The organism is Pseudoalteromonas sp. SG41-1 (genome assembly GCF_014164575.1).
Classification (GTDB): domain Bacteria; phylum Pseudomonadota; class Gammaproteobacteria; order Enterobacterales; family Alteromonadaceae; genus Pseudoalteromonas; species Pseudoalteromonas rhizosphaerae.
The window spans coordinates 1-57,671 of record NZ_JACJFL010000022.1 but is presented as its reverse complement, the minus strand read 5'-3'; the positions used below and the strand labels follow the sequence as shown (position 1 = coordinate 57,671).

The 57,671-nt window shown below is 40.7% G+C and carries 48 protein-coding genes and 1 pseudogene (1 of these 49 running past the window's edge); 23 read left to right on the top strand and 26 right to left on the bottom strand.

Translation table 11 applies throughout. The features are described from left to right. The 4 genes and pseudogenes from H5203_RS13280 to H5203_RS13265 all read left to right on the top strand — a co-directional run. Positions 1 to 757: the 3' portion of a DUF3034 family protein gene (locus H5203_RS13280; RefSeq protein WP_145234722.1), read on the top strand. Its footprint begins 77 nt before the window's first position; the window shows 757 of its 834 coding nt (coding positions 78-834); the start codon falls outside the window, past its left edge; its stop codon occupies positions 755 to 757. After that, complete coding sequence (locus H5203_RS13275) at positions 757 to 1,176, top strand: group 1 truncated hemoglobin (protein WP_145234724.1); 420 nt, start codon at positions 757 to 759, stop codon at positions 1,174 to 1,176. The genes H5203_RS13280 and H5203_RS13275 overlap by 1 nt, the downstream gene beginning before the upstream one ends. Before the next feature lie 185 nt (positions 1,177 to 1,361). After that, a complete protein-coding gene (locus H5203_RS13270; RefSeq protein ID WP_310736422.1) occupies positions 1,362 to 2,336 on the top strand; it encodes a CDP-glycerol glycerophosphotransferase family protein in 975 nt (324 codons plus the stop codon). Next, a pseudogene (locus H5203_RS13265) lies at positions 2,333 to 2,728 on the top strand (adenylyltransferase/cytidyltransferase family protein). The gene H5203_RS13270 and the pseudogene H5203_RS13265 overlap by 4 nt, the downstream one beginning before the upstream one ends. Positions 2,729 to 2,764: 36 nt before the next feature. Here H5203_RS13265 and H5203_RS13260 read toward each other — a convergent pair. Further along, positions 2,765 to 3,781, bottom strand: coding sequence for a CDP-glycerol glycerophosphotransferase family protein (locus H5203_RS13260; protein WP_182819853.1), 1,017 nt, complete (start codon positions 3,779 to 3,781; stop codon positions 2,765 to 2,767). 235 nt (positions 3,782 to 4,016) lie between these two features. On the opposite strand from H5203_RS13260, the gene H5203_RS13255 reads away from it, so the two are divergent. Together H5203_RS13255 and H5203_RS13250 are read left to right on the top strand one after the other, a co-directional pair. Further along, positions 4,017 to 5,252: a capsular biosynthesis protein gene (locus H5203_RS13255; protein ID WP_145234728.1), complete on the top strand. Its 1,236-nt coding sequence runs from the start codon at positions 4,017 to 4,019 to the stop codon at positions 5,250 to 5,252. Then, positions 5,185 to 6,039, top strand: a complete 855-nt coding sequence (locus H5203_RS13250) for a sulfurtransferase (RefSeq protein WP_182731307.1) — start codon at positions 5,185 to 5,187, stop codon at positions 6,037 to 6,039. Before H5203_RS13255 ends, H5203_RS13250 begins: the two co-directional genes overlap by 68 nt. Here the strand turns inward: H5203_RS13250 and H5203_RS13245 are convergent. From H5203_RS13245 to H5203_RS13235, 3 genes are all read right to left on the bottom strand, one after another. Next, entirely contained in the window at positions 6,008 to 7,552 is a 1,545-nt protein-coding gene (locus H5203_RS13245; protein ID WP_259401952.1) for a tetratricopeptide repeat-containing sulfotransferase family protein, read from the bottom strand. The genes H5203_RS13250 and H5203_RS13245 overlap by 32 nt on opposite strands. 64 nt (positions 7,553 to 7,616) lie before the next feature. Then, complete coding sequence (locus tag H5203_RS13240; RefSeq protein ID WP_182819851.1) at positions 7,617 to 10,049, bottom strand: TonB-dependent receptor; 2,433 nt, start codon at positions 10,047 to 10,049, stop codon at positions 7,617 to 7,619. Positions 10,050 to 10,219: 170 nt separating this feature from the next. After that, positions 10,220 to 10,576, bottom strand: coding sequence for a DUF5522 domain-containing protein (locus H5203_RS13235; RefSeq protein WP_182761848.1), 357 nt, complete (start codon positions 10,574 to 10,576; stop codon positions 10,220 to 10,222). A 57-nt stretch (positions 10,577 to 10,633) separates the two neighbouring features. On the opposite strand from H5203_RS13235, the gene H5203_RS13230 reads away from it, so the two are divergent. Further along, entirely contained in the window at positions 10,634 to 10,960 is a 327-nt protein-coding gene (locus H5203_RS13230; RefSeq protein ID WP_182819850.1) for a hypothetical protein, read from the top strand. Positions 10,961 to 11,113: 153 nt separating this feature from the next. Here H5203_RS13230 and H5203_RS13225 read toward each other — a convergent pair whose 3' ends face one another. Then, complete coding sequence (locus tag H5203_RS13225; RefSeq protein WP_145234740.1) at positions 11,114 to 12,082, bottom strand: class 1 fructose-bisphosphatase; 969 nt, start codon at positions 12,080 to 12,082, stop codon at positions 11,114 to 11,116. 161 nt (positions 12,083 to 12,243) lie between these two features. Between H5203_RS13225 and H5203_RS13220 the strand changes: the two genes are divergently transcribed. Together H5203_RS13220 and H5203_RS13215 are read left to right on the top strand one after the other, a co-directional pair. Continuing rightward, positions 12,244 to 14,673: a zinc-dependent metalloprotease gene (locus tag H5203_RS13220; RefSeq protein ID WP_182759627.1), complete on the top strand. Its 2,430-nt coding sequence runs from the start codon at positions 12,244 to 12,246 to the stop codon at positions 14,671 to 14,673. 104 nt (positions 14,674 to 14,777) lie between these two features. Next, the gene (locus H5203_RS13215) at positions 14,778 to 15,551 is read left to right on the top strand and encodes a YggN family protein (protein WP_149983146.1); all 774 of its coding nucleotides are present in this window, start codon (positions 14,778 to 14,780) and stop codon (positions 15,549 to 15,551) included. Between the two features lie 66 nt (positions 15,552 to 15,617). Here H5203_RS13215 and H5203_RS13210 read toward each other — a convergent pair whose 3' ends face one another. Both H5203_RS13210 and rsuA read right to left on the bottom strand, forming a co-directional pair. After that, on the bottom strand, positions 15,618 to 17,288 hold the full coding sequence (locus H5203_RS13210) for a methyl-accepting chemotaxis protein (protein ID WP_182739842.1): 1,671 nt from the start codon (positions 17,286 to 17,288) through the stop codon (positions 15,618 to 15,620). A gap of 83 nt (positions 17,289 to 17,371) precedes the next feature. Then, a complete protein-coding gene (gene rsuA, locus H5203_RS13205; RefSeq protein ID WP_182819849.1) occupies positions 17,372 to 18,070 on the bottom strand; it encodes a 16S rRNA pseudouridine(516) synthase RsuA in 699 nt (232 codons plus the stop codon). A gap of 58 nt (positions 18,071 to 18,128) precedes the next feature. Between rsuA and zapE the strand changes: the two genes are divergently transcribed. Further along, positions 18,129 to 19,241, top strand: coding sequence for a cell division protein ZapE (gene zapE, locus H5203_RS13200; protein WP_182734533.1), 1,113 nt, complete (start codon positions 18,129 to 18,131; stop codon positions 19,239 to 19,241). Positions 19,242 to 19,354: 113 nt separating this feature from the next. Here zapE and H5203_RS13195 read toward each other — a convergent pair whose 3' ends face one another. After that, positions 19,355 to 22,381 (bottom strand): TonB-dependent receptor domain-containing protein, encoded by a 3,027-nt coding sequence (locus tag H5203_RS13195; protein ID WP_182819848.1) that lies wholly within the window; start codon positions 22,379 to 22,381, stop codon positions 19,355 to 19,357. A gap of 571 nt (positions 22,382 to 22,952) precedes the next feature. Here H5203_RS13195 and H5203_RS13190 point away from each other — a divergent pair. After that, positions 22,953 to 25,094 carry a winged helix-turn-helix domain-containing protein gene (locus H5203_RS13190; RefSeq protein ID WP_182819847.1) on the top strand — a complete coding sequence of 714 codons (2,142 nt, stop codon included), beginning with the start codon at positions 22,953 to 22,955 and terminating at the stop codon, positions 25,092 to 25,094. Between the two features lie 7 nt (positions 25,095 to 25,101). On the opposite strand, the gene H5203_RS13185 is transcribed toward H5203_RS13190, so the two are convergent. Together H5203_RS13185 and H5203_RS13180 are read right to left on the bottom strand one after the other, a co-directional pair. Then, positions 25,102 to 25,431, bottom strand: coding sequence for a 5-carboxymethyl-2-hydroxymuconate Delta-isomerase (locus H5203_RS13185; protein ID WP_145234757.1), 330 nt, complete (start codon positions 25,429 to 25,431; stop codon positions 25,102 to 25,104). 17 nt (positions 25,432 to 25,448) lie between these two features. Beyond that, on the bottom strand, positions 25,449 to 26,036 hold the full coding sequence (locus tag H5203_RS13180) for an outer membrane beta-barrel protein (protein ID WP_182734536.1): 588 nt from the start codon (positions 26,034 to 26,036) through the stop codon (positions 25,449 to 25,451). A gap of 104 nt (positions 26,037 to 26,140) precedes the next feature. Here H5203_RS13180 and H5203_RS13175 point away from each other — a divergent pair, with 104 nt between their 5' ends. The 7 genes from H5203_RS13175 to H5203_RS13145 all read left to right on the top strand — a co-directional run bounded on the left by H5203_RS13175 (position 26,141) and on the right by H5203_RS13145 (position 32,292). Continuing rightward, positions 26,141 to 26,611: a CreA family protein gene (locus H5203_RS13175; protein ID WP_182731318.1), complete on the top strand. Its 471-nt coding sequence runs from the start codon at positions 26,141 to 26,143 to the stop codon at positions 26,609 to 26,611. A gap of 15 nt (positions 26,612 to 26,626) precedes the next feature. Further along, positions 26,627 to 27,409: a hypothetical protein gene (locus H5203_RS13170; protein WP_145234763.1), complete on the top strand. Its 783-nt coding sequence runs from the start codon at positions 26,627 to 26,629 to the stop codon at positions 27,407 to 27,409. A gap of 2 nt (positions 27,410 to 27,411) precedes the next feature. Next, on the top strand, positions 27,412 to 28,035 hold the full coding sequence (locus tag H5203_RS13165; protein WP_145234766.1) for a LysE family translocator: 624 nt from the start codon (positions 27,412 to 27,414) through the stop codon (positions 28,033 to 28,035). A gap of 34 nt (positions 28,036 to 28,069) precedes the next feature. Beyond that, the gene (locus H5203_RS13160) at positions 28,070 to 28,564 is read left to right on the top strand and encodes a gamma-glutamylcyclotransferase family protein (RefSeq protein WP_145234768.1); all 495 of its coding nucleotides are present in this window, start codon (positions 28,070 to 28,072) and stop codon (positions 28,562 to 28,564) included. 29 nt (positions 28,565 to 28,593) lie between these two features. Beyond that, positions 28,594 to 30,138: a serine hydrolase gene (locus tag H5203_RS13155; RefSeq protein WP_145234770.1), complete on the top strand. Its 1,545-nt coding sequence runs from the start codon at positions 28,594 to 28,596 to the stop codon at positions 30,136 to 30,138. A 72-nt stretch (positions 30,139 to 30,210) separates the two neighbouring features. Continuing rightward, positions 30,211 to 31,134 (top strand): histone deacetylase family protein, encoded by a 924-nt coding sequence (locus H5203_RS13150; RefSeq protein ID WP_145234772.1) that lies wholly within the window; start codon positions 30,211 to 30,213, stop codon positions 31,132 to 31,134. A 78-nt stretch (positions 31,135 to 31,212) separates the two neighbouring features. Beyond that, complete coding sequence (locus H5203_RS13145) at positions 31,213 to 32,292, top strand: DKNYY domain-containing protein (RefSeq protein WP_182819846.1); 1,080 nt, start codon at positions 31,213 to 31,215, stop codon at positions 32,290 to 32,292. A 39-nt stretch (positions 32,293 to 32,331) separates the two neighbouring features. Here the strand turns inward: H5203_RS13145 and H5203_RS13140 are convergent, their stop codons facing one another. From H5203_RS13140 to H5203_RS13130, 3 genes are all read right to left on the bottom strand, one after another. After that, positions 32,332 to 32,487: a hypothetical protein gene (locus H5203_RS13140; protein ID WP_182758363.1), complete on the bottom strand. Its 156-nt coding sequence runs from the start codon at positions 32,485 to 32,487 to the stop codon at positions 32,332 to 32,334. A gap of 235 nt (positions 32,488 to 32,722) precedes the next feature. Then, positions 32,723 to 33,700 carry a porphobilinogen synthase gene (gene hemB, locus H5203_RS13135; protein ID WP_182819845.1) on the bottom strand — a complete coding sequence of 326 codons (978 nt, stop codon included), beginning with the start codon at positions 33,698 to 33,700 and terminating at the stop codon, positions 32,723 to 32,725. 254 nt (positions 33,701 to 33,954) lie between these two features. Continuing rightward, the gene (locus H5203_RS13130; protein WP_145234779.1) at positions 33,955 to 34,251 is read right to left on the bottom strand and encodes a DUF4144 family protein; all 297 of its coding nucleotides are present in this window, start codon (positions 34,249 to 34,251) and stop codon (positions 33,955 to 33,957) included. A 79-nt stretch (positions 34,252 to 34,330) separates the two neighbouring features. On the opposite strand from H5203_RS13130, the gene H5203_RS13125 reads away from it, so the two are divergent. Then, entirely contained in the window at positions 34,331 to 36,847 is a 2,517-nt protein-coding gene (locus H5203_RS13125) for an EAL domain-containing protein (protein WP_182758361.1), read from the top strand. On the opposite strand, the gene H5203_RS13120 is transcribed toward H5203_RS13125, so the two are convergent. The 13 genes from H5203_RS13120 to rsmD all read right to left on the bottom strand — a co-directional run bounded on the left by H5203_RS13120 (position 36,826) and on the right by rsmD (position 52,200). Further along, a complete protein-coding gene (locus tag H5203_RS13120) occupies positions 36,826 to 37,635 on the bottom strand; it encodes a DUF2797 domain-containing protein (protein ID WP_145234783.1) in 810 nt (269 codons plus the stop codon). The genes H5203_RS13125 and H5203_RS13120 overlap by 22 nt on opposite strands. 67 nt (positions 37,636 to 37,702) lie before the next feature. Next, the gene (locus H5203_RS13115) at positions 37,703 to 40,222 is read right to left on the bottom strand and encodes an EAL domain-containing protein (RefSeq protein ID WP_145234785.1); all 2,520 of its coding nucleotides are present in this window, start codon (positions 40,220 to 40,222) and stop codon (positions 37,703 to 37,705) included. Between the two features lie 98 nt (positions 40,223 to 40,320). Continuing rightward, the gene (gene purD / locus H5203_RS13110) at positions 40,321 to 41,604 is read right to left on the bottom strand and encodes a phosphoribosylamine--glycine ligase (RefSeq protein WP_182819844.1); all 1,284 of its coding nucleotides are present in this window, start codon (positions 41,602 to 41,604) and stop codon (positions 40,321 to 40,323) included. Between the two features lie 14 nt (positions 41,605 to 41,618). After that, positions 41,619 to 42,437 (bottom strand): class I SAM-dependent methyltransferase, encoded by an 819-nt coding sequence (locus H5203_RS13105; protein ID WP_182819843.1) that lies wholly within the window; start codon positions 42,435 to 42,437, stop codon positions 41,619 to 41,621. A 108-nt stretch (positions 42,438 to 42,545) separates the two neighbouring features. Continuing rightward, the gene (gene purH, locus H5203_RS13100; RefSeq protein WP_182819842.1) at positions 42,546 to 44,132 is read right to left on the bottom strand and encodes a bifunctional phosphoribosylaminoimidazolecarboxamide formyltransferase/IMP cyclohydrolase; all 1,587 of its coding nucleotides are present in this window, start codon (positions 44,130 to 44,132) and stop codon (positions 42,546 to 42,548) included. Between the two features lie 211 nt (positions 44,133 to 44,343). Then, positions 44,344 to 44,634: a DNA-binding transcriptional regulator Fis gene (fis, locus tag H5203_RS13095; RefSeq protein ID WP_002957804.1), complete on the bottom strand. Its 291-nt coding sequence runs from the start codon at positions 44,632 to 44,634 to the stop codon at positions 44,344 to 44,346. A 20-nt stretch (positions 44,635 to 44,654) separates the two neighbouring features. Further along, positions 44,655 to 45,626: a tRNA dihydrouridine synthase DusB gene (dusB, locus tag H5203_RS13090; protein ID WP_182819857.1), complete on the bottom strand. Its 972-nt coding sequence runs from the start codon at positions 45,624 to 45,626 to the stop codon at positions 44,655 to 44,657. A 281-nt stretch (positions 45,627 to 45,907) separates the two neighbouring features. Beyond that, on the bottom strand, positions 45,908 to 46,789 hold the full coding sequence (gene prmA, locus H5203_RS13085; RefSeq protein WP_145234796.1) for a 50S ribosomal protein L11 methyltransferase: 882 nt from the start codon (positions 46,787 to 46,789) through the stop codon (positions 45,908 to 45,910). Between the two features lie 68 nt (positions 46,790 to 46,857). Next, positions 46,858 to 48,699: an RNA polymerase sigma factor RpoD gene (gene rpoD / locus H5203_RS13080; protein ID WP_145234798.1), complete on the bottom strand. Its 1,842-nt coding sequence runs from the start codon at positions 48,697 to 48,699 to the stop codon at positions 46,858 to 46,860. Positions 48,700 to 48,830: 131 nt separating this feature from the next. Next, complete coding sequence (dnaG, locus tag H5203_RS13075; RefSeq protein WP_182819841.1) at positions 48,831 to 50,585, bottom strand: DNA primase; 1,755 nt, start codon at positions 50,583 to 50,585, stop codon at positions 48,831 to 48,833. 169 nt (positions 50,586 to 50,754) lie between these two features. Next, on the bottom strand, positions 50,755 to 51,201 hold the full coding sequence (locus H5203_RS13070) for a GatB/YqeY domain-containing protein (RefSeq protein ID WP_145234803.1): 447 nt from the start codon (positions 51,199 to 51,201) through the stop codon (positions 50,755 to 50,757). A gap of 20 nt (positions 51,202 to 51,221) precedes the next feature. Continuing rightward, positions 51,222 to 51,437 carry a 30S ribosomal protein S21 gene (gene rpsU, locus H5203_RS13065; RefSeq protein WP_002957797.1) on the bottom strand — a complete coding sequence of 72 codons (216 nt, stop codon included), beginning with the start codon at positions 51,435 to 51,437 and terminating at the stop codon, positions 51,222 to 51,224. Between the two features lie 163 nt (positions 51,438 to 51,600). Then, positions 51,601 to 52,200, bottom strand: coding sequence for a 16S rRNA (guanine(966)-N(2))-methyltransferase RsmD (rsmD, locus tag H5203_RS13060; RefSeq protein ID WP_182759618.1), 600 nt, complete (start codon positions 52,198 to 52,200; stop codon positions 51,601 to 51,603). Positions 52,201 to 52,412: 212 nt separating this feature from the next. Between rsmD and ftsY the strand changes: the two genes are divergently transcribed. The 4 genes from ftsY (at position 52,413) to rpoH (ending at position 57,334) form a co-directional block, all read left to right on the top strand. Further along, a complete protein-coding gene (gene ftsY / locus H5203_RS13055) occupies positions 52,413 to 54,533 on the top strand; it encodes a signal recognition particle-docking protein FtsY (protein WP_182819840.1) in 2,121 nt (706 codons plus the stop codon). A 52-nt stretch (positions 54,534 to 54,585) separates the two neighbouring features. Then, positions 54,586 to 55,263 (top strand): cell division ATP-binding protein FtsE, encoded by a 678-nt coding sequence (gene ftsE / locus H5203_RS13050; RefSeq protein ID WP_064665448.1) that lies wholly within the window; start codon positions 54,586 to 54,588, stop codon positions 55,261 to 55,263. Continuing rightward, positions 55,260 to 56,246: a permease-like cell division protein FtsX gene (ftsX, locus tag H5203_RS13045; protein WP_145234809.1), complete on the top strand. Its 987-nt coding sequence runs from the start codon at positions 55,260 to 55,262 to the stop codon at positions 56,244 to 56,246. The genes ftsE and ftsX overlap by 4 nt, the downstream gene beginning before the upstream one ends. 224 nt (positions 56,247 to 56,470) lie before the next feature. Beyond that, positions 56,471 to 57,334 carry an RNA polymerase sigma factor RpoH gene (gene rpoH / locus H5203_RS13040; protein ID WP_145234811.1) on the top strand — a complete coding sequence of 288 codons (864 nt, stop codon included), beginning with the start codon at positions 56,471 to 56,473 and terminating at the stop codon, positions 57,332 to 57,334. The last annotated feature ends 337 nt before the right edge of the window (positions 57,335 to 57,671 follow it).

The following is a 57,671-nucleotide window of genomic DNA, read 5'->3' as shown; positions in this document are numbered from 1 at the left end:
GCTAGCAACGCCAGGAGTATCGCAAGTAGAAGGTAGTGGTGGTGGTGGTATCGTGCCTTGGGCGCAGCTTGCGGGTTATGCCAGCGAGGATGAGTTTTCTATTAATGGCTTTTGTAGTCGGGCCGATGTTACCGATTACAGCTTAGATGTATGCGGTGCACAAGTTAACTTATTTAATCGCGTTGAGCTTAGCTATGCACAGCAAAACTTTGCTGTGCCGGCGCTAAATACCGAGATAGAACAAGAAATCAGCGGTGTTAAGATTAGGCTCTATGGTGATATTGTTTATAGTGACTGGCCTCAAGTTACCTTGGGAGTACAACATAAATCACTTGATGATGGCGCAGTCGCTATGTTAGTAGGGGCTAAGGATACCTCTGGTACGGATATTTACCTTGCTGCAAGCAAGCTACATTTAGGGGCCATTGCAGGTTATAACTGGTTTTGGAATGTTACCACGCGTTATAGTGAAGCAAATCAGCTTGGCTTACTCGGATACGGTGGGGCGAATAGCAATGAAAAACTATTATTTGAAGGTAGTACTGCCATTTTTCTTAGTCGAGAAGTTGCTGTTGGAATAGAGTATCGTCAAAAATCAAATAATCTCGGATTGGGTGAGCAAGATTGGCAAGATGTGTTTGTTGCTTGGATACCAAATAAATACGTAAGTGTCACTGCAGCATACCTTGATTTAGGTAGTATTGCTGGGGCAAAAGACCAAACCGGTTGGTACTTATCGGTAACAGGATATTGGTAATGGGAAAAATACTAACAACGATAGTGTTAATAGCCAGCTTAGCAGGTTGTTCATCGGCTTCAAATCTAACGTTGTATCAGCAACTTGGTGGTCAAGCAGGGCTACAAAGACTGGTTGATAGTTTCATTAATCAAATCGGTAATGACGAACAAATTATTCATTACTTTGAGCATGCAAATATTAGCCATTTCCGTGAAGGCTTTATTAATCATTTGTGTGTACTAACTGATGGGCCCTGTGAATATACGCGTGATAGTATGGTTGATATTCATACTGGCATGCACATCACGGAGGGTGACTTTAATCATGTGGTTGATTTGTTAATTAATGCCATGAATGAACAAAATATTAGTCATACAGTGCAAAATAAAATACTCGCGAAAATGGCACCACTGAGAACCGAGATTATTAAGATTTAAGCAAAAATAGTCGTTGTTATGATAGTTTAGGCTGAAATAAAATTATGGTTTCTGTACAATGGCATTTGTTTTTGGTTAAATTAATGTAAATTATGTTCGTGTATTTTGATGTTTTGCATATTTATTATATCCCTCAATACTTACCAGTTATAAAAAAGCTGACCAAAAAAGGGCATAAATGTGTATTGATTTTTTATAAATCGCAGGATGCGAAACTAATTTCTGTTTGCAATAAGTTTATTGCAGACAATCGGCTATCAGCAGTTTGGCTAAATGATACCAGTCAGGCTTTTGCTTTTTACCAAAAAAGTGAAGTTGATTGGATTATATTTGGTAATGCATTTCCACAAAGCGAAAAGTTAAATAAAAAAACAGCACTGATGCAACACGGAATTGGCCCCAAACAGTGCTACTACGATGTATCAAATGCAGGAATGACTGTAAGGTTTGTTGAAGGGGTACATCGGAAAAATCGATTACAAAGCCTTTATCCTAACGGTACTTTTATTGACTCAGGTTATGCGAAGTTAGATCCTCTATTTGACTACAGTGTTGAAAAAATATCACTGGAAAAGCTCGGTCTGGATCCTAATAAAAGAACATTGCTATATGCGCCTACATTTTACCCAAGTTCAATTGAGTGTATGAGCGACCATTTTGCGGATGACTTTGCAGATTATAATATAATTATAAAACCACACTTTTTTACGCTTACAAAACCACGTTATAAAAAACAACGCTTTAAATTAGCTAATTGGAAAAAACACACAAATGTTTATATTGCGGATGAAAATCAATTTGATTTAACACCATTTATTGCGGTTGCCGATATTATGCTTTCAGACGCATCGTCAGCTATTTTTGAATTTGCTGCACTAGATAAACCCGTTATATGGTGTGACTTCTATAAATTACGCTGGAGTTACCGTGGTATTTTTTCATTTCGTTTGAAAGGGCGTTTGGATGATGATATTCATTATTTTAATGAAATTTGTTACCCTGCTAAGCATTATCAAGATCTCGCCAATATGATTAATCAATCTAGTTACGAGAGTGACGTTTTCAAAGAAAATAGGGCGAGGCTTATTAAGTTGCTCGCTGGTAAAATGGATGGCTTATCTGCTGAGCGCATTGCTAACTATTTAGAAGAGAATAAATGAGGCGAGTAATAACTTTTGGGACGTTTGATATTTTCCATGTTGGCAATATCAATATATTAGAGCGAGCGAAAGCACCGGCTGATTACTTAATTGCAGGTGTGCTTTCAGGTGCTCTTAATATGTCAAAAAAGGTCGTAATCCAGTTTACAGTGAAGCAGATAGAGTGAGAATAATCAGTTCATTGCGTTGATGAGATGTTTATTGAGCAATAATTAGAGCTTAAAGGTGAGTACATTACTGAACATAATGCTGACTTATTAGTAATGGGGGATGATTGGGCTGGACGTTTTGATGAATTTAAAAGCTTGTGTGATGTTAAATACCTTATTCGAACCCCATCAATTTCAACCACTGAAATTATTGAAGTGGTACGTAATCCATTATCGCAATAAATGTTGTAAGGTGGGGCTTGCCCACCTTCGATTTAATTACTTTAATTTCATATAGTTTAGCGCTTTACGGATTTTGTATCTGCGCAGTAGATTAAGCGGCTTTTGCATAACTCCGGTCTCAATAATCTGTGCAGTTGCTGCTAGTATGCGTTGAGCGCTGTTTCCATCAGTAAAAGGATGTACTTGAGTTATATACTGGTTAATTTTCAGTTGCTGCTCATCGCTGAAAGATAATGCTTGCTCTAGCGCGTTAGTTAATTGCTCTGCAGCTGTGATATTAATTAAAGCATCTTGAGGTTGGCTATTGTTAAAGGTGATAACGGGTTTGCCTAATAATAATGATTCATCGACGGCACTTGATGTATCTGAAATAACCACATCAGCGTGTTGAATTAATGGGATTAAGTTATCGTTTTGGCAAATTTCAAAATGTTCCATTTCAGCCAGAGTCTGATAAAGCTTTTGCCACTGAGGTTTAGTTTTTGGATGAAACTTCAGTTTTATATCGTAATCACCACTACTTGCAAGTGATTTTATTTGCTCAAATAAAATCTCGAGAGAAGATAAATTTGGCGAAAATGTTGGCGCATATAAGATAACGGGCTTCTCATTTTGTCTTTTTTCGTAATTAAAATAAGGATCAAGTTTCGGCCAGCCAGTTTCTATCACTCTAAAATAACGGTGTTTTTCTGCTAAGCGTGTAAATGGTTCCGTTGTAAGAGGGCCGTGAGTACAGTACAAATCAAAAAAACCTCGAATCGCAAAATGACCTTTCTTTTTATATTCTAAGCCATGAAAAACTTGCACTTTCACACCGGGGAAAAAATCTGGGACTACATTTCCAGGTACGAACACTGCGCAGGGATTAAAGTTTTTGACATCTTCAATATTTTTAAGTTGTTGCTCTCCTTCTAACAAGCCGTTGGCAATTCTACTTCTTTTTGTAATAAACCAGCAGGCTTTATCTCCATTTGCTCTAATTGCATCTTGAATTGGGCGTAAAATAGCAAAGCTGTAAGGTTGTTCTACATAAAGCAGGTAATTTTTAGGCATAATGGGTCGCTTTTAGACTTTTAATTGGTAATTCAATATGTGGCAGAAGAATTAGATAACGCCATCTTATTTATTAAGTTTTACCGCCTATAATACAATTTTACTACAGTAAAATAAATCTATGTGATCTGCGTCTTTTAAGTAGCTAATAAAGTATTGTAACGCTTCATTCATAAATAAGTCATTATTACGGCTTAGTATTTATATCAAATATTAAAATTGGTATAAGCACCCTATGCACTTTTTATTCGTATCTCGTCGCAATGTACATGCTCGCTACTATAAAAAGTTAATCACTCAACTAAATTTAAGTGCTAGTTTACATATTTTTGGTAAGCCAATACTGCGTGCATTAAAGTACTTACCGGAGGCATTTAAAGCGTCTTTTGACGATATAATAGCTACTCAGATAAAGCGTAAACAAGCAAAGCATGCTATTTGGCATAGTTACTTGTTAATCTTACCTTATTACCTTCTGCTCAATTTTGTCGAGCGTTGTCGCTACGCTAAGTATTTGGCGTTACTTACTCGGGAAAAACCAACACATCTGGTTATTTGGAATGGTCATAAACTGCCTAATATCACAGTAGTAAAAGCGGCGAAAAAGCTAGAAATTAACGTTTTTTATTATGAAAATGGCTTGCTGCCAAATACTAGCTGTTTAGATCCTAAAGGTGTTAACTTTGCATCTGCAATTAAGCGTGATCGAAATTTTTACCTTAATTTTGAATCATCATATGCATCTGATTTAAGCGCTTTAGCGTTAATGCCTCGATCAAATCACAAAAAACGTAAAGCATTTTTACAGAGTAAGTTACCGCCAAGGTATATTTTCGTGCCTTTTCAGGTTCCCCATGATACGCAAATCGTTTGTTATTCGCCCTGGATTAATTCAATGGAGATGTTATTTACAGAAGTAATGACAGCGATTGAAAAACTAAATGATCCAGAGTTAAAAGTGGTATTTAAAGAACACCCCTCTTGGCATAAACACTATTCTCATTTATATAAAAAGCACCCTCAGGCAGTATTTGCCAACGGCAATGTGACGGCTGATTTAATAGAAAATGCACAGGCCGTGATCACGATTAATTCTACCGTCGGACTAGAGGCGTTATTGTTAGGGCGCCGTGTTATTACGCTTGGGCAGGCTTGCTATAACATTGATGAATTGGTTTTACATGCGCGCAATAATGAGGAGTTAAGTGAAAAAATATCGCAAATGAACCAAGGTTGGCAATTCAATGCTCAACTTAGAAATCAATTTTTCAATTATTTAAAGCATGTTTACAGTGTCCAAGGAAGGTGGCAAGATTGCTCAAAAGAACATGCTGATGCTGTTGAAAAACGTTTGTTAGGATTGGATGTTTTTTCTCAGCAAATTAATGAAGTAAAGGATAACAATGAAAAACATCGTAACTTGCCAGTGGTTGAACGAGCACTTAAACGACCCCAAGCTGATTATTTTTGATGCCGGTATGGTGCGTCCAGGTAAGCTGGGAGAGTATAAACCAGAAGCTAAGTTACCTAATGCGCAGCGTTTTGACTTTAAAAAGCAATTAGCCGATCAAGACAATCCGCTACCGCATACCATGTGCAGTGCGGAGCAATTTACTCAGCAGATGCAGTTAATGGGGGTTGATAAAGATTCCTTAGTTATCATCTACGAAGACCAAGGCTTATTTAGTGCTGCAAGAGGTTGGTGGATGTTTAAAGCCATGGGCTTTGATAATGTCAAAGTACTCGGTGGTGGCCTTGCTAAGTGGCAGTCGTTGGGTTATTTAACTCAAATTGAATATAGCCGCCATTATCATAAAGGTAACTTTGTTGCCAAACCGCGAGTTGGTTACTTTATTGATGCTGCTGCAGTCTTTCAGGGCATAGATGATGAACATACCGTACTACTTGATGCACGAGGTTATCAGCGTTATTTAGGTGAAATGGCAGAGCCGAGAGCTGGGATGCGCAGCGGCCATATTCCAAATAGCCGCGCTTTACCTTTTGTTGAATTATTGGATGATGGCGAAGCAAAACCATTCGCTGATATTAAAGCTGCTTTCGAGGCTGTACTTGGCGATCAAGCAGATCTGCAAACTACCTTGCAATTTAGTTGTGGCTCCGGCGTTACTGCATGCATCTTGGCGTTATTTGCCGATGAGTGCGGATATGAAAATCTGCATGTTTATGACGGCTCATGGAGTGAGTGGGGCGGCCGAGACGAACTACCTATCGAAACGGGTCCTTGTCCTTCGCGTTAAACGCAAATCCGTAGTGCTGCCAGTAATCAATGGCTTTATTATTGAGAGGCTGGCGTACTTGTACTTTGCTTGCTGTTGCCGACGGGCTATGTTGCTGATGAAAATCCAGACACTTAACTTGCCAAGGTAAATCACAAAAATCATAGAGCAGCTGCGTGCTTGTGATTGGCTCTGATACTAATGTTTCGTATTGCATAATCATCACATTATCCGGGTGTTTTGCTGCAAAATGATTTATCAAAGAGCTGTAATCTTGATAAAAACTATCGATGTCTTGCAGGTTATAGCTATAGTGATGAAACGCACTGGCTGGGCTGTACAGTTGGCGGTAATTAGCTATACAGCTAGCTTTTCGGCCTCGTTGCATGCAAATGATTTTAGCCTTCGGGAAAGCCGCTAAAATTAAATCGATATAGTAAAAATTAAATGGCTGTTTGTCGCAGCTGCGTAGCTGTGCTGCTACTAGTTGACTAATACGCTGTTTATACTGACTCAACTTCGCCATTAACGCAGCATTTTTATATGCGTCATTGAGCACCACGCTATTTAATGCCTGAGCATTATTACCTTGGCAAACCTGGGCAATATCATTGAGTTCACCAACACCTTGCACCAAATCTGATTGATTCATTATTTTTTCTAGCAAAGTAGTCCCTGAGCGCGGCATACCAACAATAAATATCGGAGTAAAATCGTTGTCGCTTAAGGACGGCGTATAACTGTGACTTAAGGTTATCAGTTGCTGGCTAAATGCTTTGTGAGCTTGCGCATCATATTTTACATGCTGACAGATCGCTTGCTTACTTGTAGTAAAGTGGGCAAAGGCTTGCTTATAATCAGCGCAGTGCTCGTAATTGAGTGCAATCGCATGGTGCAGAAATTGTTGCTGCATCGGCGTTTTAGCGTATTCGGTTAAAGTTAACAGCTGTTGTAAATGCTGCTTGGCCTGCTTGTTATTGTTAAGTTCAGCTAGCGAATAGTGAGCTTGAAAATGTTGCAGATACTGTTTAACAAGCATTTGTAGTAGCAGTATTGCATCACTAAATTGCCCCATTATTTTATATGCCACTGCTAAGTTATAACAGATTTGTGGATTTTCAGGAGCATGTTTATAGGCCCGTAATTGCCACTCGAGCGCCAGTGGATAATGGCCCAAACGAGTCAGTACATTAGCAATTAAATCGCATTCAATAACTTCATAATATGGATGTTTTATTGCTTCAGTTATATATTGCTGCGCATCTAACAGCTGCCCGCGCAGTACGGCAAATTTGGCTGAGTGAGCAAAATATAAAGGTAGGGGCTCAATACTAATCGCCTTGCTTAAGAGTTTATTTGCTTTGCTTATATCATTTGCTGCAACATTTACTTGCGCTAGCAAAAAATAGCTAAAGTGATCATCTGGTGTGTTTTTAATATTACTGATCAGTAGTAAGTGCGCGTCATTAAGCTTGCTATGATTAATAGCGTGCTCAATTTGTTGTTGTAGGTTTTTTTGTATCGATGTCAGCATGGCAATAAGCATAAAAGCCTTGGCGTAAAACACCAAGGCTTTTTTAATTTATAGATAACCGTTATTACAGTTCAAAGTTATACGTAAACTTCATGCCGATAGTACGCGGCGCTGTAGTGTAGTGACCATACACACGCTGTAGTTCAGGCAGCTCTTTATTTAGCTCTTCATATTTTGCCATACCTGCCCATGATTTATCACGGCGTACCGAAGTAAAGGCATACTTATCGAACAAATTATCAACATAAATAGTGGCAGACCACATATCACCCGTTAGCTTGGCTGATAGATTACTCAATGCATAGCCTGCAAGTGTTTCACCATCGGCTTTTAAGCCAACTTTAGTGATCACATCACTTTGCGCGGTCATACCGTAGTTAATGCTCAGTAGTTTATCGTCTAGTACATCTTGTTCATAACGCAGGCCGAATGAAAGCTGATGCTCAGGCGCGCCTGGTAAGCGGTCGCCGTCAGTACCATCGTAGTATGCTTGATACTGTGTATATTTTTTATCTAATGTACCTAATAAACCTGGTGCATCCTCGGTTAGTTCAGCTTTTGCATAGGCGTAAGTTGCGTAGGCCGTCCAGTTATCAGCAATTATAGCGCGAGAAGAAATTTCCACGCCTTTTGAATTAGCTGCTCCGGCATTAGAGGTAATTAGCTCTTGACCATTTACCGTTGCAGTACCAACTTGCGCATCTTTCCAATCAACATTAAACAATGCCGCGTTAAAGTGTAGACGATTTTTAAACCAGCTCGATTTAAAACCAAGTTCATAGTTAACGGTGGTATCTGGTTTATAATCTTCTTCATTCGGAAGAGCACAAACAATTTGTTGTTCCGGTAGTACGTCAGGACAAGGGGCAATGCCGTTACCACCGCCGATTCTAAAGCCTTCACTTACGGTAAAATAAGCAAGCACTCCTGAATCAAAGGTGTAGCTGGCATTAAATTTAAATAGATTACCGTTGTCGCTAGCGCTAACGTTTTCCATTGCTAAATCGTTAAGAGATTCAAAGTCACCTGAATACAGTGGAGTCGCTGAACCTGCCGTGGTTGATACATCATATTCATAGAAACGTGCACCAAGTGTCACGTTAAATTGATCGGTAAACGCATAACCTACTTCACCAAATAGCGCTTTTTCAGTGGTCTCAGAATCACTGACTAAAATATACTCGAGATCTTGTTGTAGATTAGGAATATCATCGCCCCAAAACTCAGTTAAACCGGGTGTGTATTCGCGATCGTCTGAGTGAGTTTTAAGCTTGTTGTAGTAACCACCGACAATCCAGTTAAAAGCGCTATCAGAGTTAGACACTAAACGAATTTCTTGAGTGAAACTATCACGTTTTGATGTATCCAAGGTTTGCGCAACAAACGCTGGAAATTCTGCATAACCAGTCCATATGTCGTAAAGCAAATCAGTTTGATCACGTTGTCCAGATTGCTCATAGCTTGACCAACCAGAGGCAGATACAAGTTCAGCAAAACCTAAATCCGCTTTAATTTCCAAGCTTAATAAGTCGTTTTCTTCTTCACCAGGCTCAAGTATCCGCGCGGCATTTTCATACTGGCCAACCATCCCTTGTAGGCCACTGCTGTCACTTAATGAATTATATTGCGATGTAGAATTACCGCCATTTTCTTGTTTTTGATAAAAATAGTTTAGCGTTGCTTCTACTGCTTCGTTGGCTTGCCAACGCAGTGACACACGACCTGTGGTAATTTGCTCATCATTTACATCACTGACACTGCGCAAGTTAGCACTGACATCTTGTGGGTTGGTAAAATCAGGGTTTGGGTTTGATACGCCTGGGTTTTGTACTACGAAGTTATAATCGATATAACCTGGGTTGGTGTAGTAATTGACGCTAGCGCGAATAGCCAATACATCGTCAATTAACGGCGTATTAAATACTAAACCAAACTCACCGCCAGTGCCGTCACTTTCGTTTAAGCTAAACACATCACCAGTGACTTGGCCTTCGGTAATATCGAGCTGAGGTTGTTTTAATAAGTAACGAATTGCACCACCTAATGTTCCCGCTCCGTATAATGTACCTTGTGGACCGATAAGCACTTCAACACGGTCTACGTCTGTTAACCGTAAATCAATATTAAGTGGAATCTCACCCACGTAAGTGGCAACTGTACCACCATCAGAAATACGATCTGAAGTATTGGTATTTAAGCCACGGACAATAATTGGTGAACCTTCACGGCCACCTTGATCAGAAATAGTTAAACCTGGCACCCAGCGTGCCACATCTTCAAGATCACCAATGTTTTGATCTTTGATCACATCACCATCAAGGGCGGTAATATTAAGTGGTGCCTCTTGCACTGAGCCCGCACGACGAGTCGCGGTAATTTGAATTGTTTCTATTGCTTTGTCTGCTTGGGTTGTTGACTGCGCAGCAGCAAGATGGTGGCTATTAAATAAAATAGCAGAAACAGCTGATGCAAGAAGTGCTGGCCTAAAGGTGTTCATGTTCATTTTCCGAATAAGTTACAGTGATTTTATGCTTAAAAATCAAGCCAAGTTGATTATTTAAACAAAATACATTGGATATTTAGTGAATTTATATCCAATTATAGTGTATTTTTATTCTTTACGTCATGCTTTATTTGTATGTTTATGCCGTTATTTTGAATAAATATCTAAGTGTTTTTGTAAGGACAGTTTTTACAGTTGTTTTTACAGCACTTTCCGCGCTTTAAGAAAAACCAACGACTGAATACCATATAACTATTTTGCATTTCATAATCGAGGTGTTCGATTAAATTATCGTTACTGTGAAAAGGCTTTGCGAAAGTAAGTTGTTCTTTGAGAGGGCGTTTATAGAGAGTATTTAGAAATTGGTTCATTTTCGCCAAGATACAATCTCTGCATAAACAGCTGGTGGTTGTGCTATCAAGCGGTAAAATAGCAGGCAGCTCATTGCACCAACAGGCATTGATATCATCAACATTGCAGTTAAGAGTAGCTTGGCATTGCGAGCAGGCTAAAATAGTCATTAGATATATTTTAATCTTCAATGAAATAGTCAGTTACAGGATAACAGATAATTAAAAATGAACAGAGCACAAGCGTTAGCAGAATTTGTCACTTTTGGTAAATACAAAGACGAGGCAATAAGTATTATTGTTGCATCAACAATAGATAACCAAGGCCCAATTTACATATTGACGCTCGCAACTGTTTTGGATGTGCTCACTCGCTGCCAAGCAGATGAGATTGATTTAGACGATCTGGAGTTGTGGGCGAATGTTATAGAATCTAGAACCGACATCGACTATAGCGCCGTCGAAGGGGTTATCTATGCCCTCAGCAACAGCGAACAAATGGGCGAGCTTGATAAGAGTAAAGTTGCGAAGTTGGTTGAATTATTAGCAAGTTAGTAGGGGCTAGGTTCTAGGGATATTGCGGCTAACTTCGCCTTGATATGGATGAAAATAAAAAACGCGGCATAAAGCCGCGCCTACGATGTGATTGTTATCTGAGGAAATTACTTTCCTAGAGCCTTTTACCTAGCTCCTCTATCCTAAAGTCTATTACTTATGATATCCCAAGCAGGTTTCTACTTCGTTTTTCGAACCTAAAATCACCGCTACGCGTTGGTGGATAGCGTCGGGTTGAATATCCATAATGCGTTCTGTGCCAGTTGAGGCGATGCCGCCGGCTTGCTCGATCAGCATAGCCATTGGGTTTGCTTCGTAAAGTAGGCGTAGCTTATTTGGTTTGTTTGGATCTTTAGTGTCGGTTGGGTAGGTAAAAATACCACCGCGACATAACACGCGATGAACATCACCGACCATGGCGGCAATCCAGCGCATGTTAAAGTTACGCGCTCGTGGGCCTGTTTCGCCAGCCATTAAGTCATTTATGTAGTTTTGCATCGCAGGCTGCCAATGGCGTTGATTTGACGCATTGATGGCGTATTCGTTGGTCTCTTCTGGTACTTGGGCAAAATCTTGAGTTAATAAGAAGCTGCCGTGTGTTTTATCTAGCGTGAAGAAACGAGTACCTTTGCCAGTCGTTAATGCAAGCACTGTAGATGGGCCATATAATACATATCCCGCAGCGACTTGGCTTTTACCCGGTTGCATAAAGATACTTTGATCTGCAGGATCTGAGCCTTCAGGCGCTTTCATTACTGAGAAAATAGTACCAACCAGTGAATTGATATCGGTATTTGATGAGCCATCAAGTGGGTCAAACGCAACGATATATTCTGCATTCGGGTTACCAGCTACTGTGTAGTCTTCTTCTTCTGAGGCTATCGCTTTTACGTAGCCTGACTCCAGTAAAATATCTTTAAGTAGTTGGTTGGTCAGAACATCGAGTTTCTTTTGTGTTTCGCCTTGAATGTTTTCATCAAGCGTTGAACCTAGTACACCGGACAGGGCACCTTGGCCGACGCGGAATGAAATTTCTTTACAGGCCGCTAAAATCGTTCTGATCAATGAGATTAACTCTCTAGGGCAACCGTCTTCAAGTAATACCGGAGGTAGTCTACGCATTCTATTTTCCTGATAACGTTATGGGCCATGATAATCATAGGGTGAGAGGGATCATCACAGCAAGCGCTGAATTTCGTCTTAAATAACTGTATTTTAGGTGCAACATCCTATACTGGACACACCTTAACCGTATTTAAAACGCGAATAACAAAGATAAGATTATGCAAAAAATACCATTGATACGTTACATACTCTTTACTGTGTTGCTAACTATGATAACCCAAGCGCACGCAGCAATTAAGTCTATTAATGATTTTACTGAACAAATGAATCATTTTCCGGGCTACTTCTCTTTTTATTACGACACTCAAAACGGTAAAATTTATTTAAAAGTTGATAAACTCAAGCAGCAATTTTTATTACAGCAAAGCTTGCCTTATGGTGTCGGCTCTAACGATATTGGCCTTGATCGCGGCCAGTTAGGCAATACGCATCTAGTACAGTTTGAGCGCTTTGGCGATAAAGTGATGTTACGGGCTATTAATACCTACTACCGTGCAAATACCAGCAATAAAGCCGAACAAAAAAGTATTCAAGAAGCCTTTGCATCAAGTATTTTAGCGGGTTTTAAAGTGGTTGCACAAAGCCCGCAAGCTGTCTTGATTGATTATACGCCCTATTTACTGAGCGATGTACATGGTGTGGGTCGAACGCTTGCTGCACGTAAACAAGGCAATTTTAGCCTTGATGAAAGTCGCAGTGCAGTAAATATGGATCGCTCAAAAGCGTTTATGAAAAATACTGAACTTGAAGCTGTGCTGACATTTAATGGCACTCAACCGGGTGAGTATATTCGTCAGGTCAGTGCTGACCCTTACGCATTAACCGTGCATATGCATCACTCTTTAATACAGTTACCTGATGATAATTACACGCCACGTGCGTTTCATCCGCAATCAGGTTATTGGAGTATTGAACATAAAGATTATGCCGCGCCATTAAGTGAATCAATGTTGGTACGTTATATTCCGCGTCATCGTCTAGCGAAAAAAGACCCAAGCTTACCTATTAGCGAACCCGTTGAGCCGATTATTTATTATTTAGATCCTGGCGTACCAGAGCCGGTAAAAACAGCGTTACTCGATGGCGCAAAATGGTGGGATGATGCGTTTTCTCAAGCGGGTTATAAAAATGCATTTATTGTTAAAGTGTTACCAGATAACGCGGATCCTATGGATGTGCGTTATAACGTGATCCAGTGGGTGCATCGTGCAACGCGCGGTTGGTCTTATGGCAGCTCGGTGATCGATCCGCGTACAGGTGAGATTTTAAAAGGTCACGTTACATTAGGCTCACTGCGTGTGCGCCAAGATATTTTAATCGCTGAAGCACTTGCAGCGCCTTATTTAGAAGGTAATGAAGTGGCAAAAACGTTACAAGCAATGGCACTTGATCGTATTCGCCAGCTCAGTGCTCACGAAATTGGTCACACACTTGGTATAGCGCATAATTTCTCTGCGTCAGTGGCTGATCGTGCTTCGGTGATGGATTATCCGCACCCACTAGTGGGCTTTAATGACCAAGGTGAACTCGATGTGAGCCGAGGTTATGCACAAGGTATGGGGCAGTGGGATACGCAAGTTATAAAGTACGGTTACAGTGATTTTCGTAACCTTGATGAAGATGCAGAACTAAGTGCAATTTTAGCGGATAACCAAGCTAAAGGGCTGGAGTTTATTTCTGATAGTGATGCACGAGCGCAAGGTGGCGCGCATCCAACAGCACATTTATGGGATAACGGCAGTTCGCCAAGTGAAGAGCTATTAAGAGTGCTTGACGTAAGACAACAAGCACTCGCTAAATTTGGTATTAACAATATCAAAGAAGGAACCTCACTATCTCAGCTAGAAGAGATGCTGGTGCCGCTGTATTTATTCCATCGTTATCAGGTCGAGTCTGCTGTAAAACTGATTGCAGGTGTTGATTATGATTACGAAGTACGTGGTCAAGGTATGGTAAAAGGTGCACAAGTTGTTGCAAAGGCAACTCAACAGCTCGCTTTAAAGGCCATCTTAACTACCTTAAATGCTGACAATTTAGTATTACCAGAATCAGTGTTAGCGCTAATTCCACCCAAGGCCTATGGCGAATCTAAAAGCCGAGAAAGCATTGTTGGCCGCACTGGCTTAACCTTAGATGCAATGGCGCTACCCGAAGTGGCTGCACAACATAGTTTAGCGTTATTGCTAAATAGCCAACGATTAAATCGTTTAGCACAGCAACAAGCGCGCAGTGATGCATTTTTTAGCTTAGATGAACTGCTTGCAAAGGTTTATCAGCAGGTGTTTTTGATTCAGAGTAAAAAAGGCATGGCAGGCAAAATCACTCAGCGGGTGCAGTTATTAACAGCAAAGCAGTTTGCTGATTTAGTCGCCAGTGATAAAGTTGCTCCAGAGGTGCAAGCTCAGTTGCGTTATTACTTAGTAAAACTGAGTAAGGCGTATCAGCAAGAGTCTTTACTTAGCAGTGCTGATGTTGGTGAAAGTGCGTTTAAGCAATACTTAGCCGATCAAATTAAACAGTTTCTGGCTACCGGCAATTGGCCTACAAATTTTACTGCATTACCAATCCCACCAGGATCACCAATTTAAATGTTATCTATAAGGCCCTAGAAGCTAGGGCCTAGTTTCTCTTGCATAAAACTGGTTTTTTGTTAACCTAACCGCCTTCCATTTTTAGTCTTTTTGAGGTGTTTATGGCGTTTTTATCTCGTTCGATATTGGCGATGTCCATAGCACTATCAAGTCTTAATGTCAGCGCTAAAGCCGTGTGCGAAGTTGAGCTAAGGCATGGTTTGATCATCACTGATGATGTCATTCGTATTGTTGATAAGGGCCAAACCCGCGTACAAATAAATAATGATAATCAACTCTTTATCCGTGGCTATTGGATTGATCTAACGTCAGATGAAACCCTAGTGTTAAAACAGTTTAGCGCGGGTATTCGCGATACGGTGCCTGAGTTGGTAGAGTTGGCAACTGACGGTGTTAATCTTGGCTTAAGTGCGATAGAGCAAGTTGTTGAAGGTATGTCGGACAAAGAGTCGGAAGTGCTAAAAACGCAACTGCAATATGTTGAGCGCGCTTTAATGGATAAATTTAAACGCGGCGATGATTTCTTTTTTATTGCCCCACAATCACTATCCAAAATTGATGATTTTTTTACCGAAGAGATCAGTCAAAAAATTCACTCTGCAGTTCATGGCTCTCTCGGCGCTATTTTAGTTTCTCTAGGTGATGCATTTAAGTCCCGCGAAGGTAATATTGAAGATCGTATCAATGACATGGGACAGCGCATGGATATTATTTCAAAAGAAATCGATAAGTCATTGCAGAAAAAAGCTCAACAGTTAGAGTTAAAAGCCTCAGAATACTGTGAATGTTTAAACTCGCTTGATGTCACCGAATCACGATTACAAATGATAGTACCAAGTATGGCTGATTTTGATTTAGTACAAATTAAATCTTAACTTAATCAATTCAATTAAAAAGCCCGCGTAATTAACGCGGGCTTTTTAGTTTTAGGTAACCAATTACTAGGATCTAAACTTGCCGGTTTCAGCTTCTAAATCGCTAGTCAGCCCTTTTATCAAGTCCGTTGCGGCATGGGCTTGATGCGATAGGTCTGCGGTCTGTGAGGCGGTGTCAGAGATGGTCACAATGCGTCTTGCTGTGTCTTCCCCTGCATCGAGCTGCTCTTTAGCTGCAATGGCTATTTGATGGCTCATTTGTGCTATGGCACTCAAAGATGCAGCAACACGCTGCAACTCTTCACTGGCATCTTTAGATTTCGCTACGGTTTGTTCACTGGTGGCAATACTTAAGTTAACTGAAGTTTTTGCATCTTTAGTGGCGGATTGTAATTTACCGATCATAGTACGAATTTCTTCTGTGCTAGTTTGCGTGCGCTGCGCTAGTTGACGTACTTCATCCGCAACGACCGCAAAGCCTCTTCCTTGTTCACCGGCACGGGCAGCTTCAATGGCTGCATTGAGTGCTAACAGGTTAGTTTGCTCGGCAATACTTTGAATAACAGTAAGCACATTTGCAATATTATTTACTTCATCATCAAGGAGTTGGATGTTATTACCAGCGCTGTCAATTTGTTGCTCTAAAAGAGCTATGGTATTTGCTGCCTCAGCAGTTAAATGACTGGCATTTTGTCCTTGGCTTTCGGCTTCTTGTACTGAAAAGGCGGCTTGCTCGGCATGCTCAACCACTGTTTGCGCAGAGGCTGTTAGCTCAGTGATAGCTGATGCGACCATATGGGTTTCTTCGTTTAGGCTGCGGGTCAGTTTATCAAGCTCAGTTGAGCGGGATTCGTTATCTAAACTCTGATTTTTTAGACTATCAGTAACATCTTTAATACTGCCAACTACACCCCGTAGCCCTTGTTGCATATAGTGCATGGCAGCAATAATGCTTTCAGGTTGGGCGTCAGTACGAATATGCGAATTTAAGTTACCACGAGAAACTTGCTTAACAATACCAATTACCTCAGTGACTTCACCGCCTAACGCGTTGCTTAAAGAAATACCAAAGCGAGCAATTGCAGCAGTTAAAGCAAGGGCAATAAGTAGTGATAAACCTAGTAACCATTTAGCGGTATTCCAGTAACGCTGATCAACTTCTTTTTCGCTGATCCCGGTACCAACATACCAACCAAAGTAAGGGGTTTTTTGTACCACAGAGGTTAGGTCAACGGTTTCACCATCACGGACAGAATCCCAATGATAAGTAATAATTTTGTTGGTTTGATTACCGACTAATTGTTCAACCATACGACCAATACTGTTACCGCTGGCATCTTTGAAATCATTAAAACTGGTGTTGTGTAGCTGCGGATCGTGCGGTGTGGCAATAAAGTCGAGTTTATCATTCACTACGTACACATATTCACTGTCGTGGTATTTGTTTTCACGCAACATTTGCGTGGCAAAGTCACGCGCTTGTTGCTCGGTTAGTTGCCCATTTTTAGCAAGTAACTCAAATTGCTCGACAATATTTGTCGTGCTTTTCATGAGTTGATTGATACGGGCAATATTATCGTTTTCACTAGCGTGACGAAGAGATTGTAAGCCCAGTAATGCTATAGCATTGAGTGCTATAAACATTGCTCCAGCGAACAAGATTATTTTAGTTCTTAATGCTAAACCTGACAGCACATCGAGCCCCTTATTATTGTTATGACCATGATTTTCTACCATGTTTGTCGGCCAGATGTTAGCTTTAATTAACAATAATATGGGAATTAGACGTGACTTTTACTCAAGTTTCCATTACGGGTAAATTAAAGCGTGATTTCTGCTGCGCTTAAGAGTCGATATTCTCCGCTAGCAAGAGCCTCATCAAGCTCGATATTTGCTACTTTTTCTCTATGTAATTCAACGACCTTATTGCCTACTGCAGCGAGCATGCGTTTAACCTGATGATATTTACCTTCGCAGATCGACAGACGCATACGATATGTGGCAAGTTGCTCTGCAATTGCGGGTCTGGTTAGTTCTTTTTCGTTGTGTAATTGCACTCCTTGGCGAAGTTTTTCCAGCGCATCATCCGTTAGAGGTTCTTGTGTTTCAATCAGGTAAGTCTTAAATTTGTTATGTTTTGGGGAGGTGATTTTATGTGACCAATCGCCATCATTGGTAATGATCACAAGCCCAGTTGTATCGAGATCAAGCCGACCTGCAACATGAAAATCACTCATGTTAGGTTCATCGAGTAAATCAAATACCGTTGGGTGTAACTCGTCACTGTTGGCGCATACATAACCGACCGGTTTATTCAGCATATAATAGCGTTTACCTAGAAAAACTAGCGGCTTACCTTGCCATAATACGTTATCTGTCGCTGTGATTGGATGATCATAAGCGCTGATCACCTCGCCATTTACGCTGGCATTTTTACGCTTTATTCCTGCTCTCGCTTTGGTGCGTGGCGTTTCTGCTAGATGGCTAATAAATTTATCTAGGCGGCAAGGGAATTTCATTGGGTTCACACTTCTAGTCGACTACAATGGCGGCGAGTATAACGGATCGTGATAACGCATGACAGTACACAGTGGACAAATATTAGCATATTATCAACAGCAAATAGCCACCGGTAAATTGCAATTTGATGATGCCCAATTAGCAGCGGTGAATGCACTAGACAATCTCGCAATTGCCATTGATAAACCGCATCATTGGTGGCAAAAATCGGTATCTTTGCAAGGCATTTATTTGTATGGACCTGTTGGACGGGGTAAATCGATGCTAATGGATGTGTTTTTTGAGACTGTAGCAATTAAACAAAAAACACGTTTACACTTCCATCATTTTATTGCTCAAGTACATACTCGTCTAGGACAGTTGCAAGGGGTTAAAAACCCGCTGGATAAAATAGCAAATGAGTGGTCAGAAACGCTTAAATTAATTTGTTTTGATGAGTTTTTTGTCTCTGATATTGGCGATGCTATGATCATGGCCGGCCTATTTAAAGCCTTGTTTGCCAAAGGCATCATTTTGGTTGCTACGTCAAATTGTCAACCTGAGCAGCTTTATTATAACGGCTTGCAGCGAGCGCGCTTTTTACCCACCATAGCGTTAATTAAAGCGCATTGTCATATTATTAATGTCACAGGCTCTGTTGACCACCGATTTCGTTTTGGTAAGCACGCAACTCATTATTTTAACAGCTCGGCTAACTCTGAACTGGATGCTGATTTTTTGGCTTTTGCAGATAACTTACAAACAGCAACTGATATTTCTATTTACGGGCGTAAACTGGCGTGTTTAAGGCTCAGCAATAATGCCATTATGTTTGATTTTATGGCGTTGTGCTCAGGCCCGCGTAGTACCGCTGATTATATTCATTTAGCAAAGTACTATCAGCGTGTGTATATCTGTAATGTGCCAGTAATGGGCGCTGCGGCAACAGGTAAGCAAATAGTGCATGGTATTGAAGATAGCTATCAGCGTGAAAAACAAGATTTACAAGAACATACACTAGACGATGAAGCGCGACGCTTTATTGCTTTAGTGGATGAATTTTACGACCGTGGCAAGTTATTGATACTGAGTAGCGAGGTTGGCATTGCTGATTTATATCAAGGTAAAAAGCTGGCATTTGAATACGCACGCACCGAGTCAAGATTAATAGAAATGCAAAACTGGTTCTAGGTTTAAATAAAAAAGGTACGTTCTTGCGATACGTACCTTTGACAACAACCTAGTAGTTATAAAACTAACGAATCATTAACACTTCGTTAGCAATAAATTTTAGACGCTATCATTTAAAAACTATATTGCGCACCTAAATACATATAACGACCAGTACCACCGCCATATCCACTGTAATAATTACCGTTGCCACTTGGGTAGAATGCGCCTTTATTATCAAATATATTATTAATTCCACCAAACACGCGTAAGTCGCTGTTTGAAGTTAAGGCCATAGTGTAAGAAGCTGATAAACTATGCTTTATATATGAGCCGTAGTCTTGATAAGCAAGAGGCTCTGGGTTGGAAATACAGTCTGCACTTGCAGCGGCACAGTTTTCATTGTTTTCTAACACGGCCGTTAGGTAATCTTTTTCATCTTGTTGATCGGCTTTAAAAGAGCCCAAAAAGTTGGTACGCCAACGAATACGCAAGTCATCCAAACTCCATGCAATTGACATCGCGGCTTTGTCTTTACTGCGACCATATCCAGCATAATGAGTAACTACGTTATTGCCATCTAAACCTTCATAGGTTTGTGAGTTTTCAATAACGTGATTGTAGTCAAGCTTTAAAGATACTTCGCCATAACTACCAATATCAAAATCATAAGTCGCGACTACATCATAACCACGGGCTGTCAGCTCATCTAAATTATATTCACGCTGTAGAATTTTGATAATGTTACCTTCGTTATTTCGGGTGATATCATTACAGAACTCATTATTGCTACCCCAAGCTGCTTCAGAATCGTAACATTCATTCATAATATTTTCATTACTGATCTCATCAATCGCATCAATAATGGCAATATCGTAGTAATCGATGGCGAGATTAAAACCACGGAAAAACTCCGGTGATAGTGTTACACCAAAGGTATAGGTATCGGCCGTTTCTTCTTTAAGGTTAGGGTTACCTGTACCTGGAGAATAATTGTTATCTTCGCTGTCGAATTTAAAGTTAGGATCCTCAGCTAGCTGTTTAGCAAGAGTTGGCTCTAAACGACAATTATCATGACCTGGCTTAGTTGAGGTCGCCGTTAAGCCATCACAAATATCATCATATGAGTCGAAATCGCCACGCGGTGGAGACATCAATTCGGTAATCGTTGGAGCGCGCTGTGCGCGAGCATAATTTGCGCGTACCATGTAGCCATCAACTGGCTGCCATAGTAAACCTAGTTTATAGCTGGCTACAGTATTGACGTTTTCCATGCTGTAATTAGCTAAGCGTAACGAGGTTTCAGCGGATAAGCTTTTTGCAAGAGGGGCATCTTTTAGTAGTGGAATCGCCAATTCTGCAAAGGCTTCATAGACTTCAACTTCACCATAAAACGAAGGAACAACGTTAAACGTAATACCGCCAACTTTCATGTCCTCACTGGTATCTAAGCTTTGGCTATCTTTACGATATTCGCCACCAAATACCGCAGAAACACTCCCTGCTGGTAATTCAAATAAATCACCTGTGATGTAACCCATCACTGTATATTGCTGAATCTTTGTATCAATAATCGGGTTGCTACGGATCCAGTCGGCCATATTTGGAGTAATTGAACCTTCACCAAATAGATTGATTGGTACACAGCCTGCTGCACGGGCTGCTTCATCTATACATTGAATAGAGCCATCAGCAAGTTTCTCCGCTTGTAATGCTTGATTTAAATTTATTACATTCAGTTCATTATTACGGATTTGATGCTGTTTAAATTGCCCATATCCGGCTGATACATCCCAATCCCATTGGTGATTAAACATAGTACCTTGTAGGCCAGCCCATGTCCGGATAGTGGTACGGTCATTATCAGTACTGATATTACCGACTTCGCCAAAGCGACGATCCCAATAAATGCGGTCTTTGTATGGATTTGCGTCTAAGATTTGTTGTGGCACATACGGGTTATTAATTGGAATGTAGCCCGGTGCGATATCTGCGATTGGATCGCCTGTTACAGCATCATAACGCGGTACGAATGCACCCTCATATTCATCTTCAGGTGACTTACTGTTGAACGAGCCACTTTTACTATATTGCAGTTGGAAGTAACTCATGATGTCGTCGCTGATATCAAAATCGATTTTTACAGCTGTTGACAGGTTATCACTTGGTACATCCAGCATTACGTACTGATTTGAGTTAATACCGTATATTTCTTCATTGCCTTTCCAGTCATCACGCAGTGTTTGACCGTCATACCAAAATTGCGTTTCGTTGTTATTGTTTTCTAGAAAAACGCCGCCTAAGGTGCCATCACTTTTACTTACCCAATCAGCTTGAGTAATGTCACGCATACATTTAGAGCCACTTTCGGTCATCATTTGATTGCACATAAGAGTGTTATTATAGCTATGTGCGGCTTCTATTTTTGCACGATCGCGATCATAGTAACTAATGCCAAAATCGCGGTCCCAGTTAGCACTAAAAAACACATACCCTTTATTATTAGCAAATGAATCGCCGTAGTTTAAATCAAGAGTAAACTCTTTGCCGCCACCTTCAGTGGTTTGGCCACCACGAGCCTGAAAATCAAAGCCTTCTTTTTTTGATTGGGTAATTATATTGACGACCCCAGCGACTGCATCGGCTCCATAAGTTGCAGATGCGCCACCACTGATTATTTCAACACGTTCAACCATGCCACTTGGAATGGTATTTAAGCTTACATAGTTACCGCCGTAGCTATTTGACACTACACGGCGACCATCAATAAGAGTAAGGGTACGATTAGCGCCTAAGTCACGTAATTGAACGGTTGAAAGGCCAGTGCCAGAAATACTCGATTGACTTGTATTGTTGCCTATACTTTGGCTAAGTGCAGGCATGTTATCAACAAGAACATCAGATAAGTTACCTAAACCAGTGTCTTGAATCGCCGCGCGATCCATAGTCACTAGTGGTGTGGCAACAGAAAAACTATCACGCTTTAAGCGAGAGCCAGTCACCACTATTTTTTCAGGGGCTTCTTGTTTCTCTTCTTTTATCGTTGTTTTATTTGGCGTTAATTGATGTTCAATTTGTTTATCATTTGCAATTAATTGGCCTGAAAAGCTTGCTGTGATCGCCAGTGCTAATGCGCATTTTTTTGTTAATATACTGCTCACAGATTTCCCTTACATATTGAATCTTGATAAAACTAATGTATTAGTAATCTTTGAAGGGCAGTTCAAAGTACAGCAACTAATGCATTAGCGAATGGGTTTATACCCAAACCAGCTCAGATGTGAGTTTCAGTTAGAATTAAAAGCGATTTAGGCAAGGCATTGATTGGCTCTATTGTTAAAATCAATAACGAAGTATAAATCCGCTTTTAAACCAACCCTTTGGGCGTTTCACAGACACTTACTCTCTTGTTAAAAGGGACTGTCATTGTTGCAAAGTAACGCCTTGATATTAAGCTCCTGTAAAACACTGAATTCTGCATCTTGAGGTGATTTGGGTATATTCGTGAGTTGTTTTAAATAATCGTGAACAAAAACACAATGAAAGGTATCTCGTTTATATCCCTATTTTACATCTATTTTATATCTATTCCTTTATTATCATATGGTTGAGTTTATTCAATCGAATGGTTGGTAAATTGTAATTATGCTGTCTATCGCGTTATTTTGCTTTTTGTGCCAATAAAAGGTTAACCTTCTAGACTTCTAAATATAAGGTGTAAATACGTTATTTATGAAAACTAACCAGTCATTTTCCTTAGGGCAGTGCGAAGTTAATACAATTGAAAATAAGCTGTTATGTGGTGAGAGTGAATGTGTATTGCAACCTAAATTTGTCGAGTTGCTGTGTTTTCTTGTTATGCGTTATCCAGAACTTGTTACTCGTGAAGATCTAATCGATGGTGTCTGGGATGGTAATCAATTTGTCGGTGAAAAAGCGCTGACCAATGCAATCTGGCATTTGCGTAAAACCTTTAAAGAACTAGACCCTGCTCATGCTTATATTGCTACAGTTCGCAAAACAGGCTATCGCTTGGCACAGCAACCAGTATTTTTAGATAATCAAAAGCTAAAACCAGAAGTAAAGCCGCAGTTAACGCAAATAAAAAAGAGTAAACAAGTACTTTTTAGTAGTGTTAAAATTGCAGTCATGGTGGCTACCGTTATGATATGTCTTGCGTTTTTTTATTTTAAGCGGCAAATTCCGAGTCTTGAGCCGTTAAAGTTCACATCTTTATCTGAACATGTTGAAACCATTACCACGAGCCCAGGTCGGGAGTTATTTCCGGCAATTTCAAATGACAGCCATTTTATTGTTTATTCTTGGCGTCGCCCTGGACAGCAAGCAAACCTTTATCTTCGAGATTTATTTTCACCTGAACAAGCGGCTATAGCCTTAACTGAGAGCTCATTTCTTGAGGGGCGTGCTGTATTTAGTCATGATTTAAATAATATATTTTATTATCGGCGAGATGAGCAAAGGCAGTGTGAAATAGTTAAACAAAATTTAACGACAGCAGTAACAAGGGTGTTGGCAACATGCGGTCAAGGCCGAAGCACCGATCTTGATATTAACGCCGCAGGTAATCAGCTGGTATTTATCAGTGATGATAAAAATGATCACGCACAAACACAGCTAAATATTGTTGATCTTCAATCAAATGAGTTAGCAATAACACGAGTGCCTTGCTCTGGGAACTGTGATTTTAATGATGAATCAGTGGTATTTTCGCCGGATGGTAAACAGCTCGTGGTATCGCGAAATTTAGCCTCCGGCTACGAAGAGCTATTTTTAGTTGAAATTGCTACTGGCAATGCTAAGCAATTGACCTCGGGATTTGTTGATATTCGTGGTGTGGATTGGCACCCGAGTAAAGATTTGTTGGTTTTTTCTGGGGTTGATCAAGGTAAGCGGCATGGTTATTTTTATGAATTAGCAACTGGGCGCTTAGTTGATGCGCACATTGACGGATTAAGTTATCCAGAATATAGCCAAGACGGCAGTTTGTATTTTCACCAATGGGATATCGACTCTACGCTGATGCGAGTTGAAACAAATAATGTGGTGGCGAGCTCTCCATTTCCTGTTTTATCTACACATTTTAATACGCGTTTTCCTGATTACAGTGCTACTAAAAATAAATTGGTATTTGTGTCAAATGAATCAGGCACGACAGAGTTGTGGATTGCCAATAAGGATGGCACGCAACGCAAGAAACTAACTCAGTTAAATGCCACTATTTATAGTCCTGTTTGGTCACCAGATGGACGTTATATAGCATTTGTCGTATCTAAAAATGAAGTGAATAGCCTTCGAATTTATGATTTTAATTCACAAAGTAGCAGCCAAATAAATACAGGCCTTAATTATCATGGCAAACCAAGCTGGGCGCCGGATAGTAAGAGTATATTGACCTCAAATAATAATGAGTTATACCGGTTTAATCTCAAAGGCGATAATTTAGGTAAAGCGATTGAGCAATCAACAATGTATGCGTATGAGGATAAGCATGGAGCGTTAATTTTTGCAGATATTGCAGCCAAACAATTATGGATAAAACAGCCTGATAGTGGCCATGCGCAATTACTTGTTGAATCTATTAATTTGTCTAATCATTCATCTTGGTACTATGTTGAGGGAGCAACTCAGGCGTTATCAAGAGTATATTACTTCAATGTAGAACGGGACGATTACCGTTTGAGTTATTATGATTTTTCTACGCAAAGTCAGCATGATTTGATGCGTTTACCTGAGCGTGCATTTAGCCGCAGCTCAGGTTTGACCTATATCGAAAATATAGGCTGGTTAGTGTATACCTCGTATAAATCACCACAAATTGATATTAAGCGTATTAAAGCTGAATATTTACCCTAGAGGCTGTTTAACACTTTCGGTAAATTTCGTGTTCCATATCGTGAACGTTAACGCTTAAGCTGTCTGATTCTCGGCAGTATATTTTTAAACAGTCTAACAACTGCTCGCTGAGTTGTTGCTTTTGTTTAATCGTACGTCCTTGCATAATGTGTGCGCCAATATGGATAAAACCTTCCTTACCATCGCCCAATTGATAATGTGTATAGGCTATAGCGCGAGTTTTGATCGTTGCTAATTCAAACAAGCCACTGTTAAACGTTGCTTGATGAATTTTTTCAACCAATACCTGCGGTAATACCGGTAAATCTTCAGAATGTTCAATGATGATATGTGGCATGTTATCTATTTGCTCCCCTAAAAACGATATGTGAAACCTAAGCTGGTTTGAAACTGATTGAGTACATCACCATCAAAATGCCACAAGCATTGCTTGTTTTCGTCTGTTGGTAATGCACATGAAACGTTACTGGCATTATTGACGATTGTTGCAAGCCAGCGAGTTTCAAATAAGATGCGAGCTTGATCGCTAAATAAGTATTCTAAACCGCCATACAGGCCGCTGGCAAAGAAAGTATCAGAGCTGGCGAAGTTAGGACTTATGTAATTTGCACCAATTTGTGCGCCGACATAACTATTAATGTGGTTGCTTAAAGGGACTTCAACAGCACTTTGAAACATAAAATACTGCATTTCAACGTTTTTATCAGGGGAGGATTGAAAGTCACTTTCGGTGTTTGAAAAGTAAAAACCATAACGAGCTGAGTCAATTGTTCTATCAATACTAAAAGCAAGATGGTTACTATCTTTGAGCTCTATAGCTAAACCGTTTTTAGTTTCTAATGATTGATTAAAGCTTTTACCAGTATAAAGACTCAGTGAGTAACCAGCTAACGCACTCTGACTTACTAACAGTAAGCACAGTAAAACAAATACTTTTTTCATGGTGTCGTGCTCGTTGTTGTGATTAATTTAAGTTAGTATTGAAACATAGCTGAATATTAAATGTAAGCCACGAATCGTTTACCCCTACATGGAGCAAGTAATATATGAAACCTATAATGATAGGTGTATTGACAGGTTTATTGATCACCTTAGCGGGCTGCTCTGATGATGTTGCATCAGTTAGTTTGGGATTATTTACCACTAAAGATATTAAAGTTAACTCGCAACAAGACCCGTTAGTAAAAGGTGTAACCTGTCATATTAGCCATATCGAAGCAAACTTAGATTTTGCTGATCCGTCTGATATGTCTATTGCGTGTCGCCAAACAGGACCAATTACTGCCGACCAATTACAAGCGATTGACCGTAGTAAGTCGGGTGAGGTGGTATTTAAATCATCAAAAAGTATTTTATTTAAATCATTAAAAGTGCGTCGAATTTATGATGCGCAAACGCGAACTCTGTTATATCTGTCGTATTCAACTAAAGAGTCAACCGGCAGTCATCATCATGCGTTATCCACTGTGCCATTGTATAACACCCAAGCATGGGCATGGGCACAAGAGCAAGAATAAGCAAAAGAGCAAACTATGTTAGCGTTATTTAAAAGCAAACCTTTATTAGATGAACAAGAGCAGCAATGGCTGATTGATACTTTTGTGTGGGCGGTGGAAAATTTTGACAGCGATTATTTCATTAATAACTCGCAATTAGTTTTGCCAAACCACCAATGCTTTCCCGATGCGGTTTCAAGCATTGAAGAAATGGCCAGTAAAGTGTTTGAGCGAGTGGTTGGCTATGCGGGGCTGCAAGCTTGGCCAATTACGCTGGTGGCTCCACAGCAATTGCAGCCGCAAGTATTTCCTCATTTTGCTTTTAGTAATCAGTTACGTGGTGATAATAGCCAATTAATTGTGCCGCCAAGCCATACGGTTAATGTGTCATTTAATCCAAATCAAATTAATCAGCCACAAGATTTAGTGGCCAGCTTTGCCGGTACTTTAGCGACAATTATGATCCACCATGTGGGCGTGTTACCACCAGGCGGTAAAGAGTTTTTACCACAGGCCGCCGATGCCGTGGCATGTTTTTTAGGTTTTGGGGTAATGATGAGCAATACGGTATATCAGTTTAAAGGGGGCTGTGGCTCGTGTTACAACCCCTATGCGAACAGGCAAGCTGCACTTAGTGAACCGCAAACCTTATTTATGCATGCCCTTATTTGCCACTTTAAAGGCTATAAAGATTCTAAAAAGCATTTAAAGCCGCACTTACGCAGCCAATTCAAAAAGGCGCAAAAAGAAATAAAAGCCTTAGTTAATAGTACTGCTAATCCGTTGTTGTTAGCGCTTGATGATAAAAAAGCGGGGTAATCGTGGCTTATTTAGATGAGTTTTTATTGATTGCACTGGCGCACTTTTTTGCTGTAGCAAGCCCCGGCCCAGATTTTGCCATTGTGCTTAAACAAAGTGTTCAGCAGGGGCGTCGTAATGCATTGTGGACCAGCTTTGGGGTAGGCCTGGCTATTTTATTACATGTTAGTTATTGCTTACTCGGGGTTGCGGTTTTATTAACGCAATCACCAAACGTATTTATGGCATTAAAATATTTAGCGGGTGCATACTTGGCCTACATTGGTGTGCAAGCGCTTAGAAGTGCTAGACCGGCGCCAGCGCAGCAAGAAACTGTTTTTCAATCTCAAGGTGTTGAATCCAGTTGGATTGCATTTCGTCGCGGCTTTTTAACCAATGCGTTAAACCCAAAAGCCACGTTATTTTTTATGTCGTTGTTTACTTTAGTGATCAGCCAATCAACGCCATTAATTGTGCAAGCAGGCTATGGGCTGTATATGGCATTGGCAACGTGGGCGTGGTTTTCGTTTCTATCCTTGGTGCTATCAAAGCCTAGTGTTCGCGGTTTTTTTCAAAAAAGTGGCTATTGGTTTGACCGTGGTATTGGCGTGATTTTGATCGCTCTAGCAATAAGAATTGTAGTGTAAGTGTTGTTTTAACAGAAATCTGTAGTAGGTGAATATGGCTGTATATAATTTTTCGTTTGGTTCAAATATGTCGTCGAGTCGTTTGTTGGCGCGTTTACCAAACGCTACTCGTATTGGTACGGCAATACTAGCCGGTTACGAGTTAACCTTTGATATGGTAAGTACTGATGGCTCAGGAAAAGGCAATGTACGCCCATCAAATGATAAGAACGCGCAAGTATATGGCGTGGTATATCAACTCAATGACGCAGAAAAAACGATTTTAGACGCCATCGAAGGGCCTCGTTATGACTGCGTAGATATTCAAGTAACATTACTTGATGGGCAACAAGTAGCGGCGCATTGTTATATTGCCAACACCACTGATGCTCAGATACTGCCTTACGATTGGTATATGCAGCACGTTCATCGCGGTGCGCTTGAAGCTGGTGTGCCAAATGCGTACAGTGATGCCATAAAGTCTCGGCCAACCTGCCAAGATAGCGACAGTGCGCGTGCAGCCATTGAGTTTGCTGTACATCAAAAATAAAAACTAAAATGATAACTCCAAGGATTGTTATGAAATTAACTAAACTAGCGATTGCGGCCACCTTATTAGCAGGCTGTGCATTTAATAGCTACGCCGATATTGATACCAAGCACATTAATCAAGTGATTGAAAATTCAATGGCGCGCTTTGATGTGCCGGGTATGGCCGTGGCGATTGTTGAAAACGATAAGGTTATTTTTGCTAAAGGCTTTGGTGTTAGTAACTTAGATACAGGTAGTAAGGTGAATAAAGACACCTTATTTGGTATTGCATCAAATACTAAAGCATTTACGGTTGCGGCATTGGCAAAATTAGTTGATGAAGAAAAGCTCAGTTGGGATGACAAGGTAATTGATCACCTTCCTGAATTTCGTTTATACGACCCTTATGTAACCCGCGAAATGACGATCCGTGATTTATTAAGTCACCGTAGTGGTTTAGGGTTAGGCCAAGGGGATTTAATGATTTGGCCTGACACCGATAAATCAATCGAAGAAATTCTCGCAGGCCTTAAATATTTAAAACCAGCTAGTAGCTTTCGCAGCACATACGCTTATAACAACTTGATGTTTGTGACCGCTGGCGAGGTAGTCGCGCGGGTCTCAGGTATGAGCTGGAATGATTATATTGAAAAGAATATTCTCCAGCCTTTGCACATGGATAACTCACGCGCCGGTTTTTCGCGTATTCCAAAAAGTAATAAGAACTGGGCAACGGGTCATATTCCTATGGATGGTCAATTACATCCATTTTTCGTTAATTACTTAGAAGATTTTCGTGGTGCCGGCGCTATTGCATCCAGTGTGAATGATATGAGCCAATGGCTACGTACACAATTAGCCCATGGTAAAATGCCAAATGGCGAGCAGTTGTTTAGTGAAAAACAACAAGAGCAAATGTGGCATCCACATATTACCTCACTGGCGTCAAAAAGCGCTTATGAGGCTTATCATCAGCAATTTAGAGGTTATGGTTTAGGTTGGAGCATTGAAGACTACCACGGTATTAAAAAATTAGGCCATGGTGGTGGTATTTTAGGAATGGTATCGCAGGTGACGTTATTGCCTGAGAAAAACCTCGGGATTGTTATTTTATCTAATCAGCAAGCATTCGGTGCGCTCTCTGCTATTACTCATGAAGTGCTTGAAGACGCCCTTGAACTTGAAGATAAAGATTGGGTAGCAGAGTTGGCTAAAAAGCATTTTGAAGGTAAGCAAAAAGCGTATGCTAATGCTAAACCGGACGCTCCTGCAGACTATCAACCACAGTTACCAAATATTAGCTACACCGGCACTTTGCACGATGATTGGTATGGTGATGTTATTATTGAAGAGCTAGACGGTAAGTTACGTATTGATTTCACGCACACTAAACGTTTAAAAGGGCAGCTTGAGCATTACACGGGCAACACATTTATCGTCAAGTGGGATGAAAAGCTACTCGAAGCTGATGCGTATATTAGCTTTGATATGAGCACTAAAAATCGTGTGAATGAAGCGACAATGCGTGCAGTATCAACAGCGGTGACTGATTTCAGTTTTGATTTTAGAAATCTTCATTTGCAAGCTAAATAGTAAACCAAAGTCGCAAAGCCACCAAAGGGTGGCTTTGTTATAGTTACAGTCGTTAACTCATTTGGAGCATTTATGCGTACTGCGATTATTTCTCATCCTTTTTGCCGTAAACACAAAATGATCGCGGATCATCCAGAGTGTCCTGAGCGCTTAGATGCTATTACCGATCGTCTTTTGGCCAGTGGCTTGGATATTGCCGTGCAGCAAAAGCAAGCGCCTAAAGCATTACGTGAGCATTACTTATTAGCCCATGATGAGGCCCTTGTATCGCTGGTGGAAAACACCCTCCCGGAACAAGGTTTAGTATCACTTGATGGCGACACTTGGTTATGCCCAGAGTCATTTTTGGCAATTGAGCGGGCGGTAGGGGCAGGGCTATTAGCCGTCGATGAAATATTAGCGGATAACCTCGATGCCGCATTTTGCTCCGTACGGCCACCGGGTCATCATGCAAACCGTACAACCTCTGCCGGCTTTTGTGTGTTTAATAACTTAGCAATTTCGGTGAAGTATGCGCAAAGTAAAGGGATTAAGCGCATTGCGATTGTCGATTTTGATGTTCACCACGGTAATGGCACGCAAGACATTTTTATCGATGATGACAATGTGTTGCTTTGCTCATTATTTCAGCATCCTTTTTACCCTAATACCGCCGTTGAAAATAACGATACATTGGTTAATTCACCGTTGCCCATAGCCAGCGATGGCAATGATTTAAAAACGTTGTATAACCAACAGTGGTTACCTAAATTAACAGAGTTTAAGCCAGAATTATTGTTTATCAGCGCAGGGTTTGATGCGCATTTTGAAGATGATATGGCAAGCCTCAAATTTGTTGAGGCTGATTATGCCTGGTTGACACAACAGCTGTGTGACATGGTAAAAAGTACTGGCTGTAAAGGGATTATCTCTTTTTTAGAAGGAGGATATAATTTATCTGCGCTAGGGCGAAGCGCTGTAGAACATATTAGAGTGTTTGCAGAAGCAGAAGAGTAGCTTTATTTTCATTCTACAATTAAGTAAAAATATTGGTTGTTGTATGATACCAATACAACTAATTAAACAAGGAAGATAATGTCTGTAGTAATTAATATCTTAGTCACGTTGGCACTGTGCTTTTGGGGAAGCATGATGATGATGTCGCCGATGATGTTCGGTGCCTCTGGCGCGACGAATAACAAGCAAGCGGTATTAACAGCCTTATTATTTTTAAGCTATCCGGTACCGTTATTTTTGTTGATTGGTTTATTTGGTGGTAGTTATTTTGGCATTAACAGTTACAAGATGGCACTGATAAGTGTCGTTGTTATCGGATTTTTATTTACGATATTTGGCTATACCAGTATGGTTAAGAATCTGCTTCAAGGTGTTGCCAATGGTGGCTACTGTGTGGTCGAACAGCGTGTTTACTATAATGCTAAGTTAATGGAACACGCTGATGCTGAAAGCTTTATCAGTTACAGTCAAGCTGATTTAAATACCTATGATGCTCAACTGTACGCTAAAGATAAACAGCATCTTTACTACAGCGGTCAAGCTGTGAGTGGTGTTAACCTTGAAAACTTGCACGCTAAGATAATTGGCAGTGATCTTTATTGGCTTAACGATACTCAGGTGATTAAAGGCGAGCGTATTGTTGAGGGCGCAGATCCTAGCACTTATTCAGCATATGATTATTATAGTTTTTGGAATATCTCAGGGCATGAGGGAAATCAGGTCATTTACCATCACGATGAACCCATGCATAACATAGATGCGCAGTCATTTGTCCCTATTGATGATAGTTATGGGAAAGACGGGCAACATATCTTTTATCAAGGTCTCGCTATTTTAGCGGATGTTGATATTGATACCGCCAGTTTTTCACGATTAGATGAAAATTTTGCCAGCGATAATCAGCATATTTTTTACTTAAATGGGGAAGATAGCCATATATTGATAGGCGCTGAACCTGTTAATTTTGAGGTGTTTGAGCGCAACTACTACAGAAGTGGTGAGATTGTTTATTACGTTACACAATATGAGTCAGCAAAGCCGATGCCACAGATACATGCAGCCAGCTTTACGGTCACTCAATATGATGAACAAACGAATTCGGATGCTTACGATAAAAATAATTACTATCTTCGTGGTGAGGTTGTTGTAACGCGCTAAGGCGTTGCGATGAACGAGGTAATTTGCTGTTGAAAATGATTAAACAGAAGGAAGTTTATTCATACTCTCGGGTAACTTGCCTACGTTGGTTTGCGTTGCATCAACTTGGTTTATATCGATAAAGTCAAGTTGCCCATTTGCTATGATCTGCTTACCATTACTCAGTTTTAATGGTGTACTTCCTTGATTCTGCAAAGTTGTGGTGATTATTGACTCTTTTTATCGGTTATCTATGAGCAATATTTGTAAAAACACAGCAAACATTACTTATCCTCACTCTATAAAACAAGACAAATTATGATTTACGAGATCAAGTTTTGTTTTTTAATTTTTGCGCATGTAACACGTTAAGATATTTACGTAGGTTTAAACTAAGCCAATATAGGGTTAGCGTGTTCTAAAATGTTACATGCCCTAAAAATTACCACGGTTATTCTTTTAACCACTGTGCAACTTGTTTTGTATAATAACTCACTATTAAATCAGCGCCTGCACGTTTGAAGCCGGTCAGTGTTTCAAATATCACTTTCTTTTCATCAAGGGCACCTGCTAATGCTGCAAATTTAATAGCGGCATACTCACCACCAACTTGGTAGGCAGCTAAAGGTAAGTTTGTTTTCTCTCTCAAGCTGCTAAGGACATCAAGATAGGGCGTGCCTGGTTTCACCATTAGAATATCAGCGCCTTCTTGTTCATCAAGAAGGGCTTCTTGAAGCGCTTGACGAATATTTGCATAATCCATTTGATAGCCTTTGCGATCACCACTTAATTCACAATCAACAGCAGCTCTAAATGGACCATAGAAAGATGAAGCAAATTTAATGGCGTGAGCTAAAATGGCAACATGTTCAAACCCTGCATTGTCAAGGCCTGCTCGAATAGCTTTAACTTGACCATCCATCATCGAAGATGGGGCTAGCATATCGGCACCTGCTTTTGCTGCGCATACACTCTGCTTTACAAGGTTAGCAACAGTTTGGTCGTTACAAACTTGATTATCTTCAACAACGCCACAGTGTCCATGATCTGTATATTCACAAAAACAAATGTCGGGTATTACCATCATCTCGGGGCATGTTTGTTTGATTGTTTTAATCATACGTGCCAGTAAACCATCATCGTGCCATGTATCACTGCCAACACTGTCTTTATGATGCGATATGCCAAAAGGCATAACATACTGAATTCCTAATCTATGCAGCTCAGTAATCTCTTGGGCTAATGCATGTTCAGGAATGCGCTGTATACCAGGCATAGTGGATATTTCTAGACTTTCAGTTAACGACTCTTCGATAAAAATAGGATGGATAAGATCGCCAATATTAAAATCAAATTCGCGTACTAGCTGTCGCATTGCATCACTGTGGCGAAGCCTGCGCATGCGTCTTGATAAATTAGGTGTACTCATTGCTATCTGCCTTACTGAGCTGAGTATAACGAGATGTTTATAATATCATTTTTATCACTGTAAACGATATGCGTTAAATCAATATTAAAGGCGTGTTCATGGTAGTAACCTTTTTCTTTATTTGTAATAAATAAACTGTAAATACTAGGTTACCGATGTAGAAGTCGCTAGTGGGGTTTGCTGTTCTTTATTGTTATCGCTGCCACTACACGCGACTAAACTCATGGATAAAACGGCTGATGCAACTAAACGTGCTATTTTATTCCTAATAGATCAAATGCTTGTGGAGCTGTTAGGCTCGTTATTTTAGTTAAGCAGCAGTGTCCTTCTTGTGCTAAGTGCTGCGTTACTCTGCGAGCTAACTCTATGTTAGTCAGCGGTGTTGCAAGGTTAAATGCTAAATCAAAATATTCGCCTTGTTTATTCAATATCACACAGTGTTGCTGTTGTTCAGCGGTTAAACTGTGTAGATAGTCATTTAAATCTCGTTGTTCATTAATAATTTCTAGCTCGTTGTCACTACATATCAAGTAAGGGAAGTAAGTATGCATGCATTTATTGTCCTGTATCAAATAGCGCGAGCAATATAATAATATAATTATAGTTCGTATTATACTAAGGACGAATATTATGAAACAAACTCGCCACCCTCAACAGGTATCAGATATTTTTTCTAGGAAATTAGTATGTTGTTCCACCGATACCTCTTTAGTTGATGCTGTACGGTTGATGCAGGTTCATAATATAAGCGCAATTTTTGTAAAACGACAGCAAGCAATCGTTGGTATTTGGACAGAAGCCGATTGCATTAAACTAGACTTTACTGACAGCAACCTTAAACATATTGAAATTCAAAGCGTAATGAGCAGTCCGGTATTGAAAATCTCCTGTCAGCAATTATTGTGTGATGCCGCGCTTATTTTTTATCAACACAATGTTCGCCATTTATTAGTTATTGATAACAATGATCTACCATGCGGCGTTATTAGTATCAGTGATATTGTACGTAATCAAGGGCTTGATCACTATTTACAATTTAGACCAATCAAAGAGCAATATCATAAAAATGTGTTAGTGGTACCTAGTTATTTGATGCTCAGTGAAGGCGTTGAAATGATGCGCGAGCGAACCGCCCAAGTTATTTTAGTGTATAACCAGCAGCAAGACGAACATGGCATTATCACCCAGCGAGATTTACTGCATTTGATTGTCGAACCCGATAGTAATGCGTCATGTTGGAGCTTTGCGAGTCGGCCCTTGTATCGGGTAAGCTCAAAAAGCAGTTTATTCGATGCGTATCGATTAATGTCTACCAACAATGTGCGTCATTTAGTGGTCACTGATGATTTGGAGATTAAGGGAGTGCTCGCCATTGAGCATCTTGTTAATGAAATAGAAAGCGCCTATTACAGTGAGCTTGAAAAAGTACTTGAACAACGTGATATAGACCTTCAGCATTCACAGCGTAATTTGTATCTCGCGAATAAAATAATCGATGCCTCGCTAGATGGTATTATGATCACCCAACAAAATGGTGTGATCATGCAGGTTAATCCTGCTTTTACCGCGCTTACCGGCTATCAAGAATATGAAGTGGTCGGCAAACACCCTAGAATTCTAAGCTCCGGAAAGCACGGTAAAAATTTCTACGTAAAAATGTGGCAATCAATTACCCAAACTGGTGTGTGGCAAGGGGAAATATGCAATCGTAAAAAAAATGGTGATTTGTATGTTGAATGGCTAACTATTATTGCTATCCGCGAGCCAAATGATGATGAGCTAGTGTATGCGGCGATTTTTAGCGATATCACTGAACGTAAAACTGCAGAAGACAAAATTGTTCAGTTAGCTTATTTTGATGAGCTAACAGGCTTACCTAATAGACGCTTATTTAATGACAGATTAACCATGGCATTAGCTGCTGCACATCGAAATAACGACATGTTAGCAGTGATGTTTATTGACCTAGATCGGTTTAAAGAAATCAATGATAGCTTAGGGCATAGTGCGGGGGATGAGTTATTAAAAATGGTGGCAATACGGCTGCAAAACGTATTGTGTGAAGGTGATACTTTAGCGCGATTAGGTGGCGACGAATTTGTGGTGCTATGCGAGATTGATGATATTAGCGCAGTGATTAGTTTAGCCGATCAAATTTTAAATAACTTAAACACTCCTTTTCAGCTCGAAGGGCTTGAGGTAGGCGCGACGGCATCAATCGGTGCTGCTGTCTATCCTGATGATGGTCTCGATAGTGAAACTTTACTAAAACACGCTGATATTGCCATGTATCGCTCTAAAGAAGTGGGTAGAAACTCATTTCAGTTATTTAAGCCATCGATGAATGCACGCTCTTTAGAGCGCTTTGCGATGATGAGCCGGTTTCAATATGCGCTCGAAAATGATGAGTTTGAACTGTATTTTCAGCCTAAACAGTGTTTAAGAAGTAAAGCTATCAAAGGTGTTGAAGCACTCTTACGTTGGCAAGATCCCGCGCTTGGCATAATATCGCCTGCACAGTTTATCCCATTGGCGGAAGAACTAGGTCTAATTGTAAAGCTGGATCTCTGGGTGCTCAATAACGCTGGCATGCAATTGGCGTTATGGCAACAACAAGGAATAACGGCTGGTCGGTTGGCAATTAATATCTCAGCTTGCCATCTTAGTCAGGGGAGTTTATCAAGTAGCGTTGAGAAAATGCTCCAGCGCTATAATTTATCGGGAAATTGTCTTGAAATAGAGTTAACAGAAAGTAGTTTTATTAGCTCATTTAGTCAGGCGAAAAGAGAATTGTGGCAACTTAAAAAAATGGGCGTACAGATTGCGCTAGATGATTTTGGTACCGGCTATTCGGCACTGAGTTACCTTACAAAATTACCCATAGATACACTAAAAATAGATGCCAGCTTTATTGCTAAAGTACCCGATGAATACGGTAATAGTGAGATTGTTGCCGCGATAGTGGCAATGGCGAATAGTCTTAATTTAAAAGTTATCGCTGAAGGGGTTGAAAAGCTTGCTCAGTATAGTTACTTATTGGAGCTAGGCTGCGATGTGATCCAAGGCTATTACTATTGCCGCCCGTTAACGCAGCGGCAATGGTTAGAGTTTTATCAGCTGCAAAATCAACCTACGGTGATATCGTAAGAGGTAAATTTACGAATGTTGATAACGCCAGTATCAAAGATCAAGTACTGGCCTTTAATACCGTTTAAAATACCACTCACAACTGGCTCTTTATCAAAATTAAAAGAGCTAATTTTAGTTGGGTAGGCGGTAACAGGGAACTCTAAATCAACCACTTCTTCATCAAGTTGTTCTATCGCAGTAGCACCAAAGAGCTCTGCAAGCTCATTTAGTTTATCGGCAATTTGTGGAATAAGTTCTGCCGCAGCAGCTTTTAAATCAAGGACATCGCTTTGTCCTTTGAGCATATTACGCCAATTGGTTTTATCGGCAATAAATTGTGCTAAGGCAACTTCAACTAATCCAGATTGTAAGCGCGTTTGTACTTTGAATATTGGCAGTGCTTGCGTTGCACCTTGGTCAATCCAGCGGGTTGGAATTTGTGTATGACGGGTGATCCCCACTTTCAGCCCTGACGTGTTCGCAAGATAGACATAATGTGGGATCATACAGTTTTCTTCGCCCCACTGTGGTTCACGGCAAGTACCTTGGTCAAAGTGACATGTTTCAGGTTTCATAATACACATATCGCAGCTAGCAAGCTTACGCATACATACAAAACAATGACCTTGCGAGTAACTTTTTTTGGTTTTTTTACCGCAGCTAGAACATACAATAGCGCCATTAAAAGTCAGTGTAAGCTGCTTGCCAATATAGGCATTAAGATCGACCAACTCATCACCCACAGGCAAATGATACTGAATCGGTTGTGTTAGCGATGATTTTAATTTTTTGATAGTGCCTTGCATCTTTACGCCCCTAAAGATGTGAAAAAGAGGATTCTATCAGTAATCCTTAAACATGTGGCAATTTTACTTAATTCGCTTGTTTATTTTCAGCTAACCACAACAAATAGTCATCCACAGCGATGGCTTTGGAGTAATAGTACCCTTGCCCGTAGTCTGCCTCCATGGCCTTTAAAAGTTGTTGTGTTGTTACATCTTCAACTCCCTCGGCAGTGACTTTTAAACCTAGGCTATGAGCCATTTCTATCGCAGCCTTAACAATTACTCTATTAGCACTGTGAGTAGGGAGACCTATAATAAATGATTTATCTATTTTTAAGGTTGAAAAGTTGTAGCTAACAAAACAATTTAGTGACGAATAGCCAGTACCAAAATCATCTAAAATCACTTCAATACCAAGGCGGGTTAATTGTTCAACTAAGTGAATCATTTGCTGTTGGTTTGCAATTAAAGCTGACTCAGTAAGTTCAAACTTAAGTTGTTTGGCAGGAACATTGTGTTTGAGTAAGGTGTTTTCAATTTTTTCAATTAAATTATGGATCATTAAGTTTTTAGCACTTAAATTAACGCTTACTTTATGCTTAAAAAAACCTGCGTGATTAAACTTAGCGATATCTTGGCAGGCTTGCTCTAGCACCCACAGTGTGAGTTTATTGATAAGACCAGTACGTTCGGCTAATAGGATTAAAGCCTCTATATTGATTTGCTCATAAGGTGCATTAGGCCAGCGCAATAAGGCTTCACTGCCAATCGTTTGGCCGGTGCGTAAATCTATTTGCGGCTGATGATAAATAGTTAACTGGTTCGTTTTTAAGGCATTTTGAAATGCAGCCGCTAAGCTAATGTTCATAGTGACAGGTATTAATTTTGACTGATTATTTGGATAGCTTGTTTGTGGCGCTTCGGTTAGTGAAAAATAGCCATTTTGCAACCATGTATCAAAGCCACTTTCACCGTCGAGAATACAATATCCCATTGCGTAGCTTAATTGTAAATCAAACCCTTGCACCGGATGATGTTTAGGTAAGCTTTTACGAATTTTGGTTAACTTATCATGCAGTGATTGTGCACTTTGAGTTTTAATTGAAATGAATGCCAGCACACCGTTGCTCAAATCGGCTATCCGCGGACAGGTATCTAGATTGCTCTCTAAATTGATAAATTCACGCTCTTTACTCAGTTGCAGCTCAAGAGATTTAGCAATAGCAACAACAAGTTGACTACTTTGAGTTTGATTTAAAATATGACTGAGTGAATGAAAATCAGTAATTCTAATTAAGCATAAGCTTGCTCTGCGCTGCTTGAGTTGTAAACTCATATAGGCTTGTTTTAGCATGGCACTATTTAATAGTTTGGTTTGCTCTGTATGAGTGGCGTGATACAGCGCCTTTTCTCGTTGATAGCGCACTCTATCCGCAAGTGCCATAGCCATTAATACCACCTCACATAGTATTGCAACTAAAAATGCGTGGCGTATAGCAAAGCTATAAGGTAATACGCCAGTTAATTCAAGCGGTTGAATGGCTGCACCAATAATAAGAGGTATCCATGAAACAACATAGAACTTAGCCCATCGGAAGCCACTACGTAATTTTCTGTAAATCATAATAATACAGACGATGTACAACAATACCAACACAGCAAAAAATATCGGTGCAGCAATATTTTCAGCTATGAAAAAACAACTTATACCTAGACAAAACATTAAAAGCATTAAATATATACTGAGTTTATAACGCCAGCATTGCTCTTTATGGTAACGCAAAAACATAGTGCAGAATGCTAAGGTAAATAAAGCAATTGCATAGTTGCTAACAACAATATATTTTTGAAAAAATAGCTGCCAACTTAGTGGCCAAAGATAAAAACCAAAACCAAGTACACCCCCCATTAAAATGATGGCACTAATAATGTAACCAATATAGATTAAGTACACGCGATCTTTAATACCAAAAAACAGCACTAAGTTATAAAGTGCCGCCATAATAAGTACACCCACAAATATTCCCCAAATAGCGGTTTGTGAGCGGGTTAAATCCTGAAACTCTGCTTCGCCATATAAATTGACAGGGGTTTTACTTATGCCGGTTGTATCAACTTTCAGTAGTAGCTTTTGTTTACTCTGCGCAGTAATTGTTAGCCGAATATGCGGCACGCTGTATTGAAAAAGAGAGAGTTCAGATTCCAAATCACCAAGTCGAGTGGTCGTTATAATATTATTGTGACTATCTAGGTGATAGACAGTTAAATGATCAACCATTGGATTATCAAAATGAGCGACAATTTTTTCATTTTGTTGGCTACGATTATCTAGATCTACTAGTAACCAGTAATTACGTGGCGTGAAGTTCCAATCGATATGCTCAAAAGGTTTTGCTGTAAAGCTATTTAGGTTGTCTAAAATCTGCTGAGTATGCAGATTTTTTGTATCATCAATGAGATAACTTTGGGATAAATATATGGGAGTTGTTTTGTCGATTGTATATCTAGTGGGCGTGACTAAATGACTTGCGAAATTAGCAATTACATAGAACAAGAAAAGTAGTATTAAAACGGCAATAAAGCGATAGCGAAGATGGTTATTTTTCAATTGTCAGCGTTCTTTTTTTAGTCCTTGAAATTAGTGTAGCACTAAAAAGCGCAGATAAACTGCGCTTTTATTAAATAGTAACTGGTTATACCAATGCGCTATTTTTCCCGAGCGATAGCGCGATAAGCAATATCTGTACGGTATTCCATACCTTGCCAGCTAATTTCATCAACTAGTTGGTAGGCACGTTGCTGCGCTTCGGTCACTGTGTTACCTAGTGCCGTTGCACATAATACTCGGCCACCGGCAGTCACTACGTTATCGCCGTCTTGCTTAGTACCCGCATGGAAGACTTTTTCGCCTTTTGGGTAGGTTACTTTTAGACCACTGATTGCATCACCTTTTGGGTAGTTATCAGGGTAGCCTTGAGCTGCAAGTACCACACCCACTGCTGCGCGTGAGTCAAACTCAATCGTCGTTTTATCAAGTTCAACACGATTAGCTGCTTCAATCAGTTCAACTAAGTCAGACTGTAAACGAAGCATCATAGGTTGTGTTTCAGGATCACCAAAACGACAGTTGTATTCGATTACTTTAGGGGTCCCAGAGTCATCGATCATCAAACCAGCATAGAGGAAGCCAGTGTAAGGATGGCCTTCGCTTGCCATACCTTCTACTGTTGGGTAGATCACTTCGTTCATAATACGCAGGTGGATTTCATCAGTTACCACCGGCGCTGGTGAGTATGCACCCATACCGCCAGTGTTCGGACCTTGATCGCCATTATAAGCGCGTTTGTGATCTTGGCTGGTAGCAAAAGGTAATACGTTTTTACCATCAACCATCACGATAAATGATGCTTCTTCACCTTCTAAGAACTCTTCGATTACCACGCGGCTGCCAGCGTCACCAAAAGCGTTACCGGCTAGCATATCGCGAATAGCATCTTCAGCCTCAACTTCGGTCATGGCAACAATGACGCCTTTACCTGCGGCAAGACCATCAGCTTTGATTACAATCGGCGCGCCTTTTTCTTTTAAATAAGCAAGCGCAGGGTCGATTTGTTCAAACGTTTGATAATCCGCAGTTGGGATAGCATGACGAGCTAAAAAGTCTTTAGTGAATGACTTAGAGCCTTCTAGTTGCGCAGCGCCTGCTGTTGGGCCAAAGATAGCTAAACCGTGCTCACGGAATTTATCTACCACGCCAAGTACTAATGGTACTTCAGGTCCAACAATGGTTAGCTCAACATTATTGTTTTGTGCAAAGCTAAGTAGGCCATCGAGATCTTCAACGTTAATGGCAACATTCTCAAGCTTGGGTTCAAGCGCTGTACCGGCATTACCTGGTGCAACATAAACAGTGTTTACTTTTGTATTTTGAGCGGCTTTGAACGCAAGTGCGTGTTCGCGGCCGCCGCTGCCAATGACTAATACATTCATGGCGAATATCCTATTTAAAGCGGTTTTTTAAATTTCAGCGTCATACGGTCGCTTTCACCAATTGCTTTATATTTAGCGGCATCTTGCTCGCCAAGTCTAAGGCTTGGTGGAAGGGTCCATACCCCTTTAGGGTGATCGGCTGTATCAAGAGAGTTTGCATTTATGTCACTGCTTGCTGCCAGTTCAAAGCCTGCTTGTTTAGCAAGTTCGATTACCACGCTTTGTTTCATATAACCTGATGACTTTTGCATTTCATCAGCTTGCGCTTCAGGTAGGCGATGTTCAACCACACCTAAAGTACCACCTGGTTTAAGTGCTTTGTAAAAAGACTTAAAGGCATTAGCTGCGGCATCTTTATCTTTGCTCATATACCAATTATGTACGTTGCGGAAGGTTAACACCATGTCTGCGCTGCTCGCCGGGGCAATGTCTAAATGTGTTGAAGGAGCGAATTCAGTCAGCTTTACTTTATTGAATCGCTCATCTTCAGCAATTTTCTTTTTAAAGCCAGCTAGAGCTCGTTTGTAATAACCCACCGATGAGTCAGCAGGGAAATGCGCGGCATAATAAGTGCCTTGCTCTTTCAGTGCTGGCGCTAAAATTTCACTGTACCAGCCGCCGCCAGGCGCAATCTCAACAACAGTCATAGTTGGTTTAAAACCAAAAAACTCTAATGTTTCGACAGGGTGGCGGTATTGATCGCGATCACTGCTGCGCTCGCTTGATTTAACTGCATTATTTAATGCTGAATCATGGCCATGCTCATGGCTAATAGCCATAGTTGATGTCATCGCAAGGGTGGCAACAAGTAGAGATTTTAGTGCAAATTTCATCGTCTGTTCCTTCACATTATATTTTTAGAATAGGTTATAGAATAAGCAGAATACGTGAATTTGGTGCAAACAAAAAGAGCTAACTGATGCAGTTAGCTCTTTGTGTGATTAATGGCGGAAGTGACGCATGCCAGTAAACACCATTGCCATACCAGCTTCGTCAGCGGCAGCGATAACTTCTTCATCGCGCATTGAACCACCTGGTTGGATCACAGCTGTAATACCAGCCTCTGCAGCTGCATCAATACCATCACGGAATGGGAAGAACGCATCAGATGCCATTACTGAACCTTTAACTTCAAGGTTTTCATCAGCGGCTTTAATTCCGGCAATTTTAGCTGAGTAAACGCGGCTCATTTGGCCTGCACCTACACCAATGGTCATACCGTCACGGGCATAAACAATGGCGTTTGATTTAACAAATTTAGCCACTTTCCAGCAGAATAATAAGTCTTTAAGTTCTTGCTCAGTAGGCTGGCGCTTAGACACAACCGTTAAGTCGCCTTGCGTTACCATACCCAAATCACGGTCTTGGATGAGTACACCGCCATTAACGCGTTTGATGTCATGACCTGTCGCTTTGCCTGACCATTGGCCACACTCTAGTAAGCGTACATTTTGCTTAGCCGAAATAATTTGTGCCGCAGCTTCTGATACTTTAGGCGCAATGATCACTTCAACGAATTGACGAGACACAATCGCTTCAGCGGTATCAGCATCAAGCTCTTGGTTAAAGGCGATGATGCCACCAAATGCTGACGTAGGATCGGTTTTGAATGCGCGATCATAGGCTTCAAGGATGTTGTCACCGATTGAAACGCCACAAGGGTTAGCATGTTTAACAATAACACAGGCTGGTACATCAAATTCTTTCACACATTCAAGAGCTGCATCTGTATCAGCAATATTATTGAAAGAAAGTGCTTTACCTTGCAGTTGTACGGCAGTTGCAACAGACGCTTCTTGAACGTCGTTTTCAACATAAAAAGCCGCATCTTGGTGTGAATTTTCACCGTAGCGCATGTCTTGTTTTTTAGTAAACTGCATATTGATAGTGCGTGGGAATTTAGTTTCCTCAGCTGCTTCATCAGTGTAATCAGCAACCATATTACCGAAGTAGTTAGCAATCATACCATCGTACTGCGCGGTGTGCTCGTAAGCTGCAATGGCAAGATCAAAACGTGTTTTGTATGTAGTTGAACCATTGTTGCTTTGCATTTCGCTGATCACGCGGTCGTAATCTTTGGCGTTTACTACAATAGTCACGTCTTTGTGGTTTTTAGCCGCGGCACGTACCATCGTTGGGCCGCCTATATCAATGTTCTCAATGGCATCTTCAAGGCTGCAGTTTTCTTGAGCGACTGTATTCGCAAAGGGGTATAAGTTAACTACAACGATATCGATAGCTGAGATGTTATGAGCGTCCATTACATCTTCATCTTGACCACGACGCGCTAAAATGCCGCCATGAATTTTTGGGTGAAGAGTTTTTACGCGACCATCCATGATCTCAGGGTGACCTGTGTGGTCAGATACTTCAGTGACTTTAATACCGTTATCGGCAAGTAATTTACAAGTACCGCCAGTTGATAAGATGTCTACGCCTTGTGATTCAAGAGCGCGAGCAAATTCAACAATACCGGTTTTATCTGACACACTTAGTAGTGCGCGACGAATTGGACGATGTGTATCCATTGTAGTTTGATTACCTCAGTGTTTGAGCTAGCTTAGAAAGGCGCTATTTTAACTGAATATCGCTTAAAAAACGATATTTATACACAAGTCATTTGGGTATACAGAGTGAGGATTTTGCAATTAGACGCTTTTTTGAGGATTTTTAAAGATATAAAAAAAGCACCCGAAGGTGCTTTTTCAAACGAATGTTGTGATAAATCACAACTCGTTATTAGTTCATGCCGTATTTCTTTAGTTTCTTACGTAAAGTACCGCGGTTGATACCTAGTAAGATTGCCGCACGTGTTTGGTTGCCACGTGTGTAAGTCATTACTTCTTCAAGTAATGGTGCTTCTAGCTCTGAAAGAACAAGGTCGTAAACGTCTTGCACATCTTGACCGTTAAGCTGTTTTAAATAGTGATGAACAGCTTTCTTCACTGCATCGCGTAATGGCTGCGGTTTCTCGTGTGACTGAACATGAGGGTTAGTGATAAATGGAGAAGTCACGTTTTGTTCGAACATTGTTTATATCTCTTTCTTTCTTAGTTAGCTGCTAGTGTTTTAAAGTATTGCTCTAATGTCTCGATTTGTGCCTGTGGATTATCGAGAGCATTAAATACTCGCCTAAACTGACCGTCACTGTCATGGGTTTGCAAATACCAAGATACATGTTTGCGAGCGATGCGCGCTCCCATTGGTTCGCCGTAAAACGCATGAAGGTTCACTAAGTGTTCCATCAAAATACCACGTACTTCCGTAATTGAAGGCACAGGTAAATGTTCACCGGTTCGCAAATAGTGGTCTATCTCCCTAAATATCCAAGGGCGACCTTGGGCGGCTCGACCAATCATAATGGCATCTGCACCCGTATAGTCCAAAACCTGTTTTGCTTTTTCAGGAGATGTAATATCACCATTAGCAACCACAGGTATCGACACTGAACGTTTTATATCCCTAATTGTGGCGTATTCAGCTTCACCTTTGTACATACATGCGCGTGTACGCCCATGTACGGCCAATGAAGCTATGCCATAACGTTCAGCTATTCTCGCAATCTCAACACCGTTACGGTTATCCTGATCCCATCCTGTGCGGATTTTCAGTGTTACAGGTACATCAACAGCGCTAACCACCGCATCTATAATCTCTTCCACTAAACCAGGAAACTGCAAAAGGGCGGAGCCTGCGAGTTTCTTGTTCACTTTCTTAGCTGGGCACCCCATATTAATATCTATGATCTGTGCACCATTACTTACATTGAATTGTGCAGCCTGCGCCATAAGCTCAGGATCAGCTCCTGCGATTTGCACCGCGCGTATTCCCGATTCACCACTGTGATCCATACGGTTCATCGATTTCTCGGTTTTCCATACCAAAGGATTTGACGATAGCATTTCAGATACAGCTAGCCCCGCACCTAAGCGGCGACAAAGTTGTCTAAATGGTCTATCTGTAATTCCCGCCATTGGCGCCACAATTACATTGTTTTCTAATTGATATGTTCCGATACGCACTGTATTCAATAGGCCTCTTTTCAAGGGGCGCTAAGTTTACGGTTTTTTTGTCGAAAATCAAAGGCTATAAATTGAACAAAAGTGACTTTTTTTTGACTTTTGCATATTGACATTTGATAACAGTTTGACGAACGGCTCTATTTGTGTGAATTTTATACAGAACTAATTTGTGATAAGAAATCATTCAGTTTTTTGGCGTGTAAATAATAGGTAAAGCCTGTTAATTACAGGCTTTACATGAAGGTTTTGCGTTAATACTCTAAATTGCCGAACCCAGCAAGTTAAGCTTTTTTCATACCACTTACACGTGTCCATTCACCTTCAACAGCGATATCATCAAGCGCTAAAAAAGGGGCATAAACATCTGCTACCGACTGCGCTTGTTCTTCTAAAATTCCCGACATAGCAATTTTACCACCTGGTTTTAACAAGCCTAAAATCACGCTGTGTAATTCACGCAGTGGCGCAGCTAAAATATTGGCCACCACGATATCGGCGCTAAACTCAGGCTGATTTTCTGGCAAGTATACTTCGAGTTTATCTGCAACGCCGTTTCGCTGTGCATTATCTAAGCTTGCTTCAAGGGCTTGAGGGTCTATATCGATGCCGATCATGCGCTCAGCGCCAAGTTTGATAGCTGCGATACCTAGAATTCCAGAGCCACAACCAAAGTCGACCACAGTTTTACCGGTCAAATCTTGGCTTTCTAGCCATTTTAAGCACAAAGCGGTGGTGGCATGGGTGCCAGTGCCAAAAGCAAGGCCAGGGTCAAGCAGTACATTGACGGCATCAGGATCGGGAATATCACGCCAGCTTGGGCAGATCCATAGTTTTTCACCAAACTGAATTGGGTGGAAGTTATCCATCCATTCGCGTTCCCAGTCTTTGTCTTCAAGTTGCTCTATTTTGTACACTAAGGTGTCTTTTAACTCGTCGTGGCGCTGTAATAGAGCTATCACCGCATTCATGTCGTGGTTAGCTTCGAATAAACCAATCACAGTCGTGTCAGCCCAAAACACCACAGTGCCGATTTTTGGTTCGTAAATAGGGGTGTCTTTAGCATCAATAAAGGTAACAGACGCACTGCCTGCTGCCATTAATAGATCACTTACTGCATCTGCGGTTGCAGCATTAGCATTGATACGGATTTGGATCCAAGCCATAATTATTTCCTGTAAATAGAAAAAAGGCCGCTACAGCGGCCTTTTAAATTTAAATCTGTATTTGCTAATTACTTAGCATCTAAGAAGCTTTTCAATAAGTCAGAGCGTGAAGGGTGGCGTAATTTACGTAGTGCCTTCGCTTCGATTTGACGAATACGCTCACGCGTTACATCAAACTGTTTACCTACTTCTTCTAAGGTATGGTCGGTATTCATATCGATACCAAAACGCATACGCAATACTTTTGCTTCTCGGGCTGTTAGGCCTGCAAGCACATCGTTGGTAGCACCGCGAAGAGATTCCATTGTTGCCGAGTCGATTGGCGAATCAATAGTAGTGTCTTCGATAAAGTCGCCTAAGTGCGAATCTTCATCATCACCGATTGGCGTTTCCATAGAAATTGGCTCTTTAGCAATCTTAAGTACCTTACGGATTTTATCCTCAGGCATCATCATGCGTTCTGCTAATTCTTCTGGATTTGGCTCACGACCCATTTCTTGCAGCATTTGACGAGAAATACGATTAAGTTTATTAATCGTTTCAATCATATGCACCGGAATACGGATTGTACGCGCTTGGTCGGCGATAGAGCGTGTGATTGCTTGACGGATCCACCACGTAGCATAAGTTGAGAACTTATAACCACGGCGATATTCAAACTTATCAACAGCTTTCATCAAACCAATGTTACCTTCTTGGATTAAATCCAAGAATTGTAAACCACGGTTGGTATATTTTTTAGCAATTGAGATTACAAGACGTAAGTTCGCTTCAACCATCTCTTTCTTCGCACGGCGCGCTTTTGCTTCACCAATGCTCATACGACGGTTGATGTCTTTAATACGCTCAATGCTTAAACCTGTGCTTTCTTCGATTACACATAGTTTATTAATACAGCGGATGATTTCTGGTTTGATTTCTTCTAATTTTGCAGAATGTTTTTCATTCGCAGCAATCTCAAGATCAATCCATGCAGCATCAGTTTCATTATTAGCAAAGTGCTTAACAAAAGTTTTCTTCGGTAGCTTAGCGATTTGTACAGCTTGTTTCATGACGATACGTTCTTGAACACGAACTCTGTCCATCATTTCACGCATGTTGTTAACCATACGATCAAACTGTTTCGGCACTAGTTTAAAGGTTTTAAACAGCTCACCAATCTCAAAAATCGCAGCTTGCGATTCTGGATGTGAACGGCCTTTACTATCAAACGTGTCGCGTGCTTTATTGTAAAGATCACGAAGGTTTTCAAAGTGTACACGAGCCTCTTCAGGATCTGGGCCAGTATCTACTTCTTCTTCGTCTTCATCATCGCTATCAGTATCATCGTCATCTTCATCATCAAGTTCTTTTTCGCTTAATTCAGAACCGATATGGGTAGCAGAGATTGGCGCAGCATCTTCATTAGGATCGAAAAAACCAGAGATAATGTCGCTTAAGCGCATTTCTTCTGCTTCAAACTTATCCCATTGCTCAAGCAGGTATGTAATTGCTTCAGGGTATTCTGCAACCGAGATTTGTACTTGGTTGATCCCTTCTTCAATACGCTTAGCGATAACGATTTCGCCTTCACGGGTAAGCAGTTCAACAGTACCCATTTCACGCATGTACATACGAACCGGATCCGTTGTACGGCCGATTTCTTTATCTACAGTAGCAAGCGCAGCGGCTGCAGCTTCTGCTGCGTCTTCATCTGTTGTTGTTTCTTGCATCATCAATTCATCGGCATCAGGCGCGTTTTCGCTAACCTTGATACCCATATCATTGATCATACTAATGATATCTTCTACTTGATCTGAATCGATAATATCTTGTGGAAGGTGATCATTAACTTCTGCAAAAGTTAAATAACCTTGCTCTTTACCTTTTTGAATCAGAAGTTTTAATTGTGACTGAGGAGTTGGATCCATAGAGATTGTTTCTTCCACTCTGATAAGTTGATACAACAGGCGCCAGCTCGCTTATTTATTAAGCCAAGCTAAGTATTATTTGACGCAGTGAATAGCACAGTATAACAGCATAATTCATTTTTGACTAGCTGTTAGTGTCTTTTCGACCCTTTTAACGCTTGAGTAAGGGCTAAACATTCTAGCCTTTCTTCACTCGTAAGCCCTTGGGTCTTGTCTTTTATTAATAAGGTCTCAAGTCGATAATTTAAACACTGATCTTCAATAAATCTGAAAGTATTTTTAAATTCGTCCTCTAAACGGTCGTCATTGATCTCATGACGCCAAGTAGCGAGCTTAATGAGCGCCTCATACTCGGGTGTTTCTCGAAATGATTCAATTAATTGCGCTGTAGTAATGTCACTACTTTGTAAGGCGCAATGTTGTAGCTTAATAAGTAAGGCGATACCAGCAATATTCATTTGTGCTAAATCAGCTAAATAGGGCACTGTATTGGCTAACTTAGGATGCTGAATTAGTAACCCAATTGCGCGACGCATTGGCGTAATTTTAAATTTTCGCTCAATCGCATGCTGCTGTTTAGGTGTTTTCAAGCGATTGTTTAACTGCTCTTTAGTGCGGCCTATTAATCGACCTAAGTGCTCTAATAAGTTTTCTTGATAAAACTGACTAGGGATTTTTTCAATCAACGGAAGCACAGCACTAAGAAGCTTAGCTTTACCTGCATCGTTAGTTAAATCAATCTCTTGGCTGAGTTTATTAAACAGCACTTTGGTAAAATCATCGGCTTGAGATAAACGTAGTTCAAACGCTTCTTTGCCTTCTTTTTGTACTAATGAATCGGGATCTTCACCGTCTGGTAAAAATACAAACAGTAGCGCTTTGCCATCATTTAAATAGGGCAGGGCATTTTCGAGTGCACGCCAAGCGGCATCTCGGCCAGCGCGGTCACCATCATAACAACAAATTACTCGGTCTGTGGTTCTAAACAATGTATGCATGTGCTCAGCGGTGGTGGCGGTACCAAGCGCAGCTACTGCATATTCAATACCTTGCTCGCTCAGTGCTACTACATCCATATAGCCTTCAACTATGAGCACATGTTCAAGTTTTTTATGCGCTTGTTTTGCTTCATATAATCCATATAGTTCAAAGCCTTTATGGAAGATACGGGTTTCTGGCGAGTTTAAATATTTAGGCCCTTGATCCGCTTGCATCACACGGCCACCAAAGGCAATAACACGACCACGTTTATCGCGAATAGGGAACATTAAGCGATCACGAAAGAAGTCAAATTGGCGGCCAGGGGTTTTCTCTGAGGCCAGCTTTAGCTCAACTAATTGCTCTTTTTGTTCTTTATTGCGGCCAAGTTGTTGGCAAAGGCCTTCCCATTCACTGGGGGCATAACCAATCATAAACTTTTTAACTGTTTCGCCACTTAGGCCTCGGCCTTTTACATAGTCTATTACGGTTGCTGAATTAGCATGATGTTTTAACTGGTGTTGATAAAAACGCGCACTATGGAGCATTAAATCGTAATCTGAGCGTTTTTGTTCTGCGGTACGCTCTGGACCATTACTGGTGCCTTGCTCGCGGGGAACATCGAGATTTAGGATGTTTGCAAGTTCTTCAATGGCATCAACAAATTCAAGCTTGTCGTATTCCATAACAAATGAAATAGCGTTGCCGTTCGCACCACAACCAAAGCAATGATAAAACTGTTTGTCTTGAGATACAGTAAATGATGGGGATTTTTCGTTATGAAAAGGGCAACAGGCTTGGTAATCTTTGCCCGCTTTTTTTAAGCCAACTTTGGAGTCAATTAGCTCAACAATATCGGTTCTGGCAAGTAAATCATCTATAAAATTACGTGGGATCTTTCCAGCCATTAGTAAAGTGTAGTCCTGAGATAAATAGAAAATAAGGTGAACGAAATATCAGATAATTTAGTTCTACAATTTAGATTTGAACACAAATGCTATTTTTATTAAAGCGAAAAACGAAGAAACCGAGCACATGGCTCGGTTTGCTTAAATCATACATCTGTATGTGGGAGTATTAGGCAGTTAATCGTTGCTTAATTAAACCAGAGATCTTACCTAAATCGGCGCGACCTTCAGCTTTGCTTTTGATTATACCCATTACTTTACCCATATCTTGCATACCTGCTGCGTTAGTATCAGCAATAGCCGCATCAATAAGAGCTATGATTTCTTCTTCACTCAATTGTTGAGGTAAGAATTCTTCAAGAGCTGTAATCTCATTGGCTTCAATTTCGGCTAAATCTTCACGGCCAGCATCAGTATACTGAGTGTAAGAATCACGGCGTTGTTTAACAAGCTTCACTAATACTGCGGTAATACCGTCATCATCAAGTGTTATTTGCTCGTCAATTTCACGCTGCTTGATTGCAGCAAGCACCATACGAATTGGGTTAAGACGAGATTTGTCTTTCGCTCGCATCGCATCTTTTTGCGCATCTTTTAGCTTTATTAAAAGGCTCATTTATACAAGACCAATACTGATCAATATAATTTAACGCGACGTGCGTTATCGCGAGAAAGCTTCTTCATGTGACGCTTAACCGCTGCAGCTTTTTTACGCTTACGCTCAGCTGTTGGCTTTTCATAGTGCTCGCGACGACGAACTTCTGAAAGGATACCTGCTTTTTCACATGAACGCTTGAAGCGACGAAGTGCTACGTCAAACGGTTCGTTCTCTCTTACTTTAATTACTGGCATTAAAAATTCACCTACCTAAATAATGAGCGTTGCTCAAGTTGATCAAACAATGATCAAGTGGTTCAAAAATGGTGCAGTATTGTAATCCGAAGCCGCACCACATGTAAAGGATAAATATTGTCTGCTCCAAGTGGAAACAAAAAATATTTCTATGTTACTAATTTTACTGTAGTTCATAGAGGCGGCAAAATACTTGTCCCGCCGCTTTTTCTTTCAATAACAGCCAATTGCTGGGTGTTTGTAACGCACTCATCTCGCTTTCAACTTCAACATAAATGAGGGCGTTTTTACTTAACCAGTCATTTTCAGTGAGTAAATCACAGCATTTTTGGGCTAAACCTTGGCGAAAAGGTGGATCAATAAACACTAAGTTAAACTGTTGTTGCTGAGTATTGTTACTTAAATAAAGCAAACTGTCGGTGCAAATTACTTCAGCATTAGTGAGTTTTAACGTGTCAATATTAGTTTGTAATTGGTTGGCGGCTAGTTTATCCATCTCTAAAAAGCGTGCACTGAGAGCAAAACGAGAGAGTGCTTCAAAACCTAATCCACCGGAACCTGCAAAACAATCGAGTACTCTAGTATCGCGAGTATCTTGCATTAACCAGTTAAATACCGTTTCTTTGATACGATCTGTGGTTGGACGAAGACCTTGTACATCTTTTACTGGTAATTTACGGCCACGAAATTGCCCGCTGATGATCCTAATAACACCATCGCTGGCTTTATTACTCACTTGTTTTTGTGGTGATTTATTTCTCATTTAGCTCACTAAAAAATGGTATCTAGAATCCAGCTCAGATAATATTGCAATCATATAGTAGCGTGTCATTTTTCAACTGCGCTAAAAGTGTTACTATGAGCATCTTAGACAATATGTTGTGGTTATTAGCGGCTTTGTTTTAAAGCAATGCAGCGAATACACAAAGTATTACCGTTAGTTTATCAGATTTTTATAAGTGGTTATTAGCAAGTATGGCAAAAAAAAATAAATTCCTGTCTTGGTTTGGTTTTGGTAAGTCAGATAAAAACCAACAAGTAGAGCAGACCGCCCAAGAGGCCGATAACCAACAAGCGGAAGTTGAGCGCTTAGAACAACAGCGTATTGCCGCAGAGCAAGCTGAAGCTGAGCGTTTAGAGCAACAACGAATTGCTGCAGAAGAGGCGGAAGCTGAGCGCGCAGAGCAACAGCGCATTGCTGCAGAACAAGCGGAAGCTGAGCGCTTAGAACAACAGCGCATTGTTGCAGAGCAAGCTGAAGCAGAGCGCTTAGAACAACAGCGCATTGTTGCAGAGCAAGCTGAGGCAGAGCGCTTAGAACAACAGCGCATTGCTGCAGAGCAGGCAGGAGCAGAGCGCTTAGAACAACAGCGCATTGTTGCAGAGCAAGCTGAAGCAGAGCGCTTAGAACAACAGCGTATTGCTGTAGAGCAAGCTGAGGCACGTGATGCTGAACGCCAAGCTATCACAGATGCTGAATTAGCAGCAACAGAACAAGCAGAACAACAACGCCGCGATGAAGCCGCTCGTTTAGTACAGCAAGAAGAAGCAATGCTTTTAGAGCAAGAACGTATTGCAGCAGAACAAGCCGAAGCTGAGCGTTTAGAGCAAGAGCGTATTGTTACTGAGCAGGCTGAAGCTGAGCGTTTAGAGCAAGAGCGTATTGTTACTGAGCAGGCTGAAGCTGAACGTTTAGAGCAAGAGCGTATTGCTGCCGAGCAAGCTGAAGCTGAACGTGAAGAACAAGTGCGTATCGCAGCAGAGCAAGCCGAAGCTGAGCGTTTAGAGCAAGAGCGTATTGCCGCGGAGCAAGCCGAAGCTGAACGTGTAGAGCAAGAGCGTATTGCTGCCGAGCAAGCCGAAGCTGAACGTGTAGAGCGAGAGCGTATTGCTGCCGAGCAAGCCGAAGCTGAACGTGTAGAGCGAGAGCGTATTGCTGCCGAGCAGGCCGAAGCTGAGCGTGTAGAGCAACAACGTATTGCCGCAGAGCAAGCTGAAGCCGAACGTGTAGAGCAACAACGCATTGCCGCAGAGCAAGCTGAAGCCGAACGTGTAGAGCAACAACGTATTGCTGCCGAAGAGGCGGAAGCTGAGCGTTTAGAGCAAGAGCGATTAACAGCCGAGCTTGCCAGCGAGGAAGCAAAAACAGCTGAAAAACCTAAGAAAGAAGGGTTCTTTGCTCGTCTTAAAAAAGGCTTATTAAAAACCAAAGTAAACTTAGGTTCTGGCTTTGCATCGATTTTCACTGGTAAGAAAATTGATGATGAATTATTTGAAGATCTTGAAACTCAGCTATTAACAGCCGACTTAGGTGTTGATACCACCATGAAGCTGATCGATCGTTTGACTGATGCGGCTAACCGCAAACAGTTAAAAGATGGTGACGCATTATATGAGCTAATGAAGCAAGAAATGGCGGCGATGCTTAAAACGGCAGAACAGCCATTAGAAATTCCTGCTGATAAAAAACCATTTGTTATTTTAATGGTGGGTGTTAATGGAGTTGGTAAAACAACGACCATTGGTAAACTTGCTAAGCAATTTCAGGATCAAGGTAAATCAGTCATGTTAGCTGCAGGTGATACTTTCCGTGCAGCTGCGGTTGAGCAATTACAAGTATGGGGTGAGCGTAATAAAATCCCAGTAATTGCACAGCACACCGGTGCAGATAGTGCCTCAGTGATATTTGATGCATTTCAAGCTGCCAAAGCGCGTAACGTTGATGTGTTAATTGCAGATACAGCTGGTCGCTTGCAAAATAAAGACAACTTGATGCAAGAGCTTGAAAAAATAGCCCGAGTGATGAAGAAAATTGATCCCGATGCACCGCATGAAGTGATGCTAACCATCGATGCTGGCACAGGGCAAAATGCAATTAGCCAAGTGAACTTATTTAATCAGTGTGTTGGCCTTACCGGTATTACATTGTCTAAGTTAGATGGTACAGCCAAAGGTGGGGTTATTTTTGCCGTCGCCGATAAATTTAATATTCCGATCCGCTATATTGGTGTTGGTGAAGGCATTGATGATTTACGTGCATTTAATAGTAATGACTTCATTGATGCGCTATTTAGCCAAGATGAGGACGAAGTTTAAATTTCAAAGGGGAGCTTGCTCCCTTTTCAGCTGTGGATGATTGATAACTAAAATGATAAATTTTCAGCAAGTCAGCAAAACATATCCCGGTGGTCACCGAGCACTGGAAAAAGTTAATTTCCATGTTAAACCGGGTGAATTGGCTTTTTTAACAGGTCACAGTGGTGCCGGTAAAAGTACCTTACTTAAACTCATTAGTTTAATGGAACGCCCGTCGGCGGGTCATGTTTTTATTAATGGCGTTGATTTAAATGCAGTAAAATCGCGGCAAATTCCTTATGTCCGCCGTGATATTGGTATCATATTTCAAAACCACCGTTTATTAGAGCGCCACACTATTTTTGATAATGTTGCCTTGCCGCTAATTATCGAAGGTACGCATCATAAGCAAATTGAAAAGCGTGTGCATGGCGCACTTGATAAAGTTGGCTTGCTAGATAAAGTAAAATGCCACCCTTCAACACTCTCTGGTGGTGAACAACAGCGAGTTGGGATTGCCCGGGCAATTGTAAACTCTCCGCCATTATTACTTGCAGATGAACCAACAGGTAACCTAGATCCTGAGCTTTCCATGGATATCTTGCGTTTGTTTGAAGAATTTAATAATCATGGCACTACAGTCTTAATTGCCACCCATGATTTAGGGCTGATCTCGCGAATGAAATACCGTAGCTTAACCTTAAAAGATGGTCGCATGAGTCAAGATCCATTGGCAGAGGCAACACTATGAGTTTGTTATTCAAAGGCCGAAAAAGCCAAAATGAACGAGTAAAAAAATCAGTTTTTGCAGCCGGATATTTCTTTGTGCTGAATATATTTCGCCAAGGTGTATATAGCCTAGGCGAAATGTGGCGCACACCGATGGCGTCAATGATGACCATTGCGGTGTTGGGTTTAAGTTTAACCTTACCAGCGACCTTGTATTTAGTGGTTAAAAATGTGCAGCAGGTCAGCAGTGGCTTTGAAGAAGCTGCAGAGATTTCATTATTTGTAAAAGAATCTATGAGTGAACAAGAAACACAAACGCTTGTTAAACGCTTAGCACTCTACCCTGAAATTGATAATGTCACTTTTATTTCTAAACAAAATGCGCTCATTGAATTTAAAGAAGTATCAGGGTTTGGCCAAGCACTTGAATATTTAGATAGCAATCCTCTGCCAGATGTTGTTATCGTCACGCCGACTTCTCGCCATCGTCAACCAAACGCCGCGCAAGCATTATTAAAAAAGCTTGAAGCAGAGCGTGAAGTCGATTTTGGTAAATTAGATATTGCCTGGCTTGAACGTTTAAATGCATTATTAAGCCTGTTAAAAGAAAGCGTGATCACCATCGCGTTGTTATTACTGACTTCGGTAACTTTGATCATAGGCAACACTATTCGCTTATCAATTATGGATAAGAAAGAAGAGATCCAAGTGATGAAGCTAGTCGGTGCAACCAATACCTTTATTCATGCGCCATTTTTATGGACCGGCATTTGGTATGGCATTGTTGGTGGTTTGTTTGCTTTTATATGTGTGGCCCTCATGATGTGGTGGCTTGGATCTGCAGTCACCCAAGTCGCTGGAGTGTATCAAACTAACTTTAATTTAATCGGCTTAAGCTTAGGCGAGTTTGGTGCGTTAGTGCTACTTGCAACCAGCTTAGGGTTTGTTGGCTCCTACTTATCTGTTAATCGATATATAAAAGAAATCGAACCCGATAAAGTGTAATAATTATTTTTTATAATCATTGATTAAGTTGGTTGTGGTGAATTGCTTTATCATAACCAACTCACCGCAAAGCTAGAATTCATCGCTTATTCAGGCGTTTAAAGTAGAATAAAAAACACTGAAAAAACCACTTGCTTCAATCGAAAAAAAGTTTTACATTGAAGTTAGCACTCTAAGTGAAAGAGTGCTAAGATGGTTTCAAATGTTTATCACTGAGGTGAAAAATGAGTAAAGATTTATACGCAATGGCACTCACAGTTGGACAGCAAAGCGCAAGTATGGACGGTTACCTTCAAGCGGTAAGCACTATACCTATGCTAGGTGCTGAGCAAGAAAAAGAGTTAGCGACTCGCTTACAGGAAGATGGCGATCTTAACGCTGCAAAGCAACTCATCATGTCTCACCTTCGTTTTGTTGCACATATAGCTAAAGGTTACTCAGGTTACGGTCTACCGCAAGCTGATTTGATCCAAGAAGGCAATATCGGCCTGATGAAAGCAGTAAAACGTTTTGACCCATCAGTGGGCGTACGTTTGGTTTCATTTGCAGTGCATTGGATCAAAGCCGAAATACACGAATTTGTACTTAAAAACTGGCGCATTGTTAAAGTTGCGACCACTAAAGCGCAACGCAAATTGTTTTTTAATCTTCGTAAAAACAAAAAACGTTTAGGTTGGTTTAACCAAGCTGAAGTTGCTACCGTAGCGAGTGAGCTAGGTGTGAGTGAAAAAGAAGTTCGTGAAATGGAATCGCGCATGAGCGGCCAAGACATGGGCTTTGATTTAACCGGTGACGACAGCGATGACGCACCAACTAGTACCTATTCGCCTGTGCAATACTTAACTGATGGCAGTAATGATTTAGCTGAAGAAGTTGAACAGCAACAATATCAAGAGCAATCTCATACACGTTTATTTAGTGCGTTAAAAACCCTAGATGAACGTTCACAAGACATTGTTAGTGCTCGTTGGTTATCAGACGATAAAGCAACACTGCAAGAACTGGCTGAAAAATACAGCGTATCTGCAGAGCGTGTTCGTCAACTTGAAAAAACAGCAATGAAAAAGTTACAAGCTGCAATGAGTTAATCACAGTTTTACAAAATTATTAAAAGCCCTGCATGAAAATGCGGGGCTTTTTGCGTTTAGGGAAGTTACAAGTTTTAAGTCATAAGTGGCAAAAAGCAAGACGACCAATCTACTTTGATACTAGTATTACAAGCGCTGAGATTGATGGAAAAGCGTTACTACTAAAAATTAATGAAGAAGATAAACCGTTGACTAGAAAAACCCTGTTAAACCCCAGGGCAAGATCACGAACTTTACCTTGACTTAAAAGTATGATCTTATACTCCTTTTTAAGGAGCCCCCATGCCTGATATTCAACTATTTAAATATTTCGAATCAATTGACGACCCTCGCCAGC

What these genes read in the sequence shown, in the direction of transcription:
- H5203_RS13155 (WP_145234770.1), top strand. Translation starts at nt 28,594, where the DNA reads ATGAAATTAACTAAACTAGCGATTGCGGCCACCTTATTAGCAGGCTGT.
- H5203_RS13240 (WP_182819851.1), bottom strand. Translation starts at nt 10,049, where the DNA reads ATGAACACCTTTAGGCCAGCACTTCTTGCATCAGCTGTTTCTGCTATT.
- H5203_RS13235 (WP_182761848.1), bottom strand. Translation starts at nt 10,576, where the DNA reads ATGACTATTTTAGCCTGCTCGCAATGCCAAGCTACTCTTAACTGCAAT.
- dnaG (WP_182819841.1), bottom strand. Translation starts at nt 50,585, where the DNA reads ATGGCTGGAAAGATCCCACGTAATTTTATAGATGATTTACTTGCCAGA.
- H5203_RS13125 (WP_182758361.1), top strand. Translation starts at nt 34,331, where the DNA reads ATGAAACAAACTCGCCACCCTCAACAGGTATCAGATATTTTTTCTAGG.
- H5203_RS13190 (WP_182819847.1), top strand. Translation starts at nt 22,953, where the DNA reads ATGAAAACTAACCAGTCATTTTCCTTAGGGCAGTGCGAAGTTAATACA.
- H5203_RS13160 (WP_145234768.1), top strand. Translation starts at nt 28,070, where the DNA reads ATGGCTGTATATAATTTTTCGTTTGGTTCAAATATGTCGTCGAGTCGT.
- rpoH (WP_145234811.1), top strand. Translation starts at nt 56,471, where the DNA reads ATGAGTAAAGATTTATACGCAATGGCACTCACAGTTGGACAGCAAAGC.
- ftsE (WP_064665448.1), top strand. Translation starts at nt 54,586, where the DNA reads ATGATAAATTTTCAGCAAGTCAGCAAAACATATCCCGGTGGTCACCGA.
- H5203_RS13145 (WP_182819846.1), top strand. Translation starts at nt 31,213, where the DNA reads ATGTCTGTAGTAATTAATATCTTAGTCACGTTGGCACTGTGCTTTTGG.
- H5203_RS13250 (WP_182731307.1), top strand. Translation starts at nt 5,185, where the DNA reads ATGAAAAACATCGTAACTTGCCAGTGGTTGAACGAGCACTTAAACGAC.
- H5203_RS13255 (WP_145234728.1), top strand. Translation starts at nt 4,017, where the DNA reads ATGCACTTTTTATTCGTATCTCGTCGCAATGTACATGCTCGCTACTAT.
- rpoD (WP_145234798.1), bottom strand. Translation starts at nt 48,699, where the DNA reads ATGGATCCAACTCCTCAGTCACAATTAAAACTTCTGATTCAAAAAGGT.
- ftsX (WP_145234809.1), top strand. Translation starts at nt 55,260, where the DNA reads ATGAGTTTGTTATTCAAAGGCCGAAAAAGCCAAAATGAACGAGTAAAA.
- H5203_RS13275 (WP_145234724.1), top strand. Translation starts at nt 757, where the DNA reads ATGGGAAAAATACTAACAACGATAGTGTTAATAGCCAGCTTAGCAGGT.
- H5203_RS13175 (WP_182731318.1), top strand. Translation starts at nt 26,141, where the DNA reads ATGAAACCTATAATGATAGGTGTATTGACAGGTTTATTGATCACCTTA.
- fis (WP_002957804.1), bottom strand. Translation starts at nt 44,634, where the DNA reads ATGTTCGAACAAAACGTGACTTCTCCATTTATCACTAACCCTCATGTT.
- rsuA (WP_182819849.1), bottom strand. Translation starts at nt 18,070, where the DNA reads ATGAAATTCCCTTGCCGCCTAGATAAATTTATTAGCCATCTAGCAGAA.
- ftsY (WP_182819840.1), top strand. Translation starts at nt 52,413, where the DNA reads ATGGCAAAAAAAAATAAATTCCTGTCTTGGTTTGGTTTTGGTAAGTCA.
- H5203_RS13230 (WP_182819850.1), top strand. Translation starts at nt 10,634, where the DNA reads ATGAACAGAGCACAAGCGTTAGCAGAATTTGTCACTTTTGGTAAATAC.
- H5203_RS13180 (WP_182734536.1), bottom strand. Translation starts at nt 26,036, where the DNA reads ATGAAAAAAGTATTTGTTTTACTGTGCTTACTGTTAGTAAGTCAGAGT.
- zapE (WP_182734533.1), top strand. Translation starts at nt 18,129, where the DNA reads ATGACAGTACACAGTGGACAAATATTAGCATATTATCAACAGCAAATA.
- H5203_RS13130 (WP_145234779.1), bottom strand. Translation starts at nt 34,251, where the DNA reads ATGCATACTTACTTCCCTTACTTGATATGTAGTGACAACGAGCTAGAA.
- H5203_RS13185 (WP_145234757.1), bottom strand. Translation starts at nt 25,431, where the DNA reads ATGCCACATATCATCATTGAACATTCTGAAGATTTACCGGTATTACCG.
- hemB (WP_182819845.1), bottom strand. Translation starts at nt 33,700, where the DNA reads ATGAGTACACCTAATTTATCAAGACGCATGCGCAGGCTTCGCCACAGT.
- H5203_RS13120 (WP_145234783.1), bottom strand. Translation starts at nt 37,635, where the DNA reads ATGCAAGGCACTATCAAAAAATTAAAATCATCGCTAACACAACCGATT.
- H5203_RS13210 (WP_182739842.1), bottom strand. Translation starts at nt 17,288, where the DNA reads ATGGTAGAAAATCATGGTCATAACAATAATAAGGGGCTCGATGTGCTG.
- H5203_RS13105 (WP_182819843.1), bottom strand. Translation starts at nt 42,437, where the DNA reads ATGAAATTTGCACTAAAATCTCTACTTGTTGCCACCCTTGCGATGACA.
- prmA (WP_145234796.1), bottom strand. Translation starts at nt 46,789, where the DNA reads ATGGCTTGGATCCAAATCCGTATCAATGCTAATGCTGCAACCGCAGAT.
- H5203_RS13260 (WP_182819853.1), bottom strand. Translation starts at nt 3,781, where the DNA reads ATGCCTAAAAATTACCTGCTTTATGTAGAACAACCTTACAGCTTTGCT.
- purH (WP_182819842.1), bottom strand. Translation starts at nt 44,132, where the DNA reads ATGGATACACATCGTCCAATTCGTCGCGCACTACTAAGTGTGTCAGAT.
- rpsU (WP_002957797.1), bottom strand. Translation starts at nt 51,437, where the DNA reads ATGCCAGTAATTAAAGTAAGAGAGAACGAACCGTTTGACGTAGCACTT.
- H5203_RS13150 (WP_145234772.1), top strand. Translation starts at nt 30,211, where the DNA reads ATGCGTACTGCGATTATTTCTCATCCTTTTTGCCGTAAACACAAAATG.
- H5203_RS13225 (WP_145234740.1), bottom strand. Translation starts at nt 12,082, where the DNA reads ATGCGTAGACTACCTCCGGTATTACTTGAAGACGGTTGCCCTAGAGAG.
- rsmD (WP_182759618.1), bottom strand. Translation starts at nt 52,200, where the DNA reads ATGAGAAATAAATCACCACAAAAACAAGTGAGTAATAAAGCCAGCGAT.
- purD (WP_182819844.1), bottom strand. Translation starts at nt 41,604, where the DNA reads ATGAATGTATTAGTCATTGGCAGCGGCGGCCGCGAACACGCACTTGCG.
- H5203_RS13215 (WP_149983146.1), top strand. Translation starts at nt 14,778, where the DNA reads ATGGCGTTTTTATCTCGTTCGATATTGGCGATGTCCATAGCACTATCA.
- H5203_RS13245 (WP_259401952.1), bottom strand. Translation starts at nt 7,552, where the DNA reads ATGCTGACATCGATACAAAAAAACCTACAACAACAAATTGAGCACGCT.
- H5203_RS13170 (WP_145234763.1), top strand. Translation starts at nt 26,627, where the DNA reads ATGTTAGCGTTATTTAAAAGCAAACCTTTATTAGATGAACAAGAGCAG.
- H5203_RS13070 (WP_145234803.1), bottom strand. Translation starts at nt 51,201, where the DNA reads ATGAGCCTTTTAATAAAGCTAAAAGATGCGCAAAAAGATGCGATGCGA.
- H5203_RS13220 (WP_182759627.1), top strand. Translation starts at nt 12,244, where the DNA reads ATGCAAAAAATACCATTGATACGTTACATACTCTTTACTGTGTTGCTA.